We start from the raw sequence: 55946 nt of genomic DNA, 5'->3' as shown, positions 1-55946 counted from the left end.
ACTTCATGGACATCACGGTAACTACGTCACCTCTGCTCTGATCGAAGCCAACAGCACTTTTAGTCAACGCGGTCAGCCGACCAAGTTCTTCCTGGTTGCGCGGCTGCCATGACGCGTGGCCTTTTCCATCAGACTGACTGATACCATCGACCATGACGGCCATACTGATGCGGGCAATGCGTGGCTGATCCTGAACCAGGGTCCGGATTGTCTTGCTTATCTCATAGTTATTCGTTTGTTCCTGCCGGTTGCTCTGACTTCCATTCTGCTGCTGTCCCGCATTGGCATTCGGAAGATTATTTGACACCGTTGTGTTGGTAGAGCCTTGGGTATTGATGCTTTTTTCTGTCTTGGTCTGTTGCGACCTCAGAACCTGCTGGTCGGGATCATAATTTTCCTGGGTTTCCCGAACATGATCGTTATTCATGGTGACATTGGCTTCTACACGCACATGTCCAGGCCCCAGTGAAGATCCCAGTAGATCCTCGACTTCACGCGCGATACGCTGTTCAATCAATTGCCGCTGCTCTTCCGCAGACTGACCGCCGTTCGAATTTCCTTCTCCCTGCTTGAGAAGAACATGACCACGATTGTCGATCAGGGAGATATTGCGGGCGTCCAACCCGGGGACTGCTGCGGAAACCAGGTTCACGACTGCGGCAATGCTTTCTTCATCCAACCGACGTCCACCATCCATTGAAAGAAGGACGCTTGCCTGAGCATTCTGCTCGTCTGTGGAAAAAAGCTCCCTGTGACGCAGCACAAGATGCACCCTGGCATTCCGGACACCATGGATCAGACGGATTGAACGTTCCAGTTCCCCCTCGAGTGCACGAGTTTCATTGATCGTCTGTTCGAATTGCGTGGCGGTAAAGCTGTTGCCCTTGTCGAATATCTCATATCCGACAGACCCGCCTGATGGCAGGCCACTTTGAGCCAGAAGCAATCTGGCACGTGCAACGTCGTCATCAGGCACCATAATCGTGCTACCCTGATCCTGAAGACGATATTTGATATGGGCCTTTGCGAGCTGCTCTACGATTTCACCCGCTTCATGAGCTTCCAGATCACGGTAGAGCAGACCATTTGTAGCGTTGACCCCGTGAAGGACAAGCACGCCGAGCAGGAGCAGCATAGCAACACCGACGCCGCCAAGAGCAGCCAGTCGCGGAAGCCCCAATTGTTTGAGGTTTGTTAGAAGCGCTTTCACCGGCTGCTTTCTTTCCGGTTTTTCAGTGAATCGTCATACTGATACTGGCGACTCTCTTTAGAAAAACCTTCCTGCACTGCCCACATGAGCACTCACCCCTAAACCCAACTGTCGATAATGCTGATTGTGGAGCAAAAAGGTTAACGTACGCCTAACAATGGGCATTATCCGTCACTGGAATCAGGTGGCCGAAAATCCGGTCAGATCACTCATGTCAATGGTAGCATCGCCCATATCAATATTAACGCCTGTTGTTCCCTTTGAAACACCAGTGACAGTCCCCGTTATCGTGGTCGGAAGGGCAACGCTGGTACCATCAGTAGAGCTTCCCTCTACAGCAACCGCATAAGCGCCATCGCTTAACTGCGTACCGCTGTTGTTCTTGCCGTCCCATGTCCAGGTATTTGTTCCCGCAGACGCATTGACTGTTTCGGACTTCACGACCGTACCCGTACTGTCCGTTACGGCGATCGCCACATCTTCTGCCTGCGGCGCTGTAAACGACAGGGATGCGGAACTGCTCTGAAGCGGGAGGCTCGAACTGCTCGCCGTTGTCGTCTTACCGATCAGGCTGACCGCTGAAGCTATCTGGTTGTCCTGCGTCGCGGAAATCAGGCTGGTCAGATTTGTATTGGTCTCGACCTGCTGCTGAACACCGGCAAACTGAGCGAGTTCTGCGGTGAAGGAATCCGTGCTTGTTGGATTACTGGGGTCCTGATGTTGCAACTGCGTTGTAAGCAATGTGAGGAACTGATTGAAATTTCCTCCCAGAGATGAGAGCGAGCTGCTAGAACTGCTGGCGCTCGTTGACGTACTGGAAGATGCAGAGGCTGCATTTGCTGCCGCATTGCTTTTTGCGGCAGCAATAGCCTGGCTTAGAAGCGACGTGCTGGCGGTCGTTGTACCAACTGAAGAAACCATGTTTCGAATCCTATGTTAGACGGTGAGATCGACGACGCCACGCAGAAATCGGCGTTCAGGGGCTGGAGTATCAGTCGCTGATGAGGTTTCTCTTGCCTCCCCTCTTGACTGGTTAGTGCTTCCCTGCCGCTCATCCTGGGATGACATGCCCGGAAAAGAGGGTTGCGAAAGACTGATCTGGATATCCGGAGGGATGATGCTCTGCGAGGCAGTCACGGAAACGGAACTCTGCGCCAGACTTGCGAGCAATGTATCGCGGTCGTCTTTGAGTGACTGGTAGACTTCCGGGTTGTCCGTATTGATGTGAATCCGCTGCTCTCTGGCAGTCGTTTTACCAATTTCCACATAGACTTTTTCGTGGTGGCCGACATTCATTTCAATATGGGTTGTCGTGCTCCCGTTACCGCTCTTCTGATAGAGCAAAGGCTGCTGCTCGTCATGACGGGAGACCTGTTCATTATTGTCCGCCGTCTCTGAAGCATTTTCTGACTGAGCAGCATGAGACGTCTCAGTAGCTGAATCAGTAGATGTGTTCTTCGCGGATACAGAGTCCAGTTGAAATGCCGGAACGCTCTGTGCTGCAGTCGTCACATCCGATACAGTATTTTCTTTTATTTCTGCACTATCCTGTTTCTCTACTGAAAAACTGGTCTCTTTTTGAGTGGATGCTTCGATCTCACCCGTTTCTGAAGCTGACTGTGCGGTGTCAGCTAATGACGGATGGTCTTTCTGCGCCGCATCATCCGCAGCAGAGACGTTCGATCCAGCTACCGGGATATTTTCCTGTGACGATGATGCATTCTCCGTTGAATGGTCATCAACAGCGTCGGCCCCCTCACCCTGCGTCAGGGCAGGTTTTTCTGCTTCCGGCCCATCCGCAACCAAATATTTATCACTGCTCTTTGGGGCATTCGTTTGAGACGTCTTCTGCTGCCCGTCCCCGGCGATTTTCTGAGGCTGTCCCTTATTAGCTGCCATGGGACTCTTCTGAGCGGCATGGGGCGATACAGTATTCTGAGCCGTTGCACTGACCTGCTTCGCAGAAGCGGAACGCTGCTGAGAGCTGGCAGCTTCATTGCGCTTCGTGGCGGCGGCCATTTCAGCGCTGGTTTTCTGAAGCTGGGTTTGACCCTTCTCCCGGGATGGAGACGTCGCAGCTTTTATGACGCGGGGCTTGTCTGTTGAAGCTTTCTGGCTGTCATCGGCATGTGCAGGGGTTTTCTGGTGCACATAGCTTTCCAGAAAATCGCGAAAACGCTCATTCGACGCCAGCTGGGTTTGCGGCAGGGTTTCGAGCCGCCCTGCCCCCGTTGTCGTTACAACTGCGGATGTCGTGACATGTGACAAAACTGTGTGCCTCCGGATCCGCTAACAATGGGAAACCCGGGGAAACTGTTGGCACAGGAACAGTAAAGAAAGCGTTTAGCGGCCCCAAAAGCATACGCCCCCGAGAAAACCTTTTTTGCAGGCTTTCTCGGGGGCGCTAGAGCACAATGTCAGGGGCTACAGAACTGAAAGGCTCATCCCCTCAGAAACATGCAGCGAACGGCCCCTTATGCCTCAGGGATGAATCGCATCATAAGCCGGAGACCCCGCAAAAGGTCCACGTGGGATTGTGGGGGCGCTGGGGCATACAGGTGGGTTGCCTTCCAGAGCCAACGCCTGAACCGTATGCGTCGTCGTAGAGATCAGCCCCCTGACGGCCAGTTTCTGGTTCAGCCGGACACCTGCCAGAAGTTCGTCCGGCAGAATGACCGTGGTTCCATCGCGCAATTTCACGCCCGTAGGCGTGATGCCGGAGACAATTCCCTGCGTGACGGGCAGCGGCGTCATGTCATAGACGCAGGGAGCAGCCTCGGCTGCGGAGACGGACAGAGCCAGGACCAGGCTGGCGAAAACGAGCTTTTTCAATGTCGGAAATGCCTCATGCCGGTGAATACCATGGCGATCCCGGCGGCATCTGCCGCATCGATCACCTCCTGATCGCGAATTGAGCCGCCTGGCTGGATGACAGCCACAGCGCCCGCCGCAACGACGCTCTCAAGACCGTCGGCGAAGGGGAAGAAGGCGTCCGAAGCCGCGACCGAACCGGTCGTCAGCGGCGCGCGTTCTCCGGCTTCCTTCGCAGCGTCCTCGCTCTTGCGCGCTGCAATACGCGCGCTGTCCACCCGGGACATCTGTCCGGCGCCAATGCCGACCGTTGCCCCGTTACGGACATAGATGACAGCGTTTGACTTCACGTGTTTTGCGACACGGAACGCAAACAGCAGATCCTTCATTTCCTGAGCCGTCGGTGCGCGTTTGGTCACGACCTTCAGATCGGCTTCCGTCACACGGCCCGCATCACGGGTCTGAGCCAGAAAGCCACCCGCGACGGAACGAAACACCAGCCCTTCGGCAGCAGGATCCGGCACGCCCTGCGTCAGCAGCAGACGCAGGTTCTTCTTGCGCGACAGGACCTCGACCGCTTCCGCATCGGCATCGGGAGCCACGATCACTTCGGTGAAGATCTTGCTGATCCTCTGGGCCGTAGCGCCGTTCAGCGTCCGGTTAACTGCAACGATGCCGCCGAAAGCCGAGACCGGATCACAGCGCAGGGCCGCGATCCACGCCTGTTCCAGAGTAGTGGCAGAAGCCACGCCACAAGGATTGGCGTGCTTGACGATCACGACCGTCGGTTCATCGAACTCGGCGACGGCTTCGAACGCGGCGTCCGTGTCGTTGATGTTGTTGTAGCTCAGGGCCTTTCCCTGAACCTGACGCGCACTTGCAACGCCCGGACGCTGGCTGCCGTCGCGATAGAAGGCGGCCTTCTGGTGCGGGTTCTCACCATAGCGCAGCAGATCATCGCGGGTACCGCTCAGGGTCAGGACAGGGGGAAGGATCTCACCGGCCTGTTTCGCGAACCAGCGGGAGATCATGCTGTCATAGGCGGCCGTATGCGCATAGGCGGAAGCTGCGTAATCACGACGTTCCGCCAGAACCGTGCCACCCTGTTCCAGCGAGGCGATGACAGCCGCATACTGACGCGGATCGGTCAGGATCGTGACGTGATCGAAGTTCTTGGCCGCAGCGCGAATCATGGCCGGACCGCCGATATCGATGTTCTCGATGCAGTCCTCGTCCCCTGCCCCCGATGCGACGGTCGCGGCAAAAGGATAGAGGTTCACACAGACCAGATCGATCGGCGCGATATTGTGCTCGGCCATCTGCGCGACATGGGCCGGAAGGTCGCGGCGTCCGAGGATGCCGCCATGCACCTGCGGGACGAGGGTCTTGACCCGGCCGTCCAGGATTTCAGGAAAACCGGTATGCTCCGAGACATCCTTGACTGTCAGACCCGCTTCACGAAGGGCCTTTGCAGACCCTCCCGTCGAAAGCAGTTCCGCACCTTGGGCGGCGAGCGCACGCCCCAGTTCGATCAGTCCCGTCTTGTCAGAAACGGAGAGGAGGGCGCGACGGACGGGGAGTCGGGTCTCAGTCATGATGAGAATGAAATATCCTTCAAAACATGTCCGCGCAACCGCGAGTGATGCGCAGAGGGAGGAACATGACCCGGAACAGGGCCATTACCGGAAAACCCTGCCCAACCCAGAAGGCAGAGAATGGGCACAAGAAGCATGATTTCTCCGATCCTGCCAGTCCGGACATAAGGCCAGAGCGAGAGTCGTGAACGGCTGAGAGGCGCGAAGAGCTGACACCCGCCTGTCGGAAGGTCAGCCGCGATATGCGTCCCTGCCCCCAGCAGAAGCGCGCCCCAGGGCCCACGCAGGCTTTCGGGTCCCATCAGCCCGTTCAGCACGGCCGCGGCCAGAAGCAGCATTACGCCGGAATGTGTAAGGCCACGATGACCAAAGGTCTTTGCCAGAAAACGGGAGAGGAATTTCAGCCGGCTGCCGAGCATGGAGCGTTCGGTATCGATGTCTGGCAGAAGACTGCCCAGCAGTCCCGTGCAGACGGAGAGCGGTTCAGGCGACAGGATGTGCCAGCGCATTGCGCACAGCACGGCAAAGCCGCCAATCAGCAGATGGGAACGTCCGGTCACGCGCCCTGTATGGTCTGCTTCGACGTGTTTCGCAAACCATTTGTTCACAAAACGTTCACGGATGCCGCAACATTCTGACAGCATCCGCAAAATGCTTCGAAGATCAGACCGTAAAGAGTGCCGCAGCCGTGGCGCGCTGACGGACCTTGTCCGCATCGAACGTGCCGGCCGTCACCCAGGACCCACCGACGCAGGCCACGGACGGAAGGGCGAGCCAATCCGGCGCGCTCTCTTCCGTAATGCCGCCTGTGGGGCAGAAGCGGACATTGCTACCGAAAACACTGGCCAAGCTCTTGAGCGCGGGAATGCCACCATTCGTCACGGCCGGGAAGAACTTGAAGCGCGACAGCCCCAGATCCAGACCGCGCATGATGTCGCCCGCATTGGCAATGCCCGGCAGGAACGGGACGTCATGCTCGACCGACGCCTTTGCCAGCGCTTCTGTCAGACCGGGGCTGACGATGAAGCGCGCGCCCGCCTTCACGGCACGGTCCATGTCGGACGGATTCAGCACCGTTCCCGCACCGACAAGCGCACCCGGCACTTTCGACATTTCCTCAATGGCTTCAAGGGCGCAGGGCGTGCGCAGCGTGACTTCCAGCGTGGACAGTCCGCCAGCCACCAGAGCCTCGGCCATCGGTCGGGCCAGCGTCACGTCATTGACCACCAGCACCGGCATGACCGGACAGCGGCTCATGACGGCGTCGAGTTTGGCAGTATCGAGCATGAGAAATCTTCCTTAGTGAATGTCGTCGCCAACGGCTTCGATCACGCGATCCACCTGGGCCAGCATCGCGGATCCGCCAGCTTCAGCCGGATCATGCACCGAACGCATCAGCGCGAACAGCTCACGGCCCGTTCCCAAAGCCGGGAGTGGCGGCGGAACCGGCTTGCGGCTCTCCCATTCGGCGGCGTCCACCAGAGCCTCGATCTGTCCCGTGACGGCGCAGACACGGATCATGTCGCCGTCCCGCACGCGGGCGATCGGTCCGCCAACCTGCGCTTCGGGACCAACATGAATGGCGGCCGGGACCTTGCCGCTCGCACCGGACATGCGCCCATCCGTCAGCAGAGCCACCTTGAAGCCGCGATCCTGAAGAACACCCAGAGTCGGGGTCAGCTTGTGAAGTTCCGGCATGCCGTTGGCTTCCGGTCCCTGGAACCGGACGACCACAACGACATCACGCTCCAGCTCACCGTTCTGATAGGCCGTGATGACGTCATGCTGGTCCTGGAAGACCCGTGCCGGCGCTTCAACGGTCAGATGCTCGGGCGCGATGGCGCTGCTCTTGTAGATCGCGCGGCCCAGATTGCCCGTCATCAGGCGCATACCACCATCGGGCCGGAAAGGCGCAGTAACATCACGCAGGATATCGGCGTCCGTGGACGGCTTTGCATGGCTGTAGACAAGCTCGTCGCCTTCGAGCGACGCGCGGCGGGCATAATCGGAGAAACCGCCGCGAGAGACCGTCAGGATGTCCTTGTGCAGCATACCGGCGCGCGTGAGTTCGGCGATTACGGTCGGCATGCCACCCACGCGGTTGAACGCGTTCACGTCCTCGGAACCGCTCGGATAAACACGGGTGATCAGCGGCACCGCGGATGACAGGCGACTGATGTCTTCCCAGTCGATCAGGATACCGGCAGCCCGGGCGATGGCGGGCAGATGGATCGAATGGTTGGTTGAGCCCCCCGTCGCCAGCAGCCCGACGGCCGCGTTCACGATGGCTTTTTCATCCACGCAATGGGCGAGCGGACGGACATCCTCGCCATTCAGGCCGATTTCGGCCAGACGGTGGATACCCAAGCGCGTCATGGCCTGACGCAGCTTCGTGTTGGGATTGATGAAGGCCGAGTCCGGCATCATCAGCCCCATGATCTCGACCATCATCTGGTTCGTATTGGCCGTGCCATAGAACGTGCAGGTGCCCGGGCTGTGATAGGAGGCGTTTTCCGCTTCCATCAGTTCGTCCTGCCCGACCTTGCCCTGCACATAGAGCTGGCGGATGCGCTGCTTTTCCTTGTTCGGAAGACCGGACGGCATCGGACCCGCCGGGATGAGCATGGCCGGCAGATGGCCGAAGCGCAGGGCGCCCATCAGAAGGCCCGGCACGATCTTGTCGCAGATGCCCAGCAGCGCCACGCCTTCAAACATGCCGTGGCTCAGCCCGACCGCCGTGGACATGGCGATCACGTCACGGGAGAACAGGGAGAGCTCCATGCCCTCCTGCCCCTGCGTCACACCGTCGCACATGGCTGGCGCGCCGCCTGCAACCTGGGCCGTCGCACCGACTTCACGGGCGAACAGCTTGATCTGTTCGGGATAGCGGCCATACGGCTGATGCGCCGAGAGCATGTCGTTATAAGTCGTGATGACGCCGATATTGGTCCCGGTGGGACGCATCAGATCCGGCTTGTCGGGACTGGACGCCGCGATGGCATGCGCCAGATTACCGCAGGCCAGCTTGGGCCGGAGCACACCCTTGGCGCGGTTGCGCTCCATCAGGGCGAGATACCGGCGACGGGAGACTTTTGAACGCTCGATGATACGGGCAGTCACGCTCTCGACGACGGGATTCAGAGACATCTGGAAATACTCGCTACTCGGCTGATGCCTGCGATGCGTTCAGGAAAGGCCGATCTTTCCGGCGCAAGGCACGGTATCGTGATTGAGGCATCGTACATACGAAAAGCCCCCTTCCAGAGCAAGCCATCCGCAAATGAAAACCTCAATATTCTCATTTTTATTTCAATGCATCACGCGATAAGGTCTTTTAGTTCTAAAAATAACACCACAAAAGCAACAATACGAATTAGATGTGTGAATACCGGTTTTCAGAAATCCCATCCGCCCCGCACGAAAAATGACGCGCCGCCCTGGAAGGGGCGGCAAAAGAAACTCGCAAGAACCACAGTCACTAAATGATCGTTAATTTGCCCGTTCCGTCATCATGAAATATCCATGAGAGTCAGAACCGAATATTCACGGAGACGATATATGAAATTCATTCCCGCCACGGCTGCGATTTCAGCCCTTATCTGCGCAACACCTCTGGCTGGCGCCGCTTCACTTCACTCACACTGGGAGCAGTTCAAGGCACACCGGGCTTTTCATCATCTTTCCGCTGATGGACAGCGCGCCTTTCAGGATATCATGAACGCGCGCGACATCCTGCAGACGGGTGGCAAGACCGAAGCCGCCATCCCGGCACTTTATGACGCCCAGAAGCGCCTCGCTGCTGCTGAAAAGAGCGACAAGAAGTTTCAGGCCGCCGAAAACGATCTGCACCCTGCCCCGCAGCATCCCGTTGCAGCAAACCATCAACCCGTCGTGGGACAGACCGACTGGCTCCCGGTTGGCGGTGAGTTCATCGTGAACGAAACCCTTGCTCCCGAAAAGAAGACGGCGGTTGCCTCGGCAAATGCACAGCTGAAATCCGGCAATACGGATCAGGCCGCTGAAACCATGAAGGTCGTCGGCGAAGATACGGACTTCATTCTGGCTCTTGCTCCCATCATGCCGGTCCAGGGCGCGGTCTATCGTGCGACCGTGTTCACGGAAGGCCATCACCCGCAGGAAGCTGTTGATGCGCTGAATCAGGCTCTGGATTCGGTGATCTTCGTTTCCGAAAACGCCGTTGAATCACAGGCTCCCGCCACCGCGGCTCCGGCTCCGGCTCCGGCTCCGGCTCCGGCTCCGGCTCCGGCTCCGGCATCTGCCAAGAAGTAATCTTCACGACACTGTCTTCAGACAGAAAAAGCGCGGCAGGTCAGACCTGAAGCGCTTTTTTTGTGCCTGTTTTTCAGGCTATCTCAGCTCCAGGCGGAACCCTGTACCGGAAGCAGGATCGCATTTTCCATGGCGAGCAGATCACCGCCAATCTTCGGAGGCCACACACCGCTGGCTATGGCCTGCGCCCGGATCTCCAGACGGGCATTCATGTCCGCATACGGCCAGATATGCGCGAGCCTGGGTGTTCCTTCAATCGAGATCATCCCGCAAAGCAGCGGGGAGAGTTCCAGCCGTACCGGAACCGCAGCGGCAAAAGCCTCTTCCACGTTCCCGACCTGCCCAAGCTTCAGATCGTAGCAGCGCCATTCATAGAGGCTGCCGTGCTCCCCGGCTGGAAGCAGCGGGGAAATGATACGCCAGCTTGTCACCGCGACATTCTGAACGGGTTCTTCAGGAATGGCTGCAAGCACATCCGGACGCCCTTCCAGAAGAGCATCATAGGTATCTGCCGTCCGGAAAAGAACAACCCGGTTCAGGACACCGATCTCGCTCACCCAGACGGCGAGCCCGTCACGGCCCGTGAGAGCAGAAACCACCTGCGGCATCTGTCCGATGCGGACATCGAGAACGATGGTTTCTGCGTAACTCATGGGCTGTCTCCGGTTTATTTCCCTGCCCGCTGGGCAGCGACAAAGTTTTCCAGCCAGTGGATCGTATAATCCCCCTTCTGGAAAGACGGGTCCGCCAGAATCTTCTGATGCAGCGGAATAACCGTCTTCACACCGTCAACCACGCATTCGTCCAGGGCACGCTGCATGCGGGCAATGGCTTCGGCGCGGGTCGGAGCGTGAACGATCAGCTTGGCGATCATGCTGTCGTAATAAGGCGGGATGCGATAGCCAGCGTAAATGGCGCTGTCCATACGAACACCCAGTCCACCCGGAGCATGTAACACCTTGATCGTGCCGGGACTCGGCATGAAGGTTTCCGGATCTTCGGCGTTGATACGGCACTCGATGGCATGGCCGGACATCCTGACGTCCGCCTGCGTGTAACCAAGCGGTTCACCGGATGCGATGCGGATCTGCTCGCGCACGAGATCCACGTTACAGACCATCTCCGTCACCGGATGCTCGACCTGAAGGCGCGTGTTCATCTCGATGAAGCAGAACTGACCGTCCTGATACAGGAACTCAAGCGTTCCGGCATTGCGGTAGCCCATGCGTGAGAGGGCCTCGGTCGCGGTACGGCCGATTTCCTCACGCTCGGCATCCGTCAGGGCCGGCGAACCGGCCTCTTCCAGCAGCTTCTGGTGACGACGCTGGAGCGAGCAGTCACGCTCACCGAAATGCACGACATTGCCATGCGCATCACCGAGGATCTGAAGCTCGATATGACGCGGGCGGTTCATGTACTTCTCGAGATAGACCTCGTCGTTGCCGAAGGCCGCACGGGCTTCGGCACGCGCCACGGACCAGGCTTCCTCGATATCGTCTGCCGTCTGCGCCACCTTCATCCCGCGACCACCACCACCGGCGGCAGCCTTGATCAGGACCGGATAGCCGACCTGTTCAGCGACTTCACGGGCGGCCTGAAGATCCGGCAGGGCACCATCGGAGCCCGGAACCAGCGGCACACCAAGCGCGCGCATGGTCGTCTTGGCCGTAATCTTGTCGCCCATCGTGCGGATGTGCTCGGCCGTCGGGCCGATGAACGCAAGGCCGTGTTCTTCCACGGTCTCGGCAAATTCGGCGTTTTCCGACAGGAAGCCATAGCCCGGATGAATGGCGTCCGCCCCCGTGATCGTCGCAGCCGAAAGAATGGCTGCGACATTCAGGTACGAGTCACGCGCACTCGGCGGACCGATGCAGACGGCTTCATCGGCCAGACGCACATGCATTGCATCGGCGTCGGCCGTCGAATGCACGGCAACGGTTTTGATGCCCATCTCGCGGCAGGCGCGCTGGATACGCAGCGCGATCTCGCCCCGGTTGGCAATAAGGACCTTGGAAATCATTACTCGATGATCGCCAGGGCTTCGCCGAATTCGACCGGTTGCCCGGATTCGACAAGGAGCTTGGTCAGCGTGCCGGCGCGGGGCGCCTTGATCTGGTTGAAGGTCTTCATGGCTTCGATGAGCATGATGGTCTGACCTGCGGCAACCGCCTGGCCTTCAACGGCAAATGGGGGAGATGCCGGATCCGGCGTCAGATAAGCCACACCGACCATCGGGCTCGGGACCATGCCCGGATGCTTGGCCGGATCTGCCGGAGCGGCGACGGGCACAGCGGCGACCGGAGCAACAGGGGCCACAGGTGCAGCGGCCGGAGCAGCAGCCTGGACCACGCTGACATTGCGGGCCACACGGATCCGGCTTTCAGCTTCGGAAATCTCGATTTCGGTCAGGCCGGTTTCCGTCAGAATATCGGCCAATGCCCGAATGGCATCCTTGTCCACGAGCATACGGCTCATCCTTCGTCTTCGATCATGTCGGTTATTGCCTGAAGCGCGTGCGCGTATCCCCTGACGCCGAGGCCGCAGATCACGCCGATGGCGGCCTGCGAGACGTAGGTGTGATGACGGAACGGCTCCCTGCGATGGATATTGGAAATATGAACCTCAACCACGGGCAGTTCGACCGCAAGAAGCGCATCGAGCAGGGCAATCGAGGTATGCCCGTAAGCGGCAGGATTGATCACGATTCCGTCTGCACGGCCGCGACATTCCTGCACCCAGGACACGAGCTCACCCTCTCCGTTCGTCTGGCGGAAATCAATGGCGACATCAAGCCGTTCGGCAGCCTGAATGCACACCTGCTCAACGTCATCGAGCGTGGCGTGACCATAGATTCCGGGCTGGCGAAGACCCAGCATGTTGAGATTCGGACCGTTGAGAACGGTGATCAGAGGGCGTTTCATCTGGCCGCGCGATAGCACTTTCGGAGCCGTCATGAAAGCGTCATTGCCCTATTGCTGCCGTCTTCAGGGTGTCCAAAAGAGGACAGGGCCGCATTTTTGTGCTATCTGGTGCGATCTGAGCCCGTCCCGTCCACTGGAGAAGAACCTGATATAGTGCGCTTTGATCTGTCTGTCCTTCGCAATCCCATACGTTGCATTCCCCTGCGCAGCATGACGTTCGCCGTGGCGCTTGCCGGGCTGGCCAGTCATCACGCCGCTCACGCGAGCGACGATTCTGCCGCTGATGGAACGCCGAAGACGAGCTGGGCAGACTCCGTTCGGGCCGCACTTGCAAACCGTGCCCACCAGGCCGCTCACACCTGGTCCCAGCATGGCATGGCGAGCTGGTATGGACGGCATTTTCATGGACGGCGCACGGCCAGCGGGACGACATTCAACACCAACGATCTGACAGCAGCACATCCTTCCCTGCCCCTCGGCACGAAACTTCTCGTGACATCCCAGGATACAGGACGCTCCGTCGTGGTGACAGTCAATGATCGTGGGCCTTTCAACAGCCGCATCATCGACCTGTCCCATGCCGCCGCCGCAAAGATCGGTATGCTCGGCGCGGGCACGGCCCATGTCACGATTGCGAAGATGACGGATATTGCGCCGTCCATGCATCCCGCCACAGAGCCGGAAGTGGCCGAGGCGGATCCGTCGGATACGAGCGCGCAGGCCATTCAGGCCGCAGGAACCAGCATCGCCCCCGTCTCACGGCACGGCAGCGGCACACATCGTACGCCGCACCACCATCACTGATCTTTACGGCGGCCTGACCTGACTGTCAGGCTGCGCCGGTCTGAGGGGGGACTTCCTGACTCTGACCGGCCCGGGCTTCGAGGCTGGCATTCAGTTCCGCCCCGAACAGAACGACATACGCACTCACGAAAAACCACATCATGATGGCAGCCACGGCACCAAGCGGCCCGTAGGTTGCGCCGTAGCTCGCGAAATGCGCGACATACCATGAAAAGCCGAGCGACGTGATGACCCACAAAATGGTCGCCAGTGCCGAACCTGGAAAAATCCAGCGCCACTGCGTATGCACACGGCAGGGTGCAAAGCGGTAGAGCAGCGTCACCGCGATGAAGACGAACAGCAGCATCAGAAGCGGCGCGAGCGTGTGCACGACCATCGGCGCGCCGTAAGAGAGCAGCAGATCAACCGGAAATGGCGGATCGCTCAGGAAACTGACATGACGCGGCAGATAATCCACCAGTGCCGGTGCGGCCACCATCAGGGCCAGTGTCAGCGCAGCCCCCAGAATAGCCGTCAGCGTAGTGGACAGTGCGATGGCCTGGAACTTCAGGAAGCTCCGGGTTTCCTGGGCATTATAGGCCATGTTGAGCGCGGAAAGGATCGACTTCGTGCTCGCCGAGGCTGACCACAGGGCGACCGCGAGCGAGAAGATCAGCCCGATCGTCAGGGATGAATGAGGCTGGGAAATCAGTTCGTGAATCCGGTCCCCGATCAGGTCATAAGCCGAGGGCGGCAGCAGATGGCGGAGGACTTCGAGCTGAGGCTCGACTGTCTGAAGATCAAAGGCCAGACCGTAGAGGGAGATCAGGCTGGAAATGGCCGGAAAAAGGGAAAGCGTGGCATAGAAGGCGCACCCCGCAGCCGACAGCGATGTCTGGCTTGAGCCCACTTCGGCGAACAGATGCTTCGCGATGACGCGCCAGGCCGCATGGTGCAGCCGGTCCGGAGACGATGTGCCGTCCGGATCAACCATGCCGGCCACGACAGGTGTGTGTCCGGTTTCCGAAGGTACGGCACGTCCCGACACGGTTCGGGAACCGGAGAGGGTCGCAGATTCGGGGGTCAAACTCACGCAGGGTGTCCTCGGCAGTTTCCTGTTGGGGGCAGCAGTCTTGGCGTCTTTGCCGTTCCATGCCGGATGTCCGTAACGACAGGCCCGGATTGAACAGCATCCACCAGCACAGACGCGGAAGATGCCTTCAGCGTTCCGAATTCGCCCTGATTCAACTCACCAATATTGGCAAAACCATCACAATGCAAAATTATCGGTTGCACGCAGGAAGATTTGGTTCCATATCCCGCCCCCACGCAGCAACGCACGTGCCACTGGCCCACTCGAGGTTACGCAACGACGTCAAGCGTTCTGGCCTTCAGGAATCCACTCTTTGTGGATTCCCGCTATTCGCCGGTCCGTTCGACCGTTTCGCAACACACTCGCAGGGCGATATCGTTCCCTGACGAGTCCGGTTCTGGGAATTGAGTGTCATGACTCCCAAAATCACCCGCTTCCTTGCCGAGCAACAGCCGGCAACCCCTTGCCTCGTCGTCGATCTCGACGTCGTCGGGGCGCATTACCGTGCCCTGCACGATGCACTCCCGGAAGCGAAAATCTACTACGCCATCAAGGCCAACCCGGCCCCGGCCATCCTCGATCGCCTCGTGGGCCTGGGCTCGTCCTTCGATGCCGCATCCATCGCGGAAATCCGGATGTGCCTGGACGCTGGCGCAACGCCGGACCGGATTTCCTACGGCAACACGCTGAAGAAAGCCGAATGGATCCGCGAAGCGCATGATCTGGGCATCAGCCTGTTCGTTTTCGACAGCATCGAAGAACTGGAAAAACTTGCAAAACACGCTCCCGGCGCGCGCGTTTTCTGCCGCCTCGCAGTCGAGAACGAAGGCGCGGACTGGCCCCTGTCGCGCAAGTTCGGCACCACGCTGGGCAACGCGCGCGCGCTGATGCTGCGTGCCCGTGAACTGGGCCTGAAGCCTTACGGCCTGTCCTTCCATGTCGGCAGCCAGCAGACGGGCGTTGCCGCTTACGATCATGCGATCGCCAAGGCGGCCGGCCTGTATCATGATCTGCGCGCGCAGGGCGTGAACCTCCAGATGCTCAATCTGGGTGGCGGGTTCCCGACGCATTACCGCGAGAACGTACCCTCCGTTCAGGATTTCGCCGACACGATCCATGCGTCCCTCAGGACACATTTCCCGGACGGTGCGCCTGAAATCCTGCTGGAGCCAGGCCGCTACATGGTCGGGCAGTCCGGCGTGGTGTCGAGCGAGGTCATCCTCGTCAGCCGTCGCGGCGGTGCCGTAACCGATCCGCGCTGGGTCTATCTTGATATCGGGCGCTTCGGTGGCCTGGCCGAGACGGAAGGTGAAGCCATCCGCTACACGTTCCGCACGTCCCGCGATTCAGACGACGCCAGCCGCTCCCCCTGCGTGGTCGCTGGCCCAAGCTGCGATGGCGTGGACATCATGTACGAGAAGAACCGCATTCCCCTCCCCGACTCTTTGGAATGTGGGGACCGCGTCGAGATCCTCGCCACGGGCGCATATGTCTCGACCTACGCCTCTGTGGGCTTCAACGGCTTCCCGCCGCTGGCCGAATATTACATCTGAAAACGCCCTCTCTCTGGACGCGGGCGTAAAGCCTTCCGATATGAAACAGACAGGCATTCCTGTCTGCCATCCTTGTGGAAGGTTTTTTCATGAAGCTCAGCGCACGTAACCAGCTCAAGGGCGCGACGACGTCCCACATCACCATCGATGTCAACGGCACGGTCATCACCAGCGCCATTACCAATGAAGCCGTCGCGGATCTTGGCCTCGAAGTCGGCAAAGAGGCCTATGCCGTCATCAAGGCTTCCAGCGTCATGGTCGGCGTAGACTGAGTGTTCAGGGACTGAGTGTTCAGGAAGCGCTTCGGGAGCCTCAGTTCCTGAAAGACGCTTCCAGCCCGGACTGGTATCCCAGCGCGGACAGCAGATCATCTGCGGAAATTTCGAGGTTCAGGCAGGCCAGCCAGCAGAACCCGACCACTCCGACAGCCAGCAGCAACAGACAGACCGTCATATGTTCCAGCTCCTCAAGTCCCCGGCGCTGCGGTGTTGCCCCGTTCCGGGCGGAGCGTCCACTCAGCGACATCATCAGTGCATCACCCGGCTGGCGCCATGCGACATGCCAGCATGTAAAGGCCCGCTATCCTGCGGCCACAGAACCCGCATGCGCGACGGGCTGACCGACCGCCAGCGGTTGATCGAGGACAGCGCCCCTCCCCCCGAAATCGTGGTCTCGTCTTTCAGCAGTTTCTTGGGCAGCCAGTGCCCGGCTCCTGCAAGACAGTCCGCCAGCAGGGTCAGCGCGGTGGCCAGGCAGCCCTGGACAAATCTGTCGGGGAAGACTTCTGCCAGAAGCACGAAAACCTCGCGCTGGCCCTCGTTCTGAGCCGCGATGATCCCGCGCAGGAAGCGTTCCTCCAGCGCCGTCAGGGACTGCATGCCCGGTGGGTTCACCGCAAGCCGTGGCTGATCCGCAACCTTCAGGAGATGGGTGGCGTCCGCAAAAGCTCCTTCCGCGGCATCGAGGGCCGGGCGGAAACAGACAGGAAACAGACCGTCGGTCGTTTTTGTCTCGGGACAGCCTGGCAGGCGGTAATGGCTGATGAGGCAGCGGATACTCCACAGCGCGAGGCGTTCACAGCAGCAGAGGTCGGACAGGGAAAGTGACAGCCGTGTCATGGGAAAACTCCGAATCAGCAGAACCGGAATCACCCTAATTGAGAATGATTTGCAATTACAACTTAAAAACGCTCCGCAGGGCATAAAGATATGGCCCCGCGGAAACGCTCAGTCAGTGATGATGGTGGCCGCAGCTTCCATGATCGTGACCGTGGCCATGATCGTGATCGTGCGTCCCCGTCTCCGAGACACGCGGCGCGGTCTGGCAGTGATGGCAGGCCACCCATTTGGCATCCCCGTCCAGATAGTGCTCTTTCTTCCAGACGGGCACGCGATGCTTGATCTCGTCGATGATGTAGCGACAGGCCCGGAACGCCGCATCCCGGTGCGGCGCCGAAACGCCGATCCAGACCGCGACATCCCCAACCTTCAGGCTGCCCGTGCGATGCATCGCCACGGCCTGGCTGATCTCGAAACGCTCCAGCGCCTCGGCCACGATCCGCTCGCCTTCGAGCTGGGCCAGCGCCTCATAGGATTCATATTCCAGACCATCCACCGGACGGCCCTCGTTCCTGTTGCGGACCCAGCCTTCAAACGTGCAGAATCCGCCTGCCTCAGCCAGATGCAGATCCTCGCGCAGCACGTTCAGGTCCACGGGCGCGGACGCCATGCGAAAGCGGCTCATCCGCCTGTCACCGGCGGAATGAACACGATATGGTCCCCGTCCTTCAACGTCTGTGTCCAGGGCGCAAAATCCCCGTTGATCGCCACGCGAAGCTTTGAGGCTTCAAATGGGAAAGCGTATTTCTCTCGCAGTTCCTCATAAAGCGGCCCCACGGTCGCGAAGGCGGTCTCAAGCGACTGCTCCCGCGTTCCGGCAAGCTCCCGGAGCTGCGCGAAATATTCCAGTGTCAGGCGAATCATCGGCCCTCCCGGCTGATCCTTCAGGCGCCGGGCCGCATCCTCGCGTTCCTCCGGCGTGTTGATGTTGTCGAGCGCACCATGCCGATGCGGCTCCAGCAGCTTCGTCGGGCTGTTGATCAGCAGTTTGCGCGGACAGATGCGCCCGCCCGCGACCTGCTTTTCCAGTCGATCAAGCGCCTCCGGCTCCCAGATGGCGCAGAGTGGTTCGGACAAGCCGTCATGCTCGCTGCGATAGGACACGGCCACATGCTCTCCATCCCTTGCGGCGATCAGGGTATCGAGCGTGCCGCGATCCAGCATCGGCAGATCACAGGCCAGAACCAGCCAGGCCACATCCGGATAATCCCGATGGGCCGACAGCAGCCCGGCCGTCGGTCCGTCAACGTCTACCGTATCGATGATCTGCGGAAAGCTGGAGCGCAGCGGGTCGGACGCCTGATCCGGCCTCACCGATACGAAACACCGCTCCACCACAGGCGTCAGAGCTTCGAACGCCGCCTGAAGCTGCGGTTTGCCATGATAATCGAGCGCGGCCTTGTCCGTTCCCATGCGTTTGCTGGCACCGCCCGCAAGGATCAGCCCGTAAAGTGGTGTCATGCTTCAATCCGCTGGAAGTCGCGCTTGCCGCCTGCTTTGCCCATCAGCCGGACCTCGCGGATGACCATGTCGTGGGACATGGCCTTGCACATGTCGTAAATCGTGAGTGCGGCAACAGAAGCCCCGGTCAGCGCCTCCATTTCCACGCCCGTCCGTCCCTTGCACGAGACGCGGCAGTCAATCACCGCCTCATCACCTTCGATCGTGATATCCACCCGGCAGCCACTGAGCGAGAGCGGATGACACAGCGGAATGAGCTGCGACGTCGATTTCACGCCCATCACGCCCGCAATCTGCGCCACGGTCAGCACCGCCCCCTTGGCCGTCATGAACCCGGCTTCAGACAAGGTCCGCGCCATTTCGGACGGAAAAACCAGACGCGCCTGGGCATGAGCGCTGCGTTCCGTCACATCCTTGCCGCTGATATCGACCATGCGCGGATCCTCGCCGCGCTCGTTGACATGGGTGAGCGTCTTCATCGTCTTCGATCTCCCGGTCTGGTCACCGATTCTAGCCGCCGATATAGTTCATCTCGATGCGGCGTCGTGCGGGCGCATCCGAAGAAGCGGCCCGTTCCTCACTATACCTGTCCGCCCGGCGGCGCCACACCTCGGCCAGTAAGTCGCGCAGGGCTGCGTCATCCGCATCGCTGCGTAAAAGCGTGCGCAGATCCGTGCCATCCGAGGCGAACAGACAGGTATAAAGCTGCCCTTCCGACGACAGCCGCGCCCGCGAGCAGTCCCCGCAGAATGGGGCGGTCACGGAGGAAATGAAGCCAACTTCCCCGGCTCCATCGCGATAGCGGTAGCGGCGCGCCACTTCTCCGCGATACTGTGCGTCCACCGCTTCAAGTGACCAGTGCGCATCAATCCGCTCCAGCAGTTCGCGCGATGGAACCACCTCCGCCCGCTCCCAGTGATTGCGCGTCCCGACATCCATATATTCGATGAATCGCAATACGACCCCCGTATGACGGAACCGTTCGGCCAGAGCCTCGACACCAGCATCGTTCAGCCCCCGCTGAATGACGGTATTGAGCTTCACGCCACCTGAAAATCCCGCCTGCGCGGCACTGTCGATCGCATCCAGAACCGGTTCAAGCTGCGCCCGTCCGCCACTCATCCGGGCAAAGACCGCCGGATCCAGACTATCGAGACTGACCGTCACGCGATTCAGCCCGGCTGCTTTCAGATCCCGGACATGCCGCTCCAGCAGAACCCCGTTCGTAGTCAGGGCAATGTCTTCCACACCCTCGATGGCGGCCAGACGCGCCACAAGTTCCGGCAGTTTCGGACGCAGCAACGGCTCCCCACCCGTCAGACGCAGCTTGCGGACACCAAGTGAGACCGCCACACGCGCCACACGCTCGATCTCGTCGAAGCTCAGGCGTTCTTTCGGCTCCAGAAAGCGGAAATGCTCGTGATAGGTCGCTTCCGGCATGCAGTACGGGCAGCGGAAATTGCAGCGGTCCATGACGGAAATCCGCAGATCATGCAGCGGACGGCTGAAACGATCGGTCAGGGCTGACGTCTGGTTACCAGCCATGAAACATCGCGGCTGTTCCACGGGGCGCCACACCGTCACCATGCGGCAGTTCCACAAATCCGTCCGTGGACGCCAGGAAGCTGAAATCTCCGGAGGTCGGCATCGGGCACGGTGTTGCCAGCGCCTGGCCCGTAGCGTCATGGCGGACTTTGACCGGCAGGAACCGGGTGAGAGTCGGGATCAGATCGGCCTCCGCATCGAGCATGACCGTATAAGGCTCGGGACGGCACAGCCGCTGCCCCGCCAGCAGCATGGGCATGACATACCGCACACCACAGGTCGTGGCAGACACCGGATTGCCCGGCAGACCGAACACGCGCTGTCCCTCTGGCCCCACACCAAACCAAAGCGGCTTGCCCGGACGCTGCGCCACCTTGTGGAAGACCCGCTCCACCCCGATTTTCGACAGCGCCCTGGGAACATGATCGAACGCCCCCATCGACACACCCCCGCTCAGGATCAGGACGTCATGACGCAAAAGCTGTTCACGAAGGGCCACGACCGTCTCCGCGAGATCATCGGAGACAACGGACCGCTCGATACAGTTGAACCCGCGCGACAGTAGCGCACCCGTCAGGGCGTATTCGTTGGAACGCCGGATTTCCCAGTCCCGCACCGACGCACTGACATCCACAAGCTCATCGCCCGTGGCCACGATCCCGATGGACGGAATCCGCGATACGCTGACCTGCGCATGACCATTTCCCGCCAGAACCGCGAGTGCGGGGCCATCAAGCCTCTGGCCTGGCGCGAGAAGCTCCCTGCCCGCCGCACAGTCGGAACCCCGGCGATGGATAAACTGCCCTTTGCGCGGCTCATAACCCTCTTCAAAGCGGATCAGCCGGCCTTCACGAACGAGACGTTCGACCGGAACGACCGTATCCGCACCTTCAGGCAGCACGGCACCCGTCATGACTTCGAGACAGGCATGTCCCTCCGGCAACACCTGACCGGGTGCGCCGGCACGCTGGATTCCGTGCGACACCAGCGCCGGACCGCTTCCGTGGCGGAAGGCAATGCCATCCATCATCACCCGGTCATAAGGTGGCTGGGCGCGTTCAGCGCGAACCGCCTGCTGGAGGATGCGCCCGGCTGCCATCGTCAGATCAACCGTCTCGGTCCCGAAGCTGCCGGCATAATCCAGCACAAGCTCCATGGCCCGTGTAACGCTCAGGAGTTCACTCATTTCCGCTCCGGTCGCTGCCGTGTCTGTTCCGCTGGCTGAAATGCCGACGCTGTATTCCCTGCCGATATAAACCTCATGGCCCAAGGATCAACAGTCTGAGGCTGAAAGGGTATGTCATAATCGTCTTTGGCGTTACCCTTATGCCTCCAAAGAGCATCAGGACCCCTCCATGACGGCCGTGGCACAGTTTTCTCCCCTTCCCCAGTGGCCGCTTTATGGCCTGACAGACGACCTGTTTCCCACACTGGAACGCTGGTCCGCTGAGGGGAAACGCGCGGCTCTGGCAACGCTGGTCAGCATCACCGGCTCTTCCCCCCGTCCGCTGGGGAGCGAAATGGCGATCTGCGAGAACGGTGAGGTTCAGGGCTATGTGTCCGGCGGCTGCGTGGAAGCGGCCGTACGCGCAGAGGCCCTGGAGTGCCTGAAAGACGGACAGTCGCGGATGCTGGATTATGGCGCGGGCAGCCCCGTTCTGGACATCCAGTTGACCTGCGGCGGCCGCATCGGGATTTTCGTGCGGGGCGTGCCGGACCTTCCCGCCCATGTCGCAGCCCTCAGAGCGGCCCGGGAGAACCGCAGGCCGGTCACGCTCCTGACCGATCTCGACACGGGCAACATGCGCTTCTGCGACGAGGCACGTCCAACTGGAAACGAGGCTGGTCGCTTCTTTCGCCAGTACCTGCCGCCCCTCCGCCTGATCCTCTCTGGCGGGGATCCCATTACGCTTGCGCTCCTGAGCCTGTCCCGCCTCATGGGACTCGAAACCATCCTGCTCCGGCCCTACGGCCCCCCCGAACCGCCGCCCGGCCTCTCGCCAGCATGCTATATCCGCGGCAGTCTGGACGCCGCTCTTCCCACGCTCGCACTCGATCGGTGGACGGCCGTCTACAGCCTGACGCATGACGCTCTTTTGGACCTGACGCTCACAGCCCATGCCCTGAAATCCGAGGCATTCTGCGTCAGCATTCTCGGAAGCCGGCGCAAGATTCCGGGCCGGCTTGAAGCCCTCAGGGCAGCCGGGGTCCCGGAAGACGCATTCAACCGCCTGCACCTGCCGGCGGGACTGGAGATCGGCGCCCGGACCCCGATGGAAATCGCGCTCTCCATCCTGACCCAGATGATCGCGACCCGTCCCCGATGAAACGCCATTCCGCCCTTCTTCTGGCCGCGGGGGGAAGCACCCGCCTCGGCCGTCCCAAACAGCTGCTGAACATCGGCGGTGTCCCTCTGGTGCGACATGCCGCCCGGCTCCTGCTGGCAACGCGACCGGAGCATCTTGTTGTCGTGACGGGCGGTGCTGAAACCGAGGTGCGACAGGCGCTTGCTGGGTTCGATGTCGTTCTGGTGCGGAATGAAAACTGGCGGACCGGCATGGCGTCATCGCTCAGATGCGGTCATCAGGCGCTCGCCGGGAACAGCCTCCCGCTCCTGATCGCTGGGACGGATCAGCCCTGCCTGACCGGGCGGCATCTTCATGGTCTTCTGGAACAGAACGCCGGTGGGAAAGATGTCATCACGTCTTATGGCGAAGACGGGCGGGGCATTCCGGTACTGCTGAGCCCGACAACCCAGCAGCGTATCCAGGACCTGCATGGCGATATCGGCCTGCGACAACTCTGGAAGAACACGCAAACTGCGCCGATCGGCGTCTGCGCGCCCGAACTCGGCTTCGATATCGACACACCAGAACAGCTTGATGCTGCGATTCGTGCCGGCTGGATCGACCGGGACTGAAAAGCCGGGCTCTTCACGAACCCGGCTGACAGGCGTCAGGAAATGCGGTGGATCCAGCCATGGACGTCGTTCGTCCGGCCGCCCTGCACATCCGTCAGGGTCTTCTTGAGCTGCTGCGAGACCGGACCGGGCGTCTTGCCGTCACCAAACACGGCCTCGCCCGTCGGGCGCACGAACTTGCCGATCGGCGAAAGAACCGCCGCCGTGCCGCAGGCGAAGGCTTCCGTGTACTTGCCCGAAGCCGCACCCGAGAAAAGCTCGTCGATATCGACCGGCTCCTCAACCATCTCGATCCCCTGATCGGCGGCAAGCTGGATCAGGCTGTTGCGGGTAATGCCACGCAGGATGGTGCCACCCAGAGGCGGGGTGACGATCTTGCCGTCCTTGCGAACGAACATCACGTTCATGCCGCCCATTTCCTCAACGAAGCGACGCTCCCGCGCATCGAGAAACAGGACCTGATCGCAGCCCTTGTCCCTGGCTTCAGCCTGCGCAATCAGGCTGCCGGCATAGTTACCGCCACACTTGGCTTCACCCGTGCCACCGATGGCCGCGCGCGTGTAGTGCTCGGACACCCAAACGGATACGCAGCCAGAGCTGAAATAGGCGCCGACCGGGCAGGCGATGACGATGAACAGGTATTCCGTCGCCGGCTTCACGCCCAGGAACACTTCGTTGGAAATCATGAACGGACGCAGATAAAGGCTCTGCCCCTCACCAGACGGCACCCAGTCCTGATCCACGCGAACCAGTTCATCCACGGCCTGAACGAACAGATCTTCCGGCAGCTCGGCCATACCCATGCGACGGGCGGATGCGGTAAAACGCGATGCATTGGCTTCGGGACGGAAGGTGGCGACATGGCCGTCCTTCTCACGATAGGCCTTCATGCCTTCGAAGATCTCCTGCCCGTAATGCAGGACCGTCGATGCCGGATCGATGCTCAGCGGACGGCGCGGCGTAATCTTCGCATCATGCCAGCCCTTGTCAGCGGAGTAGCTGATGAGAGCCATGTGATCGGTGAAAACACGCCCGAAAGCCGGGTTGGCGAGCAGTTCGGTCCGCTTGACGGGATCGGTCGGGTTTGCGGTCTTTTCAATGATGAAGGGGGTCATGGGGAAAACATCTTCCGAAGATTCTGGTCTCAAAAACAGCGGCTGCACTCTGCCATACATGCTTCCCGGTGGCGATACAGAAAGTTTATTCCATTTTTGATTTATTTATTGGAATTAAAATCCAAAATAGAAAGGTTTTTTGGCTTTTTATTCACGGGCAGGCTCATGCCCTCCGAAATCAGCCACAAAAAAACCCGGCCATCTCTGGCCGGGTTTTCCATCGTTCGAAAAGGCTGAAGGATCAGCGCTTCGAGAACTGGAAGGAACGACGTGCCTTCGCACGGCCGTACTTCTTACGCTCGACAATACGGCTGTCACGCGTCAGGAAGCCGGCAGCCTTCAGGATGCCACGCAGGCTCGGCTCATAGTACGTCAGTGCACGGGAGATACCGTGACGGACGGCGCCAGCCTGACCGGACAGACCACCACCGGTCACCGTGCAGTACACGTCGAACTGGTTGTAGCGGTCGGCAATCAGGAACGGCTGCGTCAGAAGCATGCGCAGAACCGGACGGGCGAAATACGTCGTGACCGGACGGCCGTTGACGATGATGTCACCCTTGCCTGGCTTGATCCACACGCGGGCCACGGCGTCCTTACGACGGCCGGTTGCGTAGGAACGGCCCTGGGCATCACGCTTGACTTCGTGAACCGGGGCAGCGTTGGAGGTAACGGCAGGAGCAACGCTCGCAAGGTCCTGCAGCGTGCCGGTGCGCTCTTGGGTCTCGGACATGATACAGGCCTTACGACTCGTGGGTTACGGTGTTTTTGCGGTTCATCGCAGCAACGTCCAGCTTGACGGGCTTCTGACCGTCATGCGGATGCTCGGAACCGGCATAGACATACAGATGCTTCATCTGGGCGCGCTGCAGAGGACCACGGGTGATCATGCGCTCAACGGCCTTCTCGACAACTTCACCCGGGTTCTTGCCCGTGAGACGCTGCGTGATGGTGCGCTCCTTGATACCGCCCGGATGACCCGTGTGGTAGTGGAACAGCTTCTGACCGACCTTGTTGCCCGTCAGAACGACCTTCTCGGCGTTGATGACGACGATGTTGTCGCCGCAATCAACATGCGGGGTGAACTGCGGCTTGTGCTTTCCGCGCAGGCGGGTGGCGATGATGGTGGCGAGACGGCCGAGAACGAGCCCTTCGGCGTCGATCAGCACCCAGTTCTTCGTCACCTCCGCTGGCTTCAGCGAACGTGTGGTCTTCATTAGTGACATTCCAGCTTGGGGTACGGCCAGGAGCCGCACCGTGGATGGCGCTTGCAGCGAAAACGGTGCCCGAAAGCATCCTTTCCTCCGGCGAAGCGGATCAGGTGGGGCCTTATTGCCGTCCTCAGCGCGCACGTCAAGCCCCGTTCACACATTGAATTATGTGATTCGCAGGAGTTTTCCGCCATTTCTGACCGCATGGTATCCTGTTACCGCAACAAAAACGATGTCTGCATTGCCCCCTACCGCGACAATGGTATCCTGCCGCCACGCAGACCGTTCGCGCCCGACGCCTGTGCGGGGCCGTTTCAGACAGGAACATCAACGTGAAAAGACCCTGGCTCACGGCGAGCCTGATTTCGGTAACGGCCGTGATCGGCATGGCCGGCGTTCACCACGAAGCCCATATGGAGCTGGTCCGCGGCCTTTCAAGCTTCCGCGCCGCCCTGCCGCCAGGGACGACATTTACTTATGGAAGCGCGCACCCGGCCATTCTCTCGCTGGGCGCGACCCTGACCGATATCACCCTGCGGGACGGTTCACTCACCCTGCGCGCCTCCCGGATGCGGCTGGGCCATCCCCGCCCGACACCGGATGGTGGCCTCTCCATCCGCGCCGTCGAAGTCCGCGAACCGTTCCTTCAGACGCCGACGCAGATCATCCATGGCAGCACGCTCAGCCTGCGCCAACTGGTCCTGCCGCCCTCCCGGCCCGCAACGGAAGGCCATTCCCGAATCGACCCGGCACATATCGCCCTTGCGCACGGACAGATCGAGCAGCTTTCGGTCCAGAACCTCGTCCCTTCGTCCTCACCCGGCCCGATCAACGTGCACAGCCTGTTTTCCGGTCGTCTCACGCTGGACAACTACGGCCCCGCCCTCGTCACGACGCTCCGCACCGAAGGTTCGACCATCGCGTACGAGCGGACCGTTCATGCCCCCGGTCAAGAGCCGCAGCTTGTCAGCGGACAAGCCAGTCTGGAGCGGCTGGACCTGAAGCAGAAGGATCTCGCCGCCCAGGTTGCCGCCCTGTGGGACCACCATCCCCTGCCGCCGCACATGGCGCCCCCCGAGAGTTTCGCGGCCCGCAATTTCAGACTGAGCATGACATCCGGCACAATCCGGCTTGATGAACTGCGCGGGACGGGAACGCTGGAGAACCAGACCGCGACCATGACGCAGGATCTGAAGGGCTTCCATTTCCAGAGCGACGAGAAGCTGCCCTTCCCGATCGACGGCGCCGGCTCGACCGCCCATTCTGTCCAGGTCTCGAATCTGGACGATCACACGTCCCAAACCCACGCATCCCTCACGGTCCCGGGTTTCATGACCCTGACGGCCAGTGCCCGGACCGTTCAGACGGATTTTGCGCAAGGCCATTCCTCTCCGCAGCAGATGCTCCAGTCGACGGCCCTGCAGAACGTGACCTTATCGCTGAAGGGAGACAGGCTTCTTGATACCGGTTTCGTCCTGTCCGCCCGGCAGGCCGGGAATGGCATGACGGCGGACCAGCTCCGTCAGCAGGCTGCGCAGGCCCTGCAGACGGCCCTTTCCGTCAATCCGGCCCTGAGCGCGATCCCGGATTATGTCGCCAATCCGGCTGGCCGCACCCTGACGGTAACCTATGCTTCCGGGACGCCCGTCTCCCTCCAGGTTCTCAATGATGCCTTCTCTTCGCCAGCTTCGATGCTGGCATTTCTTGCCTCCCCTGATCTGAAAGCCGCCGCGCAATGACGACCGGAAACATCCCGGACTTCTCTCTGCCCGCGAAGGGCCCGGTCTGCCTCATCGGCGCCAGTGGACGCTCTGGGTCCGCGCTCTGTCGCGCGCTTCTGGCTGAAGGACAGAAAATCATTGCCGTCGTGCGCAGTCAGGGCAATCTCGCGCCGGACATCGCCGAGGCCTGCCACGCCGTGCGCATCGCGGACCTCACGGACAGCGCCACACTGGCCCTGGCGTTCGAAGATGCGGCGGTTGTCGTCAACACCGCTCACGCGCGCCACCTGCCCGCCATTCTGGCCGCCACGACAGCCCCCATTGTGGCGCTGGGCAGCACACGCAAATTCACGCACTGGCCCGACGATCACGGACGGGGCGTTCTCGCGGGTGAGGCCGCCCTCAAGACCGACGGTCGCCCCTCGATCATCCTGCATCCGACCATGATCTATGGCGCCCAGGGCGAAGACAATGTCCAGCGGCTGGCGAAGCTTCTGGAACGTCTGCCCGTCATCCCTCTTCCGGGTGGTGGCCGCGCCCTCGTACAGCCCATCGACCAGCGGGACGTCACGCGCTGTCTGGTTTCGGCCATACACCTGATCCAGAACGGAGACGTCACGGGGCCGGAGAGCATCGTGATTGCTGGCCCGACGGCGGTGGCTTACCGGACATTCGTGCGCATGGTGCTGTATTTTGCGGGACTTGGCGGCCGTCCCATCATCTCCCTGCCGGGATGGATGCTCATGGCGCTGTCTCATCTGACCCGGCATATCCGCAGGCTGCCGCAGATCGCGCCGGAAGAGGTCCGCCGCCTTCTGGAAGACAAGAATTTCGATGTCGGCCCGATGGAACAGCGGCTGGGCGTCACCCCCGTTCCGCTCGCCAACGGGCTGCACCACCTCTTCGGCAACCGAACGCACCAGAAACAGGAGCCCTGATCCGCGAAGGATCAGGGCTTTCCTCCCGCATCAGTTCCGGGAATAGACGTCCTCAATCCGGACGATATCGTCTTCCCCAAGGTAAGGTCCGGACTGCACTTCAATGAGTGTCAGCGGAATCCGCCCCGGATTCTCAAGCCGATGAACACAGCCCAGCGGCAGATAGACGCTCTCGTTTTCACGCACCATGATCTGGTCAGCGTCACGGGTGACGACTGCCGTGCCGCCCACGACCACCCAGTGCTCAGCGCGATGGAAATGCTTCTGCAATGAGAGTTTCTGTCCCGGCTCGACCACGATCCGCTTGACCTGGAACCGGTCCGCCTGAATGAGGCTCTCATAGAACCCCCACGGGCGATACATGCGGTTATGGGCCACCGCTTCCTTGCGCCCGGCCTTCTTCAGGCGGCTGACCATGTGCTTGACGTCCTGCGTCCGGTCACGATGCGAGACCATGACGGCGTCCTGCGTCACGACGACGATCAGATCTTCCACACCCGCGACCGTGGCCACGATTCCGTCCGAGCGGACATAGCAGTTCCGCGCGTCATCGAGGAAAACATCCCCGAACGTGGCGTTCCCCGCCTCATCCTTGGAGGACAGTTCCCACAGCGCGTCCCAACTGCCAATATCCGACCAGCCAAAGGTTCCGGGCACCACAGCCGCCCGCTTCGTGCGCTCGGCCACGGCATAATCCACCGAGATATCCGGCGCCTGACGAAAGCTTGCATCGTCCAGCCGGTCGAAATCGAGATCGCTCCGGCGGGCCCGGACGGCCTGTCCGACATGCTCGTGGAGCGCGGGCTCGAAGGTCTGGATTTCAGAGAGGAAAACACTGGCCTGAGTGACGAACATGCCGGAATTCCACAGATACCGGCCATCACGGAAAAATTCTTCCGCCCTGGCGGCATCCGGCTTCTCGACAAAGCGTGAAACTTCGTAAACGCCTTCGAGGCCCGGAAGAATCGCGCCACTCTCGATATAGCCATAGCCCGTTTCAACGCGCGTCGGCTTCATTCCGAACGTCACAATCCTCCCCTGTTCCGCTGCGGTGATCGCATGCCCCAGCGCGGCGTAGAGGGCTGTCTCATCGGTAATGGCCGCATCCGCCGCCATGATCCAAAGAACAGCATCCGGATCTGTCTCGGCCACCAGGAACGCGGCCGCCGCGATGGCCGGAGCAGAATTGCGGCCCACGGGTTCGAGAACGATGCGGGCGTTTTCAACGCCGACATCCCGAAGCTGTTCCGCGACAATGAAGCGATGCTCGGCATTACAGATCACGATCGGATCTGCCAGCCCTGCCCGCGCGCCACGCAGCGCCGTTTCCTGGATCAGGGTATGCTTCGACAGGAGAGGCCAGAACTGCTTGGGATAACTGCTACGCGAAACCGGCCACAGACGACTGCCTGATCCACCGGAAAGAATGACTGGAACGATCTTCTGGGACATGGGGGCTTACGCTTTTTCATCTAGAAGATGGGGGCCGTGAGGCTTCCCCGATGGGCAGGCATCCTACATGAAGGTCTCAACCTTTCCAATTTTGCCTCCTGCTCCTGTCCTGCCCCCAATCATGAGCGCCCCATCAGAAAAGATATTTCCGAAAATCTGAAACATTGACTGTCGGTACAAGCAGGTTTTCTTATCCACGAAGAAGAATCCGCCTCACCGGAGCAGAAACAGACTCATGAAACAGAACATTTTCTCCTCCGGTATTCTTCTGGCGCTTCTGGGCTATGCCGCTTTTTCAATCAGTGATGCCTGTTCAAAAGGTCTCGGGGGGCATCTGGATCCTTTTGAAGTCGCATTTTCAGGCGGTGTCTTCGGCTTCATTCTGCTGCCTTTCATCCGTCGCCCGGACGAACCCTATTCCGATATTTTCGCGACAACCCGGCCGGGAATGTGGATTCTGCGCGCGGTTTCGACATTCGTCTCGACGGCCGCGAGCGTCATGGCCTTCATGCTGCTGCCCATGCCAGAAGCCCTGTCGCTGATGTTCCTGATGCCCTTCTTCGTCACCATCATTTCCGTGACGATCCTCAAGGAAAAGGTCTCGTTCTGGACATGGCTGTCCGTCGCAGTCGGATTTCTCGGGGTGCTGATCGTCCTGCGTCCCGGCGCACGGACGTTCCATCTGGGACATGTCTGCGCCATCGTCGCCGCCCTTGCCAATGCCAGCAGCGTCGTGGCCTACCGACTGGCGGGAGATGGCAGCGCACGACTTTCCCTGTTCGGATCAAGCCTGTTCGGTCCGCTGATCGGCGACGGACTTCTGATGATCGCCCACGCATCCTGGCCCCATGGCTGGAAGATCTGGTCCATCCTGTTCGGCTACGGTTTTCTCGCCGCCTTGGGTCAGCTTTTCATGATGATGGCCACAGCCGTCGCGCCTGCGAACCGTGTGGCACTTCCGCAATACAGCCAGATGGTCTGGGCGGTTGCGTTCAGCTACCTGCTGTTCAACCAGCCCCTGGACAACTGGACTTTCGTGGGGATCGTGGTCGTCACACTCTCGGGCATGCTGAACTGGATCCGTCAGAAACTGCGCTTCGAGCGCATGGCTCTGGAAGAACACTGGGAACGCCGACACCACCAACAGGCCGATGTCGCAAAACCCTGAGAACCATAACTGAATTTTGCACGAGGATCGCTGGGGCGAATGACGGGGATCGAACCCGCGACAACCGGTACCACAAACCGGCGCTCTACCAACTGAGCTACATCCGCCACACAGCGACGCCTTCTCTAAAGGAAGGTTGGGCCCGTCGTCCAGTCCTTTGACGCATTTTTTTTACGCCGTGTTTTTTACGCTCCGGACACTTCATCGGTGTATCGGCTCCAAAGCATTCAACATGCTCCACTGTCATGGTCGCAGGAATCAACGGCGTCCCGATCAGATGGAGCGCCACCACGTTGGAGCAGATTCCCTTCTTGCCCGGAATCTGCGCCGGATGACGGACTGTCTGTTCCGCCCCGGCACAAACACGTCGCCCGCTGTTCGATTCGTAATGGGAACATCCCGCTCCGGCGGGTACTCCTGCCACTTCCAGACCTTCAATCCCAAACCGGGCTGGGCTATACTATGTGCCTCATTGCCGCGCCGGGCCTGAATACGTCGCACCCTGTTCACGTCCTGCCCGCAAGGATTCTTCATGACTCCCGCTCTCTATCGTCGCCAGTGGGCACAGAACCCGCTGCGCGAAGTGCTGGCCGGAATGGTTGGCACTTTTGCCCTCATCCCTGAGGTCATCGCCTTTTCTTATATCGCAGGCGTCTCCCCGTCCGTCTCGCTGTTCGCATCCTTCGTCATTTCCGTCTCCATCGCCATTTTCGGCGGGCGTCCAGGCATGATTTCTGGCGCCGCCGGTTCGGTGGCTTTGGTCGCGGCCCCTCTGGTTCACACTCATGGCGTGCAGGCCATGCTGCTCGCCACGCTTGTCGCCGGCGCGTTTCAGGTGATCTTCGGGCTGCTGCGCTTTCAGGCCGTCATGCGGTTCGTATCCGCCGAAGTCCGCACCGGCTTCGTCAACGCCCTGGCGATCATGATCTTCTCCGCACAGGTTCCACAGATGCTTGGCGTCACCTGGCATACCTATGCCCTGATCGCTCTGGGCCTCGTCATCATCTATCTGCTGCCACGCCTGTCGGACGCCATCCCCTCGCCCCTGATCTGCATCATCGTACTCACCACGATCACGATGTTCTATCCGATGCCCGTCCATACCGTGGCGGACCTCGGAGACCTTCCCACCGGCCTGCCCAGCCTGACTTTTCCCCACATTCCCCTGAACTGGGCCACATGGTCCGTCGTGCTGCCTTACGCGCTGGCCATGGCCGCCGTAGGCCTGCTGGAATCGATGATGACGGCCTCTGTTGTCGATGACATCACCGACACACACGGCGACCAGCGCATGGAATGCACGGGCCTCGGCATTTCCAACATTCTCGTCGGCGCTTTCGGTGGCATCGCGGGTTGCGGCATGATCGGACAGACCGTCGGCAACCTGCGCTATGGCGGACGCGGGCGCCTCTCCACATTCACGGCAGGAGCGTTCCTTCTGGCGCTCATGGTTCTGCTGCATCGCTGGGTCGGACAGGTTCCGATGGCTGCCCTCGTTGCCATCATGATCATGGTCTCCGCCAGCACATTCTCCTGGAACAGCCTGCGCGACCTGACCCGCCATCCGCGTCTGTCCAGCCTGACCATGCTCGTCACCGTCGTCGTGGTCATCATGACCCACGATCTGGCTGCGGGCGTTGCGGTCGGTGTCATGCTCTCGGGCGTGTTCTTCGCCTGGCATGCCGCAAACCTCCTGCGCGTCACGGAAGAGCGATCGGGCGAAACGCTGACATACCGGGCGTCCGGACAGGTCTTTTTCGCATCCGCAGACAGCCTGTCCGCTGCCATCGACTATCATACTGATGCAAAGACCGTGGTTCTTGACCTCACCCATGCCCGTTTCTGGGACATCACTTCAGTGCAGGTTCTGGAGAAAATCATCGGCAAGCTCCGCTCCCACGGCCACAGGGTCGAAGTCACGGGGCTTCACCCCGACCCGCACGGCATCATCGCCACGCAATCGAACGAAAACCTGCTCGCACTGTAAGGGCTAACAGGCACGGCAGCCGCCCCCGCCGGATGCGTGACTGTTATAGCCGCATCCCGGATGGTCGGGAGCAGTTCTTCGGCCCATCTCATTCAGAGGCAGCCGGCCGCAATCTGTAATTCCGTCCAATCTTTAATCTGACCGTAACGAGTCACCCATACCCCTGCCTCCGTACTGACGATAAGAAGAGATCATGGAGCCGCCTCAACCGCCCCCGCCAGCTTTAGCGCGCAAGAATTCGCGCGATCACCGCGTGGATGCGCTGCGCGGCATCGCGCTGCTGATGATGCTTGTGGATCATGTTCCCGATAATCTGCTCAACCGCATCACCATCCGCAATTTCGGCTTCGCGGACGCAGCCGAGATCTTCGTCATGCTGGCGGGCTATGCGTCCTATCTGGCCTATGGTCGCCTGATCGACCGGCAGGGCTGGCAAACCGGCATCTTTCGCATCCTGGCCCGATGCCTCAGACTGTATCTGTACCAGACCGGCATGACGCTGGTTTTCGTCTGGACCGTCCGCCAGTGGCGGCACTACCAGCCCCTGCCCGAATACACGATCGAACCCCAGCTTGCGCATGGCTATAGCTGGCTGTGGCGTATCCTGACCTTCGATGCCCTGCCGAGCTATCTGAACATCCTGCCGCTTTATGTCGTACTTCTGGCGCTGTTCCCGCTGATCTACCGGATTCTCAAGCGCAGCGTATGGCTGCTGCTGACGCTCAGCATCGGGATCTGGGCCATTGCCAATCTGGACCCGCGCATCACCATCCCGAACTGGCTTGATCCCAATGGCTGGTATCTCAACCCGTTCGGCTGGCAGTTCCTCTATATCCTGGGGATTCTGGGCGCGGTCTGGGCCTCGAAACACAATGGTGATCTGCCCTATCGCCCCTGGGCCAAGGCCCTGTGCCTAACCTATCTGGCGGGCGCTTTCGTGCTGTGCTTTCCGTATGAATACTGGCACGTCCCGTTTCTGCGGATTTTTCCGGCCCCGCCCAATACAGGCAAATCCACGCTCGCCATCTGGCGCCTGCTGGACATCATGGCGATCTTCTATCTGGTGCAGTCGTCCAAGGCCCTGCGCCGCATTTCAGCCGACCGGATCGGTCAGGGCCTCGCCCTGCTCGGGCGGAATTCGCTGGAAGTCTTTGCGTGCGGCACGGTACTGGACCTGCTGGGACGACTGATGTTCGCGAGCTTCGGCATCAACCTGTGGGACCAGCTTGTGATGAACGCGGTCGGCCTCGGCCTGACCTACGCACTGGCCATCCCGCTGGACCGCGCCCGTCAGCGGGCCAAAGCCGCCCGCCTGCCTTCGGGCCCGACACGCCCCGTGCCAGCGCCCGAATAGCGGCGTTCGTTCAGCCTTCCTGCTGTATAATACGGTTCGGATGGAGCAGTTCGAACCGCTCCAGATCCGCCGAGAAAAGACGGACCTGCACGTCCATCCCGTCTTCCAGGTCCGTCCGCCCGACCACTTCACCATGCTGGTAAAGCCAGGCGAGGGCCGCGCCGTCCGTGATCGGAAGACGGACATCCACGGATTTCATTGATCGCGTCAGGTACTGGTCCAGGATCTCGAAAAGATCCGGCAGTCCCTCGCCGGTGATGGCCGAAATTGCCACCGCGTTCTCACGCTTCGGCACGGCCTCGACGCCGCCGACCAGATCGGCCTTGTTCAGCACTTCGATCGTACGGTCCGGCCAGTGCGCGTCGAGCATCCCATCCCGCACCATGCCGTCCAGCACGTTGAGCACGTCCGCCCGCTGCGCCACACTATCGGGGTGCGAAATATCGCGCACATGCAGGATCACGTCCGCCTGCGCCACTTCCTCAAGCGTCGCCCGGAAAGCCGCGATCAGTTCGGTGGGCAGTTCACTGATGAAGCCCACCGTATCGGACAGGATCACATTGCGGCCCGATGGCAGGCGAAGCCCGCGCATCGTCGGGTCCAGCGTGGCGAAAAGCTGGTCCTGCGCATGGACGGACGCCCCGGTCAGGGCATTGAACAGCGTGGATTTGCCCGCATTGGTGTACCCCACGAGCGCAACGACCGGGAACGGCACGCGCTTGCGGGATTCTCGATGCAGGCCGCGCGTGCGACGCACCTGTTCCAGCTCTTTTCTGATCTTGCCGATCCGCTCGGCCAGCATCCGGCGATCCGCTTCCATCTGCGTCTCACCCGGACCGCCAAGGAAGCCGAAGCCACCGCGCTGACGCTCAAGATGGGTCCACAGCCGCACAAGCCGCGAGCGCTGGTATTCCAGATGGGCGAGCTCGACCTGAAGCACACCTTCACGGGTCGCCGCGCGCGCGCCGAAGATATCGAGGATCAGCCCGGTCCGGTCCACAACCTTGCAGCCCAGAGCTTTTTCGAGGTTACGCTGCTGGCCGGGCGAGAGGCGGGCATCGATGACGACCACATCCACATTATCCAGCTTCACCGCCTCGGCAAGCTGCTCGACCTGACCGCTCCCCAGAAGGGTTGAAGGACGCCGCGCACGCAGCAGGATCGCCGCCTGGCGCACCACCACAAGCCCGATCGACGCGGTCAGACCGACCGCTTCCTCAAGCCGCGCATCAGCCGCGCGAATTTCCTCCTGCGGTCCCGACTTCTCCCAGGGCAGGATGACAGCCGCACGGGTTGCGGGTTTTTTGGTGTCGAAACCGCTCAAAGTTCTTCTTCCACAAAATGGGACATGGCCGCCACCGGCATGATCGTGCTGACGGCATGTTTGTAAACAAGCTGCACATGGCCATCACGACGGAGCAGCAGGGTATGCGCATCGGATTGGGCAACGATGCCCTGAAGCTTCACACCGTTGACCAGAAAAACGGTCACGGACGCTTCCGTCCTGCGCAGATGATCGAGAAAGACCTCCTGCACGACGCGGGGTCCGGCAGAGGACGGGGATTCTGGGGTCACGCTGTTATCAGTCGACTGAAGGAAATGGAAAAAATCTGGCACATGATCTCAGCTACCAGCCGACGGGGAAGGCGAAACCGTGCGTTCTTCATTCGTGGTGACGCCAAGCTGCTTGAGCTTGCGATGCAGGGCACTGCGCTCCATGCAGACGAAACTGGCCGTCCGGCTGATGTTTCCGCCAAAACGCATAAGCTGGACCTGAAGATACTGCGTCTCGAACAGGTCCCGCGCCTCCCGCAGAGGCAGGCTCATGACATCCGCGCCGGAGCTGAGACGGGTCATGGACGGCGCGCCCTGGCTGATCGTGGCGGGCAGCATATCCGCACGGATAGGATCGTTGCCCGTCCCCGGCATCATGATCAGCAGCCGCTCCATCAGGTTGCGCAGTTCGCGTACATTACCTGGCCACTCATAGGATTGCAGTGCCGCAAGCGCATCCACGGAGAGTTCCCGAACCGGCAGCCCGGAAGACTGCGCACAGCGTTCGAGGAAATGCCGCGCCAGACCCGGAATATCTTCCCGCCGTTCCCGCAGGGACGGGATCCGCAGGGGAACGACCGCAAGACGGTAATACAGATCTTCCCGGAACCGCTGTGCCGCGATTTCGGACTGAAGATCGCGATTGGTGGTGGCAATGACGCGGATATCCACCTTCACCCGCGTATTGCCGCCCAGACGCTCGAATGTCTGGTCCTGAAGCGCCCGCACGATCTTGCCCTGCGTCTCAGGCGGCATGTCCGCGACTTCATCAAGCAGCAGCGTCCCGCGATGGGCCCGCTCCAGTACACCGCGCCGCATCGGCTGACCGTCTTCGCCATCAAGGCCGAAAAGCTCTTCTTCGAAACGGTTGGGAGCCAGCGTGGCACAGTTCAGCGCAATGAACGGCCCTTCCGCCCGGCGCGAGCGCGCATGGATCATACGGGCCGCCACTTCCTTGCCCGATCCGGCAGGTCCGCTGATCAGCACGCGCGAATTGGTCGGAGCAACACGCTCGATCTGGGCGCGAACGGCTGAAATGGCTGCCCCTTCTCCAGACAGCGTCGTCTCCGGCCCCGCCCGCAGACGAAGTTCCGCGTTCTCCCTGCGCAGGCGCGCGGCTTCGAGCGCACGCCGCACCACAACCAGAAGCCGGTCCGACTGGAACGGCTTTTCGATGAAGTCATAGGCGCCGAGCTTCAGGCTGGAGACCGCCGTCTCGATCGTTCCGTGACCCGAGATCATAAGTGTCGGCAGTCCTGGCTCTTCCACCTGGAAGATCTTGAGCAGTTCGATGCCGTCAAGACGTGAGCCCTGAAGCCAGATGTCCAGAATCGCAAGCGAAGGACGGTGCGAACGAAAAAGTTCGAGCGCCTGATCCGAGTTGGCAGCGGTGCGTGTGCGATAGCCTTCGTCGTTCAGAATGCCCTCAATGAGAAACCGGATGTCCGGCTCGTCATCGACGATCAGGATCTCATGTTCCATCTGCTGCCCTCGTGGTCTTGGGATCTGTGCCGCCCGGTCCATGGCTCTCCTGCTCCCATAACGGCAGGGACAGGGTGACGCGCGTCCCCTTCTGCCCGGTCAGCGGGCCTGGGGACCGGCCTGGTACCCGATCAGTGAGCTGAAGCATCCCGGAATGGTCCTCCATGATCTTCTTGACGATCGCAAGGCCGAGCCCGGTGCCCTTCGCCTTGTGGGTTACATAAGGCTCGGTCAGCCGGTGGCGTTCCACCGTCGGCAGGCCGATCCCGTCATCTTCTATGTCTAGCAGGACATGCCCGCCGTGAATGTGCAAGCCCACCACAATGTGTCCAATTGGCTGCACCCCCTGTCCCGCAGGCTGTCCGGACGGGTTTTCTCCCGGTTTTCCGCGGCCCGTCATGCTGATCGCATCAGCTGCATTCTGTAGCAGATTTGTAAGGGCCTGGCCGATAAGCCGCCTGTCGCACCGCACCAGCGGCCCCGATGGCGGCAGGCCGGACGTCTCGAACACGATTTCGGGATGAGCATTGCGCTGGAGCACGAGCGCCTCCCGGCACAGCCGTGAAAAATCTTCCGGCTGCATGACAGGCTGGGGCATTCGCGCGAAAGCGGAGAACTCGTCAACCATACGCCCGATATCGCCAACCTGCCGCACGATCGTATCGACAAGCTGCGTATAGGTCTCGGGATCGGACTGGATTTCCTTGAGAAAGCGCCGTTTCAGACGCTCCGCCGCAAGCTGGATGGGCGTCAGCGGGTTCTTGATTTCATGAGCCACGCGCCGCGCCACATCCGCCCAGGCCGCCTTGCGCTGCGCGGACTGGAGATCCGTGATGTCATCGAAAGTCACGACATAACCCGCGACATCCTGCCCCCGCAGTTCCGCCACGACCCGCACGAGAAGCGTCCGCCCCGCGGCTGCCCCCGCCCCCTCGCCCGGACCGCCTGGACGCTGAGCGCCATCGGTATCGACCTGGATTTCAGCCGTATGCACGCGCTCGGGCGCAAGACGCGCCGCATCCAGAATGGACGAGAACTCCGGAACCCGATCCGTCAGCTTCCTGCCGATCGCTGGCTGGAGATCGCGCTGGAGCACAATGGATGCCGCCCGGTTCGGCAGTTCGATCACCTGTGCCCTGTCCAGCCCGATCACGCCGGCAGACACGCCCGCGAGAACGGTTTCGGTGAAGCGGCGGCGCTCATTGATCTGGTCATAGGCCTGCATCAGTTCGGAGCGCTGGCTTTCAAGCTGATCGGTCATGCTGTTGAAGGCCCGGGACAGACCCGTCACCTCGTCATCCTTGTCCTGACCGGTGTCGTCCGGCACCGGGACACGAACGCCCAGATCCCCGCGGGAAATGCGCTGCGCCGCAAGAATGAGCAGCCCCAGCGGATTGGCAATGCGATTGGCAAGCGCCAGCCCCGTCAGCATCCCGACAGCCAGCACCAGCAGCCCCATCAGCGCGAAAATGACCGCGAACAGAACCTGCGTCTTGCCGCGATTGGTAATCAGACGCTGATAATCCGCCACCAGCGCATCGGTCCGGCGCATGTGTTCGACCACATCCGGATCGACAGGACGGGTGATGACGAGCATGAGCCCGGAATTTCCCCCCAGCGCCACCACGGCGCGCACCTTGCGCTGATCGGGACGGTCGAGAATCACCGCCTCGCCATGCCGGGCCAGTTCCACAACGGATTTGGGCGGCAGCGGCGGCACGGTCGACATGTCGGCATCGCTGCCCAGAAGGCCGCCAACCGCCAGCACCTTGTAGGTCAGGGGATCGAAGACCTCTGCATCCGTCAGACCCCGCTCGGTGACTTCATCGTCAAGAAACTCCTGAAGGCGCGCCGGGTCATGAAAAAGATCGGTCCCGCGCGAGAACAGTTCGTCGTTCTGGACCGTAATCAGTGTATTCGCGAGCGCGAAAGCTTCGGTGCGGGCGTTGTCGTTATGCTCCTGCAGATACCCGACCGCGACCGATCGTGCCTCTGTCAGAGCGTCGTTCACGCGGTTGGAAAACCAGATCTCCACACCATAATGAAAGAACAGCGTCGCCACCGCGCCCACCACGATGGTCGGCGCGACCGCCACAATGCCGAAGAGCGTAATGAGCCGGACATGGAGCCGCGCCCCTGCCAGACCAAGCCTGCGTTCGGCCAGCATCCGCCCGATCTGCACCACCGCCGCCGCGGCAATCAGCATGAGCATGATGAAGTCGAGCAGGAAGACGATCGCCTGAACCTGTGGTCGATGCGCAAGGGACATGCCGCCCGACAGTACGACAAACGTCGCAAAGGCAAGCACCAGCGCCATGACCGTCAGAAGAACCGCCCCGTTGGCGCTCGTCAGCCTTGCGAACAGGCGCCTCAGGGAAGGACGTCTCACTCGTCGATGCCTTTCGGGATCGCGATGTCCAGTTCGCGGATACGTTTACGCAGGGTATTGCGGTTCACCCCGAGAATTGCAGCCGCACGCAACTGGTTCCCGCAGGTCCGGCGCAGGACCATCGTAATCAGCGACCGCTCGACTTCGCCCACCACACAGGCATGAAGCTCACCGGCCACATTCTCCAGATCACCCTCAAGATATTCGGACAAAGGCCGCTCCAGCGCCCGCTCCAGCCCCCGTTTCATCCCCCCGGCGCGCGCCATGCCCGTTCCCGTCGCCAGACGGCAGACCGCGCTGATCCGCTCCGGCCCCAGGCGCTGCGCGGAGGGCAGCGCCGACAGCCAACGGTGCAGGGCGGCGGACAGACAGCCCTGCCGGAGCAGAAGAACGGGATCGTGACGGCTCCCCGCGATCACGCGCAGATCCGTGTTGTCCTGTTCCAGCCAGTCCATGAACCGGTCCTGCATCAGCGGACACAGACAGTCGATCTCATCCAGCAGAAGAGTGCCTCCCTGAGCCTGCTGGACCCAGCCTGCCTCACCATTTCCAAAAAGGGCCGCTTCACGGAGCGCCCGTGGCGTCGCGGTCAGGGCGGCAATCACGAACGGATTCTGTGCCCGCGGGCTGTGACTGTGAAGCCGCCGGGCGACGTCCTGCCGGTCCAGCCGGGACGCGCCGTACAGGAAAACCGGATGGCAGCCCTGCTCGACCAGACCTGAAGCAGACTGTTCCGTCATGGTCGCCATGGAAACGCCGGGCGCTTCACGCCTTCAGGCCGCTTCACGCGTGCCGTCGCGGCTCAGACTGCCCGTCGGGCCGGCCTCACGGTTGCGCACGACACCGGCGTCGATATGACGGTCATAGAACGCACTCAGCAGTGCAATGGCCTCAGCCGCGCTTTCCACACCATTGATTGTGGAGCGAAACGTCGCTGATCCCGGCAGCCCGGCGGAATACCAGGACACATGCTTGCGCGCGAGACGCAGACCAGGACGTTCGCCGAAATGGTCGAGCATCATGCGGTAATGCCGCAGGGCGATTTCCTTTTCGGTCGCCAGGTCCGGATCAGGCACGTCCTCTCCCGTCCGCAGAGAGCGCGCGACCTGAGCCGTAAACCACGGCCGTCCATAACACCCGCGCCCGATCATGACGCCATCAGCCTGGGACTGATGCAGCGCCTCACGCGCGTCGCGGATGGTGTTGATATCGCCATTGACGATGACCGGCAGGGACACGGCGTCCTTCACCGTTTTCACGAAACGCCAGTCCGCCGTGCCGTTATAAAACATCTGCCGCGTACGACCATGCACGGTCACAAGCCGGATGCCGCTCTCTTCAGCAATCTTCGCCAGACGTGGCGCATTCAGCGAGTTATGGTCCCAGCCCATGCGCATCTTAAGCGTCACCGGCACGTTCACGGCCCTCGCGGTGGCTTCCAGAAGCTTACCGGCCAGAACCTCGTCCCGCATCAGCGCAGATCCGGCCATCTGCCCGATCGCGACCTTCTTCACCGGGCAGCCGAAATTGATGTCGATGAGGTTCGCGCCCCCATCCACCGAAATCTTCGCAGCCCGCGCCATGGCATCGGGATCGCATCCGGCCAACTGGACCGCATTCGGCCCGCGCTCGGCCATCCGGGCCATGCGCATGGTGTTCTCGTTCTCGCGGATCATCGCCCAGGATGCGATCATTTCCGACACGACCAGCCCTGCCCCCAGATCGCGGGCAAGCTGACGGAACGGCAGATCCGTCACACCCGACAGGGGCGCCAGGATCACCGGGTCCTCGATCACGACACCCTGCCCCAGATCGATGGGTCGCAGAACACGGTTCGGAGGCGCGGTTTCGGAAACGTCAGAAGGAGAGGGAGCTGTCATGGCCCGCCCAATTTAACCGTCACGTCCCGCAAGCGCAAACGCTCCTTTGCACGCAACCACGCCCCCGGTCCGTGCGCTATTCCTTCCGTCCTTTCAGGAAGAAGACCATGCCCCACATCACGACCAGCGACGGAACACGTATCCATTACGAGGAACAGGGGCACGGACGTCCTCTCGTCATGCTGCATGGCTGGACATTCTCGGGACGTTTCTTCCACCGCAATGTCGGGCCGATCTCGGAACAGGCCCGCGTCATCACCGTGGATCTGCGGGGGCACGGACATTCCGAAAAGCCGCGGCATGGCTATCGCATCTCCCGTCTGGCCGCCGATCTGCGGGATCTTCTGGTCGCGCTGAACCTTCAGGACGTGACGGTTCTGGGCTGGTCGATCGGCTGCCCCATCATCTGGTCCTATCTGGAGCTGTTCGGATCAGAGCGCATCCGCAACGCCATTTTCGTCCAGCAGACTCCGAAGCAGTATTATTCGGCTGACTGGAAGCTCGGCCACGCCGCCTGTTTCGATCAGGCCGGGCTGACAGCCGTGCAGCAGCAGCTTACGCTGACACAGGACGAGTTCGACAGGGGCAACCTGGAAAGCTGCATCTGCCATCCCCTGCCGGAAGAGGAGAAAGCGCTCCTGCTCCGGGAAATGGCGCAAAGCCCCGCTCATGCCCGTAGCTCCATGATGGCGGATCACACCACGCAGGACTGGCGCGACGTCCTGCCGCGCTTCACCCTGCCCGCCCTCATGATGATCGCCCGCAAGGACAAGGTCCTGAATCCGGACGGTCCCGCCTGGGTGGCACAGCACATGCCAAACTGCACCGGCGTGGAGTTCGAGGACAGCGCGCACATGGTCTTTTTCGACGAGACCGAAAAGTTCAACCGCATCGTTCTCGACTTCCTGAAGAGGTGATCCCATGACCAAACTCCCCTTCCCTTTCGGCATGAACGAATTCACGACCCAGCCCTGGTCGTTCGAGGAAGACGTGGCGCGCTACCGCGACCTCGGCGTGGATGCGATCGAGATCTGCGAGGCCAAGCTCGATCCGGATCGCATTGAGGAGCAGATGCGCCTCGTCAGGGAGAGCGGACTGGGCGTCAGTGCGGTCCAGCCTCTGGTGCGGACCTTCTTCGGAAGCGCGATGGTCCCCGAACCGGAAGCGCCTGAAGCCCGCGTCAAACGTCTTGCCCAAAGCCTGAAAACGCTCGCGCCTCATGTCCCCGGCAGCGTCTTCGTGACCAATACCGGCGCGCCACCAAAGGGTAACATGCGCCGTACCATGGACGAGACGGTGCGTTACCTGAAGGAACTCTGTCCCCTTGCCGGGGATCTGGGCGTTTCCCTGTCGCTGGAGCCGCTCAACCCGACCTCGGTGAACACCGAAAGCGCCATCTGGACCATCGAACAGGCCATGGACATCATCGACGGCGTCGGCCATCCGGCGATGGGGCTGTGTCTGGATTACTGGAACATCTGGCAGCAGAAGGACGTCTGCGCGGCTATCCGCGCTGCGGGAAGCAAGATCAACGTCCTTCAGGTCAGCGACTGGCGTACGCCCTATTCCGCCGCCGATCGCCTGATCCCGGGCGATGGCTGCATCCCGCTTCATGAAATGCTGCGGGCAACATGGGACGCGGGCTTCCGGGGTGCCTGCACGGTGGAAATCTTCTCGTCAGACGTGCCGGACAGCCTTTATGACCGCGACCTGAGCGACGTCATCCGCTTCTGTCGCGAAGGACTGGATCAGGCCTGGACCGGCGAGACCTGACGTCACTCTGTCGGGCCGATTTCCTCGCGGTGCCGTTTCAGCCCGTCCCGCGTGATGACGAAACGCCCGTCATCGCGCAGTTCCGACAGTCCGAGCCGTTCCAGCCGTTCAAGACAGGGCTGGTCTTTCAGCCCTGTCGGTCGTCCCGTCGCCGTGCACAGCAAAAGCCGGTGCAGCGTCGAGCGGCAGCACGTCTCCAGATAAGGCTCGTCATAGGTTTCAGCAGCGGATGCGTCGGACATGGGTTCGCGTCTATCGCGTCCCTGCGCCACCGCCAAGACAAAACGCCATCAGATACACTCCGGGGATGTGAGCCAGACGCGCGAAGCTGATGCGTCACACCGCGGATTAGGGTATGGAAACGACTCATGATCGATCTCGGAACGCTCGTCACCCCTCTCCTGCACCGCTTCGACACCGAAACGGCGCACGAACTCGCCATTCACTCCCTTGCCCTCGGCCTTGGAGGTCAGGCGCCAAAGGATGTGCCGGCCCTCTCGACCCGCACGCTCGGCCTGCGCTTTCCCAACCCGATCGGCCTGGCCGCCGGGTTCGACAAGGATGCCCGCGCCATCCGTCCGCTGGCAAAGCTGGGCTTCGGCCATATCGAGGCCGGGACCGTGACCCCCCGCCCCCAGCCCGGCAATCCCGGCCCCCGTCTGTTCCGGCTGGTCGAGGATGGCGCGATCATCAATCGCATGGGCTTCAATGGCTGCGGCGTGGACCGCTTCTGCCGCCGTCTCGCCCGCCTGCACCGCCCGATGCCCAATGGCAGGATGCGCGGCCCGACCGTCCCGCTTGGCGTGAATATCGGGATCAACAAGACCGGCTCCGACCCGCTGCGGGACTATCCGGACCTCGTGGCCCGCGTGCGCCCCTATGCCGATTACATCACGATGAACCTGTCGTCCCCCAACACGCCGGGGCTGCGTGATCTTCAGTCGGCAACGATGCTGAAAGAGCTTCTGGACGCCATCAATACCCGCAATCCGGAGCGCCCGCCGCTTCTGGTCAAGCTCGCGCCCGATCTGGATGACAGCTCGTACGAGCCGATCCTCGAAGCCGCGATCGAAGGCGGCGCGCAGGGCCTGATCCTGACCAACACGACCATCGCCCGTCCAGCAACCCTGCGTGACCCGGCGGCCCGCGAAAGCGGTGGCCTCTCCGGCCGCCCCCTCGCGCCGCGTGCCCGCGATGTCCTGCGGATCGTCTCGGGACTGAACAAGGGTCGTCTGGCGCTGATTTCCTGTGGTGGCATCGAGACCGGCGAAGACATCCTCGCCCGCATCCGCATGGGCGCGGATATGGTGCAGATCTATTCGTCCTTCGTGCTTCAGGGCCCCGGCATCCTGACCCGCATGAAGACGGAACTGCTCGATGCCATGCGTCGCGACGGATTCGAGACGATCGCCGATGCCCATGGCATTGACCGGCCGAACTGACGGACTGCTCAGCTTCCGGTTCAGGGCATCTTTCCCTTCGGGGGAAGGTGCCCTTTTCGTATCCGGCCACCCCGCGCAATGAACCGCTTCAGGGGAGGAAATCGAACCCCTGCGGCCGCAAGCCGTTGAAAACCCCATCAAGACACTGGACGGAACACCTTCGCATGACCACACGGCTTCCCGCGCGCGCCTTTTCACATCCCCGCAGCCCGTGCCCCGGAACGACCTGTGGATACTTGCCGGGCGCTCTGTTCCTCGTTTTCGGTCTGCTCTGCGCAGGTGTGACGACACCTCCTGCGCTGGCGGCAGCGGCGCAGACGACGGCGCCTCCGGCCAGAGACGCGCCCAAAGATGCCGACAAGACCCAGCAGTCAGATCCCGCCAATTCCGGGCTTGGCTGGAACGCGGTGTCCGCCTCCATCAGCCGTCAGCTCGATGACAGCGCGGCGGTATTGCAGCAGGTTTTCGCGACGCTGAACCGCAAGGACGTCAACACGGGCAATAACGAACTCGACACCCTGTCGGCCCAGGTCCAGAAGGTCCAGCAGAACACGCAGGACGCGGTCACGCAGATCCAGTCCTATGACAGCATCACCGAATCCTTCCTGAAAATCCTTGGCCCGAAAGCCGCGGAAAACGAGGATGCGTCCGTCACCGCACAACGCCAGCGGATGCAGCAGAATTCACAAACCGTGAAATCGGCACTGATGCGGGCCAAGCTCTATAATCTTCAGGCCCAGCAGCTCAACACGGCCATCAATGCCCGGCGCACCCGCCTGCAACACGCGGCCCTGTCCGAACGGACGGTCTCCCCGCTCGCCCCGCGCTTCTGGAACACGCTCCTGACCGAGCGCGCCGAAAACCGCTATTCGCTCCATGCCGGTGGCGTGCTGTCCGACTGGCTCTATCTCCTGATCGGCTGCGCGATCACCTTCGCGACCATCGGCCTGAGTTCGCCGCTGATCCTGCGTCTGCTCAAACGCTGCGGCGCCCATTTCCGTCCCGCCACCGAAGACAGCGTGAAAGAGGCCCTCTCGGGCAGCATCATCGCCATCACGCTCAACGGCGCACTGGAGGCCCTGCTCGCCACCCTCGTCTGGTTCATCTGGGCGGCGACAGCGCTTCCCGACGGGGGCGGCCCGATCGGCGCCATCATCGGAGAGACGGTCCCCGTTTGCGGCTTCATTATTGGTGCCGGGCTGCCCGTCTTCGGACGGAACGGTGTTCTGGCTCAGGGGAATCCGGGCGAACGCAAGGCACTGCGAGGTGTGGACTGGATCCTTGCGATCAGCATCCTTCTGCTGGACCTGCTGCGGGCCTTTCAGGCTCAGGACGCCTTTGGCCAGACGCTTCAGCTCCTGCTGGAAATCGCGTTCTCGATCGCCATTGGCCTGTGCGCCGTGGACACATTCCGCAGGCTTGGCAACCAGAACGATACCCGCGGTTTCGCACCTTCCGCGCTAGGCGTTTCCAGCCTGCTTCTGGCGGTGACGGTCATCTCCATTCTGCTGGGCTATGTGGCTTTCGCCTTCACGCTCAATGGCTGGCTGCTCTCGCTGGGTACGGGTGTTGCCATCGTGACGCTTCTGGGCCTGTGCTGGCGCGACGTACTGGACCGGCTGTTTTCGGAAGGCGGGTTCTTCAGCCTGCGGCTGGTCCAGCTCGGCCTGACGCAGCGACGCCTGTCACAGATCGGCGTGATCCTCTCGGGGCTCGGCAACGTCCTGCTCCTGCTGCTCCTGTTCTCCATCGCACAGACGGATGGCAGCTTCAGCGTCGCTGACATCACGAACCGGCTCTGGCTGCTGTTCGTCGGCAATACCATCCACGGCGTGAAGATCTCGCTCGATACCGTGGTGCTGGCCATCGTTCTTCTGGTGGTGGCCTATTACGCGATCCGTCAGACGCGCGGCTGGCTGCGGGACCGCTTCTTCCCCACCACACGCCTCGATATCGGCAGCCGCACCTCGATCCTCAGCATCTTCACCTACTGCGCCTGGATCCTCGTCGGCCTCGGCATCCTGTCCATCGCCGGTGTCTCTGTCCAGAACCTGACCTGGGTGGTCAGCGCACTCTCGGTCGGTATCGGTTTCGGCCTGCAATCCATCGTGCAGAACTTCGTCTCCGGCGTGATCCTGATGGCCGAACGCCCCGTGCGCGTCGGCGACATGGTCGAGATCGCCGGCACGCGCGGCGACGTCAAACGCATCAGCATCCGCGCCACCGATATCGGCCTGAGCGATGGCTCGACCATGATCGTCCCGAACTCCCAGTTCATCACGACCAGCATCAAGAACGCGACGCTGAGCGGCGCCACCGGCGTCCTGACCCTGACGTTCAATATCCCCCTGACGACCGATCCCGAAAAGGCGAAGGCCATGCTGCTTGAAGTCGCGGCCCACCGTGACGAAGTTCTCGCAACACCGTCACCAAAGGTCCGGGTCAGCGCGATTACCGGAGACAGCCTGACCATGACCCTGAGCGTCGCCCTCATCTCGGCCCGCGACGGCGGCAGTGTGCAGGACGCCATTCTCTTTGACGTCTTTCGCCGCTTCCATGCCGAGAACGTCGCCATCACAACAGCCTGATCGGAAAATACTTTCCGGGACTCCGCGCAATACTCGATTTCCAGACGGACTGGTCCTAAGGTCAGTCCGTCCAGAGAGGCCAGGATCCAGACCGATGCCATCCCCGACGCAGATTTCCGGAGACAAGACGCCGGGTCAGGTTTTTCACCTGCCTGTCCGCTCCAAGACGCTCTCCATGGCGGAAGCCGCGGTTCATCTCGGACTGCCGGAGCGCCGGATGAAGCTGCTCTCCCTGCTCGGCACGGGGCCGGCACGTACGCAGGCACCCGACGGGAAAATCGCGTATCGCCGTGAGGATCTGGAGCTCTATCTCACCGCCCTGCACGAAAAGGCCGATATCTCCGGCACGGAAATGATGCGCCGGCGCGCCCAGGCCGCAGCCAGCCGTCAGCGGGCGCTGGAACTCGTCCAGATCGGCAGCAAAACAGGCTTTCCCGATCCCGATCCGTTCATGATGCTGGCCACGGGCGCAGATGCCCGTCAACACGCCTGTTTTTTTGTCATCAAGGTCATGGCGCTGTTCGGACTGATCATGCTCTGCATCTCGTCCACCCCGCTGCTCCGGGCGCATTTCAACTGACGGGCCATATCCTGCCCGTCAGTTGACAGTTCTTACTCAAAGCCGCAGAGCACGGCCTTTCCAATACCCTTGCCGCTTTCGAGCAGTTCATGCGCCCGGCGCAGATTGGCAATGGTGATCGGCCCCAGCATCTCATGCAGGGTCGTCTTCAGAAGACCGGCATCCACAAGCGATGCCACCTGCGCCAGAATTCTGCCCTGGGCGGGCATGTCCGGCGTCTCGAACATCGGACGTGCGAACATGTATTCCCAATGCACGGAGAGGGCTTTGCGCTTGAAGGGCATGATGTCGAACTCGCCCGGATCGTCGATCAGGGCCAGCGCGCCCTGCGGCGCGAGAGAGCGCACGATCGCATCCCTGTGCTCGCCGGATGCGGTCAGGCCGGCCACATAGCGCACCTGTGGAATTCCGATCCGCGCCAGTTCCTGATCGAGCGGCCGACGATGATCGATGACGTGATGCGCGCCCATTTCCAGGCACCAGTCCGTCGTCTCCGGACGGGATGCCGTGGCAATGACTGTCAGCCCCGTGAGACGGCGCGCGATCTGCGTCAGGATCGAGCCCACGCCCCCCGCACCGCCGACGATCATGATCGCATCGGGATTGTTCATCTCGCCCAGCCGCACACCCAGCCGGTCGAACAGCAGTTCCCAGGCCGTAAGCGCAGTCAGCGGCAAGGCTGCGGCTTCGGCATCGGAAAGGCTTTTCGGCGCGAGCGCGATCAGGCGTTCATCGACAGCCTGAAACCGCGCATCGCTCCCATGCCGGTTGGCGGTGCCCGCATAGAAAACACGATCTCCGGCCCGGAACCCCCGGACCTGACCACCGGTCGCAACAACAGTTCCGACCGCGTCATATCCCAGAATCCGTGGCTCATCGCCCGGCGGATCCATCGACCGCAGCTTGGTATCGACGGGGTTAACCGAAACGGCCTGGATTTCCACAACGACATCCCGCGGCCCCGGAACAGGGGTCGGAATGTCGAGTTCGACCAGCGCATCGGTTTCGTCCATGCGGGTTGCGCGTCTGTGCCCGAAAGCCTTCATGGGAGAGATCTCCTAACTCAGAAAGAGCACTGCCAGAGGGGTCAGCCGTGGCGGTCCATCAGCATGTTCGTCACCGCCGCCTTGAACGGCAGCAGACGGTTGGCCACTGCCAGTCCGGCCCGCCGTGCCATCAGGAATGGTGGCTCATCGCGGGTATAAACCGTGGCGATCGCATTGGTCGCGGCAAAGAGCGGCGCTGTTGCCAGGCGATGCGTGCGTTCGAAACGCGACAGAACGGACGGATCGCCCGCATCCCCCGGACCGTCGGCAATCGCCCGCGCCAGAACTTCCTGCCCCTTCAGGCCCAGATTGAACCCGTGCGCCGTAATCGGATGCATGCCCACCGCCGCATCACCAATCAGCGCCAGACGCGGAGCCTGGAAACGATGCGCATAGACCGCCTTGAGCGGATAGACGCAGCGTACGCTTTCCAGCGTCATCTGCCCCATGCGTCCCTGCGTCCGGGCCGTGATGTCCTCGCTGAAAGCCTTGCCATCAAGCGCCTTGAGGCGCGCGATTTCATCAGGCTCCAGCGTCAGGACCAGCGACGAGCACGATCCCGACCTGTCGTCAGGTGCGACCGGGAGAAGGGCAATCGTCTGTCCTTCATCGAACCACTGAAGCGCGGTATTGGCATGAGGTTCCGGATGTCGCAGGCGACAGACCATAATGCTGCGCTGGAAATCATGCACGATCGCACCAATCTCCGCTTCGGCCCGCAGACGCGAAAACCGCCCATCCGCCGCAACCAGGAGATCAGCCTCAATCCGCTCCCCATTGACCAGCACAACACCAGCCGAGCGGGTATCGTGCCACGAACTGGCAATGCCTTCCCCGGCCCGGATGTCCACGCCCGGCGTTCGCAAAGCGACACGATACAGGGCACGGCGGATCAGGTGGTTCGCCACCATGTGTCCCAGTGCATTGGGCCCATCGGAAGGTGCATCGAACAGAAGCGGCGGGCTGCCGGACTTTCCTGTCTCAATGCGCGCCGTGTACATCGGGCAGATATTACCGGCGGGGATTTCGTCCCACGCGCCGACACTCTTCAGCCACTCCGACGCATGATGCGTCAGCGCGATCTCACGGCCATCGAACGGAGGATCAGCCAGCACGTTCGCTGGTGAGCGCTCGACCACACAGACCCTCCGGCCATCGCGCCCGAGCGAAATGGCGCAGGCCAGACCGACAGGGCCGCCGCCCGCAACAATGACGTCGTAACGCATCAGATCAACCGGCGTCCGCGGCGAACGTGATGGCATCCCCTTTCCAGACGGCCATGTAATCATCGATCTCGGGCCGCTTGCGCTCATCCGAGTGCTTGGCAGGCGTTCCGACAAACAGGAAACCGGCCAGACGATGCGGCTCGGGCAGACCCAGCGACTCAAGAAGCACGCGGTCCTCACAGAACGGCCCCGTCACCCACATGCCTCCGAATCCGGCAGCATGCAGCGCGTTCAGGACGTTCATCGCCCCCGCCGCCACAGCCATTTCCTGCTCGATCACCGGGATCTTCCCCTCCGGCTGCAGATGCATGCCCAGGGCAATGATCATCGGCATATTGGCAAAGCGGTGATGGCGCTTGGTTTTCTTGCCCTCGGGCGCATCAGGCTCCTGCCGACCCATCGCTTCCACCACGAGATCGGCAAACGCCTCACGGTGCTTGCCCTTGACCACCGTATAGCGCCACGGACGCATTTTCCCGTGATCCGGAGCCCGCAGGCCGGCGGACAGGATGGTCCGGAGTTCATCCCCCTTCGGCGGGGGCTCGACGAGATGGTCCGTCGAAGCGCGGGAGAGAAGGACGTCGAGGGGGGAATGATGATGTGCCATAATCAGGAAATATGGCCCGATCTCCACTCTCCGCCAAGGGCAATTTCCAGACTCCGACATTCTCAAGGAATAGTGACGCCCCCTCGTGCCGGTCGATACGGATCGGCCTCCTCTCCATCCCGGATTTTCTCCCTGTCTGCCAACGTATTTTGCAGGCATCTTTGCCAGACAGCGTGGAAATCCGCGTCGTGCTGGTGTAGCAGGAAGAACATGAACGAAAGCCGCCACGCCCGCCTGCATCGCGCCACCAGCGAAACCGACATCACTCTTGCCCTCACGCTCGACGGCCAGGGCCGCTCCGACGTGGACAGCGGCATCGGTTTCTTCGACCACATGCTGACGGCACTGGCCAAGCATGGTGGTTTTGACCTTGAGCTGAAAGCCAAGGGCGACCTGCATATCGACGGCCACCATACGGTCGAGGATGTCGGCATCGTCTTCGGACAGGGCTTCCGTCAGGCTATCGGCGACAAGCGCGGCATCGAGCGTTTCGGCCATGCCCTCGTGCCGCTGGACGAAGCCCTGTGTGAGGCGGTCGTTGATATTTCCGGTCGCCCCTATCTGGCTTGGAACGTCGTCTTTCCGCGCGAGAAGATCGGCACGATGGACACGGAGCTGTTCGAAGAGTTCTTCCGCGCCTTCGCCATGTCCGCCCATATCGCCCTACACCTGACCTGCAAGGCAGGAACCAACGCTCACCACATCGCCGAAAGCGGCTTCAAGGCCGTTGCCCGTGCCCTGAAGGTCGCTGTTTCGCACGATCCACGCTCGGCTGGCGCCATCCCCTCCACCAAAGGCGTGCTGTGAAGCTCTATATTCCCTGCACGAAACCGGATGCCACCGGACCGCAGATGCCTGGCCCGCAAATGCCTGTCATGGTGCATGACGGATTTTCATGGCGCGTCCTGTTCTTCGGCTGGTTTGGGCTGCTGACCTACGGCGCATGGATTTCCGCCCTGCTGGCCGCGGCCAGCACCATGATTACGCTGCATGTTTTCATGGGCTTCTGCTCCCGGCTTGACCTGATCGTGGCCATCCATGCGGTTCTCGCCAGCTTCACGGCTGAGATCCGCCTGTGGGAACAGCGCCTGAACGGCCGCGTTACCGGCACGCCGATCGCCGCCCCCAGCCGGGATATCGCCCTCCTGCGCTGGATGGACCAGCAGCACTACGCCGCCCCTTACGGCAACACATCTCCGGAGTTTCCATGCGCGTCGTCGTAATTGACTACAATGGCGGAAATCTCGCCTCGGCCGCACAGGCAGCCCGCAAGGCCGCGACCCGCAAGGGGATCGAAGCCGACGTCGTCATCTCCCGTGACGCGACCGACATCCTGAATGCCGACCGTCTGATCCTCCCCGGACAGGGCGCTTTTGCCGACTGCGCACAGGGCCTTGGCCCCGAACTGCGCAACATGCTCGAAACCGCGACCGCCAACGGCACACCGTTCCTCGGCATCTGTGTCGGCATGCAGCTCATGTGCGAGTATGGCCTCGAACATGGCCGCACCGAGGGTCTGGGCTGGATTTCGGGCAATATCCGCCGCATGGACGAGGCCGCAAATGCCGGTCTGCGCCTGCCGCATATGGGCTGGAACACACTCGACTTCACGCCCGGCGCCCATCTGCTGACGGATGGCCTCACCCCCGGCAATCACGGCTATTTCGTTCATTCCTACGCCCTGCATGACGGTGCGGAGAGCGATCTGGTCGCAACCGCGCAGTATGGCACGCAGGTTCCGGCCATCGTCGCGCGCGACAACCGCTGCGGCACGCAGTTCCACGTTGAAAAAAGCCAGGATGTCGGTCTGACGATCCTCGGCAATTTCCTGCGGTGGACCTCATGACCATCACCTGTGAACGCGTCGTCTCGCCGCTTCCGCCCGAAGATCTGGACGCGCTGATCGAGGCCACGTCTGCCGGTATTCTGGACGGCGGCGGTTTCGGCTGGCTTCAGCCTCCCGGCCATCAGGCGCTGGCCCGTTATTTCGAAGGCCTGCTGCTGGTGCCTGAGCGTAGCTTTTACGTCGTGCGTGAGAACGGAGTCATCTGCGGCGCAGGCCAGCTCGTCCGCCCACCGGCAAGTTATGAAGCCCATGCCGCCACCGCCAATCTGACAGGCTTCTTTGTTGCCCCCTATGCCCGCGGCCGCGGTCTGGGACGTGCGCTGCTGGAAGCCATGCTCAAGGGCGCGAAGGCCATTGGCTGCAAGGTTGTAAACTGCGACATCCGCGAAACACATGTCGCCGCTATCGGGCTGTTCCGGTCGTTCGAATTCGAACACTGGGGGACCCATCCCTATTATGCACGGATCGGAGGGCAGACGGTGCGCGGACTTTTTCTCTCGAAACTTCTGGCAAACGAGAACGAGGCCGCCCGCTGGCAGTCCAGCATCGCCATGCCTGACACCAGCAGCGCGGCTTCAGACACGATGCCCAACACAGCCCCCCCGGCTCACGGCCTGACGCTCTATCCTGCCATCGACCTCAAGGACGGCGCCTGCGTCCGCCTGCGTCGTGGGGAAATGGAAGATGCCACCCATTATTCCGACGATCCCGGAGCCCAGGCCAAGCTGTTCGCGGAAGCCGGCTGCCGACACCTGCACGTCGTGGATCTGAACGGCGCCTTTGCGGGCCGCTCTACCAATATTCCGGCCATTGAATCCATCGTGAAAGCCACGAACCTGCCCGTGCAGCTCGGTGGTGGCATCCGGGACATGGCCGCCATTGAACGCTGGCTCGAAGCAGGCGTCTCGCGCGTCATTCTGGGCTCGGTCGCCGTCAAGGATCCCGAACTGGTCCGTCAGGCCGCCCGCGCCTTCCCGGGCCGCATCGTCGCTGGTATTGACGCCCGACAGGGCCGTGTCGCCACCGAAGGCTGGGCCGAAGTCTCCGAACTGGAAGCCAACGACCTCGCTCTGCGTATGGAAGATGCCGGTGTTGCTGCCGTGATTTTCACCGAAATCACCCGCGATGGCATGCTGGCCGGACTGGACCTTGAACAGACCGCGGACATGGCCCGTCGTCTCTCCATTCCTGTGATTGCCAGCGGTGGCGTCGGCAGTCTGGAGCATCTCAAAGCCCTGCGCGATGTTGCCCGCGATGTTCCGGGCATTTCCGGCGCCATCGTCGGCCGTGCCCTGTATGATGGCCGCATCTCGCTCAAAGACGCTCTGGACGTCCTCGGCTCATGCTGAAACTCCGCGTCATCCCCTGCCTGGACGTCAAGGACGGCCGCGTCGTCAAAGGGGTGAATTTCGTCTCCCTGCGCGATGCCGGCGATCCGGTCGAACAGGCCAAGCTCTACGACGCTGCCGGCGCCGATGAACTCACCTTCCTCGACATCACGGCCAGCGTCGAAAACCGCGACACCATCCTTGATGTCGTCCGCCGCACGGCCGAGGCTATCTGCCTGCCCCTGACTGTCGGCGGTGGCGTGCGCACCTGCGAAGACATGCGCCGCCTGCTTCTGGCCGGGGCAGATAAATGCGCCGTCAATTCCGCCGCCATCAAAAACCCGGAACTGATCCGCGAAGCCTCCGAACGCTTTGGCAGTCAATGCATCGTTGTCGCCATTGATGCCCGTTCCGACGGCAAGGGCGGCTGGGAAGTCCATGCCAAGGGAGGCCGCGAGCCCACGGGGCTGGACGTGGTGGAATGGGCCAGGAAAATGCAGGATCTGGGAGCGGGCGAAATCCTGCTGACCAGTATGGACCGCGACGGCACCCGTGCGGGCTTCGATCTCGATCTCCTGCGCGCGGTCTGCAACGCCGTGACCGTTCCCGTTGTTGCCTCTGGCGGCGTGGGCGAATTACAGCATTTCGTGGAAGGCGCTGAAGTCGGCGCAAGTGGCCTTCTGGCGGCAAGTGTGTTCCACTTCGGCCAGTTCCGTATCGATGAAGTCAAGAACGCACTGAACAAGGCCGGACTGCCGGTCAGGCTTGGAGAGTAAAACCATGGGAAAACCCGCCACCAAACCGGCCCCGAAGCCTTCGAAGCAGCAGGACGACAAGAAGTCCGATCTTCAGAAGGAACTGGTGCTCCAGCGTCTGTATGACACGGTTCAGTCCCGCCGCGGCACTGACCCGTCCCTCAGCCACTCCGCACGACTGATGGCCCGCGGTCGCAACAAAATCGCCCAGAAATTCGGCGAGGAAGCCGTCGAGTGTCTGATCGAGGCCGTCAATGGCAACCGCAAGGAACTGATCGGTGAAAGCGCTGACGTGCTATACCACCTGATCGTCATGTGGGTGGACGCCGGCGTCTCTCCCGAAGACGTCTGGACGGAGCTCAAGCGCCGTGAAGGCACGAGTGGCATTGCCGAGAAGGCCGCACGCCCCAAGGAAAAGCTCGGCTGAACAGGAAGCAGACCATGGCATACGATCCCGGCAACATCTTCGCCCGTATCCTGCGCAAGGAAATCCCGGCCCGCGCCGTCTATGAAGACGACTTCGCGCTCGCCTTCCACGACATTGCCCCCCAGGCTCCGATCCACGTTCTGGTCATTCCAAAGGGACCTTACGTCTCCATCGCCGATTTTGGGGCGACAGCCTCTCCCGATGAAATCACTGGCTTCTGGCGCGCGGTCTCCAAGATTGCCGAAGAGCAGGGCCTCACCCACGAAGGCTTCCGTCTCATCAGCAATTCCGGCCCCAATTCCGGGCAGGAAGTCCCCCATTTCCACGTCCACCTGTTCGGCGGCGCTGCCCTCGGCCCACTGCTGACGCAAAAAACTTATTAAAATAAGACTTGCCAAGATCCGAGGGGCCGACTATCAAGCCCCTCGCCTCGTCCCATTCGTCTAGAGGCCTAGGACACCGCCCTCTCACGGCGGCAACAGGGGTTCAAATCCCCTATGGGACGCCAATCTTTGCAGTGACTTAGAAGTCATAAAGCGAAACGATTGATCGTTTTTGGGCCCACCTTGGGCCCACTGCCAAAAAAGACGATAAGCACATGGTCCCAATGGGCCCATGAAAAGGCTATGCTGGGCCCAAGCGAGGCTCACCATGAAAGACCGAATCACTTCCGCCAAAATCGATCCTGCGACAGGCCGCCCCCTCCCCGCAGGCGTCGAATATCGCGGCAAGGGCCAGTATCGGGCCCGCAAGCGCATTGCCGGCGGCGAGAGAATC

Annotated in this window: 57 protein-coding genes and 2 tRNA genes (1 of these 59 running past the window's edge); 24 read left to right on the top strand and 35 right to left on the bottom strand. The window is 61.5% G+C overall.

All coding sequences use genetic code 11. From position 1 onward, the window contains the following. The 8 genes from fliF to edd form a co-directional block, all read right to left on the bottom strand. Nucleotides 1-1210: the 5' portion of a flagellar basal-body MS-ring/collar protein FliF gene (fliF, locus tag GFJ39_RS08295; RefSeq protein ID WP_325062885.1), read on the bottom strand. Its footprint begins 470 nt before the window's first position; only the first 1210 of its 1680 coding nucleotides appear in the window; its start codon is at nucleotides 1208-1210; its stop codon lies beyond the left edge, outside the window. A gap of 180 nt (nucleotides 1211-1390) precedes the next feature. After that, complete coding sequence (locus GFJ39_RS08290) at nucleotides 1391-2131, bottom strand: flagellar hook assembly protein FlgD (protein WP_153430895.1); 741 nt, start codon at nucleotides 2129-2131, stop codon at nucleotides 1391-1393. A gap of 15 nt (nucleotides 2132-2146) precedes the next feature. After that, complete coding sequence (locus tag GFJ39_RS08285) at nucleotides 2147-3478, bottom strand: flagellar hook-length control protein FliK (RefSeq protein WP_153430894.1); 1332 nt, start codon at nucleotides 3476-3478, stop codon at nucleotides 2147-2149. A 213-nt stretch (nucleotides 3479-3691) separates the two neighbouring features. Continuing rightward, nucleotides 3692-4042: a hypothetical protein gene (locus GFJ39_RS08280; RefSeq protein WP_153430893.1), complete on the bottom strand. Its 351-nt coding sequence runs from the start codon at nucleotides 4040-4042 to the stop codon at nucleotides 3692-3694. Beyond that, entirely contained in the window at nucleotides 4039-5616 is a 1578-nt protein-coding gene (gene purH, locus GFJ39_RS08275; protein WP_153430892.1) for a bifunctional phosphoribosylaminoimidazolecarboxamide formyltransferase/IMP cyclohydrolase, read from the bottom strand. The genes GFJ39_RS08280 and purH overlap by 4 nt, the downstream gene beginning before the upstream one ends. Beyond that, on the bottom strand, nucleotides 5613-6176 hold the full coding sequence (locus tag GFJ39_RS08270; RefSeq protein WP_325062884.1) for a metal-dependent hydrolase: 564 nt from the start codon (nucleotides 6174-6176) through the stop codon (nucleotides 5613-5615). Before GFJ39_RS08270 ends, purH begins: the two co-directional genes overlap by 4 nt. 103 nt (nucleotides 6177-6279) lie before the next feature. Further along, nucleotides 6280-6903, bottom strand: a complete 624-nt coding sequence (gene eda, locus GFJ39_RS08265; RefSeq protein ID WP_153430891.1) for a bifunctional 4-hydroxy-2-oxoglutarate aldolase/2-dehydro-3-deoxy-phosphogluconate aldolase — start codon at nucleotides 6901-6903, stop codon at nucleotides 6280-6282. A gap of 12 nt (nucleotides 6904-6915) precedes the next feature. Then, nucleotides 6916-8763, bottom strand: coding sequence for a phosphogluconate dehydratase (gene edd / locus GFJ39_RS08260; protein WP_153430890.1), 1848 nt, complete (start codon nucleotides 8761-8763; stop codon nucleotides 6916-6918). A 411-nt stretch (nucleotides 8764-9174) separates the two neighbouring features. Between edd and GFJ39_RS08255 the strand changes: the two genes are divergently transcribed. After that, nucleotides 9175-9906 (top strand): YfdX family protein, encoded by a 732-nt coding sequence (locus tag GFJ39_RS08255; protein ID WP_153430889.1) that lies wholly within the window; start codon nucleotides 9175-9177, stop codon nucleotides 9904-9906. A gap of 83 nt (nucleotides 9907-9989) precedes the next feature. Here the strand turns inward: GFJ39_RS08255 and GFJ39_RS08250 are convergent, their stop codons facing one another. The 4 genes from GFJ39_RS08250 to aroQ are packed head-to-tail and all read right to left on the bottom strand — an operon-like array spanning nucleotide 9990 to nucleotide 12827. Then, nucleotides 9990-10559 (bottom strand): NIPSNAP family protein, encoded by a 570-nt coding sequence (locus GFJ39_RS08250; RefSeq protein ID WP_153430888.1) that lies wholly within the window; start codon nucleotides 10557-10559, stop codon nucleotides 9990-9992. 14 nt (nucleotides 10560-10573) lie between these two features. Continuing rightward, nucleotides 10574-11926, bottom strand: a complete 1353-nt coding sequence (accC, locus tag GFJ39_RS08245; protein ID WP_153430887.1) for an acetyl-CoA carboxylase biotin carboxylase subunit — start codon at nucleotides 11924-11926, stop codon at nucleotides 10574-10576. Continuing rightward, a complete protein-coding gene (locus GFJ39_RS08240; protein ID WP_153430886.1) occupies nucleotides 11926-12381 on the bottom strand; it encodes an acetyl-CoA carboxylase biotin carboxyl carrier protein in 456 nt (151 codons plus the stop codon). The genes accC and GFJ39_RS08240 overlap by 1 nt, the downstream gene beginning before the upstream one ends. Beyond that, a complete protein-coding gene (gene aroQ / locus GFJ39_RS08235; protein ID WP_041112562.1) occupies nucleotides 12378-12827 on the bottom strand; it encodes a type II 3-dehydroquinate dehydratase in 450 nt (149 codons plus the stop codon). Before aroQ ends, GFJ39_RS08240 begins: the two co-directional genes overlap by 4 nt. Nucleotides 12828-12980: 153 nt before the next feature. On the opposite strand from aroQ, the gene GFJ39_RS08230 reads away from it, so the two are divergent. Further along, the gene (locus tag GFJ39_RS08230) at nucleotides 12981-13631 is read left to right on the top strand and encodes a septal ring lytic transglycosylase RlpA family protein (RefSeq protein WP_325062883.1); all 651 of its coding nucleotides are present in this window, start codon (nucleotides 12981-12983) and stop codon (nucleotides 13629-13631) included. Between the two features lie 25 nt (nucleotides 13632-13656). Here GFJ39_RS08230 and GFJ39_RS08225 read toward each other — a convergent pair whose 3' ends face one another. Next, nucleotides 13657-14703, bottom strand: a complete 1047-nt coding sequence (locus GFJ39_RS08225; RefSeq protein ID WP_407645879.1) for a YihY/virulence factor BrkB family protein — start codon at nucleotides 14701-14703, stop codon at nucleotides 13657-13659. Between the two features lie 413 nt (nucleotides 14704-15116). On the opposite strand from GFJ39_RS08225, the gene GFJ39_RS08220 reads away from it, so the two are divergent. Beyond that, entirely contained in the window at nucleotides 15117-16256 is a 1140-nt protein-coding gene (locus GFJ39_RS08220; protein ID WP_153430883.1) for a type III PLP-dependent enzyme, read from the top strand. A gap of 89 nt (nucleotides 16257-16345) precedes the next feature. Next, entirely contained in the window at nucleotides 16346-16528 is a 183-nt protein-coding gene (locus GFJ39_RS08215) for a TOBE domain-containing protein (protein WP_153430882.1), read from the top strand. 40 nt (nucleotides 16529-16568) lie between these two features. On the opposite strand, the gene GFJ39_RS08210 is transcribed toward GFJ39_RS08215, so the two are convergent. The 7 genes from GFJ39_RS08210 to GFJ39_RS08180 all read right to left on the bottom strand — a co-directional run bounded on the left by GFJ39_RS08210 (nucleotide 16569) and on the right by GFJ39_RS08180 (nucleotide 21566). Next, nucleotides 16569-16784 (bottom strand): hypothetical protein, encoded by a 216-nt coding sequence (locus tag GFJ39_RS08210; protein WP_153430881.1) that lies wholly within the window; start codon nucleotides 16782-16784, stop codon nucleotides 16569-16571. After that, a complete protein-coding gene (locus GFJ39_RS08205) occupies nucleotides 16784-17374 on the bottom strand; it encodes a hypothetical protein (RefSeq protein ID WP_228391851.1) in 591 nt (196 codons plus the stop codon). The genes GFJ39_RS08210 and GFJ39_RS08205 overlap by 1 nt, the downstream gene beginning before the upstream one ends. Before the next feature lie 112 nt (nucleotides 17375-17486). After that, a complete protein-coding gene (locus GFJ39_RS08200) occupies nucleotides 17487-17999 on the bottom strand; it encodes a molybdenum cofactor biosynthesis protein MoaE (protein WP_153430879.1) in 513 nt (170 codons plus the stop codon). Beyond that, a complete protein-coding gene (locus GFJ39_RS08195) occupies nucleotides 17996-18835 on the bottom strand; it encodes an NTP transferase domain-containing protein (protein ID WP_153430878.1) in 840 nt (279 codons plus the stop codon). Before GFJ39_RS08195 ends, GFJ39_RS08200 begins: the two co-directional genes overlap by 4 nt. After that, on the bottom strand, nucleotides 18832-19314 hold the full coding sequence (gene moaC / locus GFJ39_RS08190; protein WP_153430877.1) for a cyclic pyranopterin monophosphate synthase MoaC: 483 nt from the start codon (nucleotides 19312-19314) through the stop codon (nucleotides 18832-18834). Before moaC ends, GFJ39_RS08195 begins: the two co-directional genes overlap by 4 nt. A gap of 31 nt (nucleotides 19315-19345) precedes the next feature. Continuing rightward, on the bottom strand, nucleotides 19346-20380 hold the full coding sequence (gene moaA / locus GFJ39_RS08185) for a GTP 3',8-cyclase MoaA (protein WP_153430876.1): 1035 nt from the start codon (nucleotides 20378-20380) through the stop codon (nucleotides 19346-19348). Next, on the bottom strand, nucleotides 20370-21566 hold the full coding sequence (locus tag GFJ39_RS08180; RefSeq protein WP_153430875.1) for a molybdopterin molybdotransferase MoeA: 1197 nt from the start codon (nucleotides 21564-21566) through the stop codon (nucleotides 20370-20372). Before GFJ39_RS08180 ends, moaA begins: the two co-directional genes overlap by 11 nt. A gap of 169 nt (nucleotides 21567-21735) precedes the next feature. On the opposite strand from GFJ39_RS08180, the gene GFJ39_RS08175 reads away from it, so the two are divergent. Then, on the top strand, nucleotides 21736-22707 hold the full coding sequence (locus tag GFJ39_RS08175) for an XdhC family protein (RefSeq protein WP_153430874.1): 972 nt from the start codon (nucleotides 21736-21738) through the stop codon (nucleotides 22705-22707). Continuing rightward, entirely contained in the window at nucleotides 22704-23300 is a 597-nt protein-coding gene (locus GFJ39_RS08170; RefSeq protein ID WP_153430873.1) for a nucleotidyltransferase family protein, read from the top strand. The genes GFJ39_RS08175 and GFJ39_RS08170 overlap by 4 nt, the downstream gene beginning before the upstream one ends. Nucleotides 23301-23335: 35 nt before the next feature. On the opposite strand, the gene GFJ39_RS08165 is transcribed toward GFJ39_RS08170, so the two are convergent. The 3 genes from GFJ39_RS08165 to rplM all read right to left on the bottom strand — a co-directional run bounded on the left by GFJ39_RS08165 (nucleotide 23336) and on the right by rplM (nucleotide 25632). Then, entirely contained in the window at nucleotides 23336-24415 is a 1080-nt protein-coding gene (locus GFJ39_RS08165; protein WP_153430872.1) for a branched-chain amino acid aminotransferase, read from the bottom strand. A gap of 241 nt (nucleotides 24416-24656) precedes the next feature. Further along, a complete protein-coding gene (gene rpsI, locus GFJ39_RS08160; protein ID WP_011252035.1) occupies nucleotides 24657-25148 on the bottom strand; it encodes a 30S ribosomal protein S9 in 492 nt (163 codons plus the stop codon). A gap of 10 nt (nucleotides 25149-25158) precedes the next feature. Beyond that, nucleotides 25159-25632, bottom strand: coding sequence for a 50S ribosomal protein L13 (rplM, locus tag GFJ39_RS08155; protein WP_011252036.1), 474 nt, complete (start codon nucleotides 25630-25632; stop codon nucleotides 25159-25161). 326 nt (nucleotides 25633-25958) lie between these two features. Here rplM and GFJ39_RS08150 point away from each other — a divergent pair, with 326 nt between their 5' ends. Together GFJ39_RS08150 and GFJ39_RS08145 are read left to right on the top strand one after the other, a co-directional pair. Next, nucleotides 25959-27365 carry a hypothetical protein gene (locus GFJ39_RS08150; protein ID WP_153430871.1) on the top strand — a complete coding sequence of 469 codons (1407 nt, stop codon included), beginning with the start codon at nucleotides 25959-25961 and terminating at the stop codon, nucleotides 27363-27365. After that, nucleotides 27362-28285 (top strand): SDR family oxidoreductase, encoded by a 924-nt coding sequence (locus tag GFJ39_RS08145; RefSeq protein WP_153430870.1) that lies wholly within the window; start codon nucleotides 27362-27364, stop codon nucleotides 28283-28285. Before GFJ39_RS08150 ends, GFJ39_RS08145 begins: the two co-directional genes overlap by 4 nt. Before the next feature lie 30 nt (nucleotides 28286-28315). Here the strand turns inward: GFJ39_RS08145 and GFJ39_RS08140 are convergent, their stop codons facing one another. Continuing rightward, complete coding sequence (locus GFJ39_RS08140; RefSeq protein ID WP_153430869.1) at nucleotides 28316-29737, bottom strand: mannose-1-phosphate guanylyltransferase/mannose-6-phosphate isomerase; 1422 nt, start codon at nucleotides 29735-29737, stop codon at nucleotides 28316-28318. 235 nt (nucleotides 29738-29972) lie between these two features. Between GFJ39_RS08140 and GFJ39_RS08135 the strand changes: the two genes are divergently transcribed. After that, nucleotides 29973-30905, top strand: a complete 933-nt coding sequence (locus GFJ39_RS08135) for a DMT family transporter (RefSeq protein ID WP_153430868.1) — start codon at nucleotides 29973-29975, stop codon at nucleotides 30903-30905. Nucleotides 30906-30936: 31 nt separating this feature from the next. Here the strand turns inward: GFJ39_RS08135 and GFJ39_RS08130 are convergent. Continuing rightward, nucleotides 30937-31012, bottom strand: a tRNA-His gene (locus tag GFJ39_RS08130). Between the two features lie 425 nt (nucleotides 31013-31437). On the opposite strand from GFJ39_RS08130, the gene GFJ39_RS08125 reads away from it, so the two are divergent. Both GFJ39_RS08125 and GFJ39_RS08120 read left to right on the top strand, forming a co-directional pair. Beyond that, nucleotides 31438-32892, top strand: coding sequence for a SulP family inorganic anion transporter (locus GFJ39_RS08125; RefSeq protein ID WP_153430867.1), 1455 nt, complete (start codon nucleotides 31438-31440; stop codon nucleotides 32890-32892). Nucleotides 32893-33085: 193 nt separating this feature from the next. Then, complete coding sequence (locus GFJ39_RS08120; protein WP_153430866.1) at nucleotides 33086-34246, top strand: OpgC family protein; 1161 nt, start codon at nucleotides 33086-33088, stop codon at nucleotides 34244-34246. Nucleotides 34247-34256: 10 nt separating this feature from the next. On the opposite strand, the gene hflX is transcribed toward GFJ39_RS08120, so the two are convergent. The 6 genes from hflX to dusB form a co-directional block, all read right to left on the bottom strand. Further along, entirely contained in the window at nucleotides 34257-35570 is a 1314-nt protein-coding gene (gene hflX, locus GFJ39_RS08115; RefSeq protein ID WP_153430865.1) for a GTPase HflX, read from the bottom strand. Next, nucleotides 35567-35782, bottom strand: coding sequence for an RNA chaperone Hfq (gene hfq / locus GFJ39_RS08110; RefSeq protein WP_457851931.1), 216 nt, complete (start codon nucleotides 35780-35782; stop codon nucleotides 35567-35569). The genes hflX and hfq overlap by 4 nt, the downstream gene beginning before the upstream one ends. A gap of 87 nt (nucleotides 35783-35869) precedes the next feature. Further along, complete coding sequence (gene ntrX / locus GFJ39_RS08105) at nucleotides 35870-37282, bottom strand: nitrogen assimilation response regulator NtrX (protein ID WP_153430864.1); 1413 nt, start codon at nucleotides 37280-37282, stop codon at nucleotides 35870-35872. Further along, complete coding sequence (locus GFJ39_RS08100) at nucleotides 37272-39671, bottom strand: sensor histidine kinase NtrY-like (RefSeq protein WP_325062881.1); 2400 nt, start codon at nucleotides 39669-39671, stop codon at nucleotides 37272-37274. Before GFJ39_RS08100 ends, ntrX begins: the two co-directional genes overlap by 11 nt. Further along, nucleotides 39668-40420, bottom strand: a complete 753-nt coding sequence (locus tag GFJ39_RS08095; RefSeq protein ID WP_194285324.1) for a sigma 54-interacting transcriptional regulator — start codon at nucleotides 40418-40420, stop codon at nucleotides 39668-39670. Before GFJ39_RS08095 ends, GFJ39_RS08100 begins: the two co-directional genes overlap by 4 nt. Before the next feature lie 24 nt (nucleotides 40421-40444). After that, entirely contained in the window at nucleotides 40445-41551 is a 1107-nt protein-coding gene (dusB, locus tag GFJ39_RS08090) for a tRNA dihydrouridine synthase DusB (protein WP_153430863.1), read from the bottom strand. Nucleotides 41552-41658: 107 nt separating this feature from the next. On the opposite strand from dusB, the gene GFJ39_RS08085 reads away from it, so the two are divergent. Both GFJ39_RS08085 and GFJ39_RS08080 read left to right on the top strand, forming a co-directional pair. Further along, the gene (locus GFJ39_RS08085; protein WP_153430862.1) at nucleotides 41659-42468 is read left to right on the top strand and encodes an alpha/beta fold hydrolase; all 810 of its coding nucleotides are present in this window, start codon (nucleotides 41659-41661) and stop codon (nucleotides 42466-42468) included. Nucleotides 42469-42472: 4 nt separating this feature from the next. Further along, nucleotides 42473-43324: a sugar phosphate isomerase/epimerase family protein gene (locus GFJ39_RS08080; protein ID WP_153430861.1), complete on the top strand. Its 852-nt coding sequence runs from the start codon at nucleotides 42473-42475 to the stop codon at nucleotides 43322-43324. A gap of 2 nt (nucleotides 43325-43326) precedes the next feature. Here GFJ39_RS08080 and GFJ39_RS08075 read toward each other — a convergent pair whose 3' ends face one another. Continuing rightward, the gene (locus GFJ39_RS08075) at nucleotides 43327-43566 is read right to left on the bottom strand and encodes a hypothetical protein (protein ID WP_153430860.1); all 240 of its coding nucleotides are present in this window, start codon (nucleotides 43564-43566) and stop codon (nucleotides 43327-43329) included. Nucleotides 43567-43692: 126 nt separating this feature from the next. Here GFJ39_RS08075 and GFJ39_RS08070 point away from each other — a divergent pair, with 126 nt between their 5' ends. From GFJ39_RS08070 to GFJ39_RS08060, 3 genes are all read left to right on the top strand, one after another. Then, the gene (locus tag GFJ39_RS08070; RefSeq protein WP_153430859.1) at nucleotides 43693-44766 is read left to right on the top strand and encodes a quinone-dependent dihydroorotate dehydrogenase; all 1074 of its coding nucleotides are present in this window, start codon (nucleotides 43693-43695) and stop codon (nucleotides 44764-44766) included. A 164-nt stretch (nucleotides 44767-44930) separates the two neighbouring features. After that, nucleotides 44931-47354 carry a DUF3772 domain-containing protein gene (locus tag GFJ39_RS08065; RefSeq protein ID WP_153430858.1) on the top strand — a complete coding sequence of 808 codons (2424 nt, stop codon included), beginning with the start codon at nucleotides 44931-44933 and terminating at the stop codon, nucleotides 47352-47354. A 94-nt stretch (nucleotides 47355-47448) separates the two neighbouring features. Further along, nucleotides 47449-47934, top strand: a complete 486-nt coding sequence (locus GFJ39_RS08060) for a hypothetical protein (RefSeq protein WP_153430857.1) — start codon at nucleotides 47449-47451, stop codon at nucleotides 47932-47934. Nucleotides 47935-47966: 32 nt separating this feature from the next. Here GFJ39_RS08060 and GFJ39_RS08055 read toward each other — a convergent pair whose 3' ends face one another. The 3 genes from GFJ39_RS08055 to GFJ39_RS08045 are packed head-to-tail and all read right to left on the bottom strand — an operon-like array spanning nucleotide 47967 to nucleotide 50813. After that, nucleotides 47967-48980, bottom strand: coding sequence for a zinc-binding alcohol dehydrogenase family protein (locus GFJ39_RS08055; RefSeq protein ID WP_153430856.1), 1014 nt, complete (start codon nucleotides 48978-48980; stop codon nucleotides 47967-47969). Between the two features lie 41 nt (nucleotides 48981-49021). Beyond that, complete coding sequence (ubiM, locus tag GFJ39_RS08050; RefSeq protein ID WP_153430898.1) at nucleotides 49022-50206, bottom strand: 5-demethoxyubiquinol-8 5-hydroxylase UbiM; 1185 nt, start codon at nucleotides 50204-50206, stop codon at nucleotides 49022-49024. A 4-nt stretch (nucleotides 50207-50210) separates the two neighbouring features. Next, on the bottom strand, nucleotides 50211-50813 hold the full coding sequence (locus tag GFJ39_RS08045; RefSeq protein WP_153430855.1) for a nitroreductase family protein: 603 nt from the start codon (nucleotides 50811-50813) through the stop codon (nucleotides 50211-50213). A gap of 210 nt (nucleotides 50814-51023) precedes the next feature. Between GFJ39_RS08045 and hisB the strand changes: the two genes are divergently transcribed. From hisB to GFJ39_RS08005, 8 genes are all read left to right on the top strand, one after another. Next, on the top strand, nucleotides 51024-51620 hold the full coding sequence (gene hisB, locus GFJ39_RS08040) for an imidazoleglycerol-phosphate dehydratase HisB (RefSeq protein WP_153430854.1): 597 nt from the start codon (nucleotides 51024-51026) through the stop codon (nucleotides 51618-51620). A gap of 44 nt (nucleotides 51621-51664) precedes the next feature. Beyond that, nucleotides 51665-52036 (top strand): hypothetical protein, encoded by a 372-nt coding sequence (locus GFJ39_RS08035; RefSeq protein WP_153430853.1) that lies wholly within the window; start codon nucleotides 51665-51667, stop codon nucleotides 52034-52036. After that, a complete protein-coding gene (gene hisH, locus GFJ39_RS08030; protein ID WP_153430852.1) occupies nucleotides 52021-52659 on the top strand; it encodes an imidazole glycerol phosphate synthase subunit HisH in 639 nt (212 codons plus the stop codon). Before GFJ39_RS08035 ends, hisH begins: the two co-directional genes overlap by 16 nt. Further along, the gene (gene hisA / locus GFJ39_RS08025) at nucleotides 52656-54008 is read left to right on the top strand and encodes a 1-(5-phosphoribosyl)-5-[(5-phosphoribosylamino)methylideneamino]imidazole-4-carboxamide isomerase (protein WP_153430851.1); all 1353 of its coding nucleotides are present in this window, start codon (nucleotides 52656-52658) and stop codon (nucleotides 54006-54008) included. Before hisH ends, hisA begins: the two co-directional genes overlap by 4 nt. After that, nucleotides 54002-54763 carry an imidazole glycerol phosphate synthase subunit HisF gene (gene hisF / locus GFJ39_RS08020; RefSeq protein WP_153430850.1) on the top strand — a complete coding sequence of 254 codons (762 nt, stop codon included), beginning with the start codon at nucleotides 54002-54004 and terminating at the stop codon, nucleotides 54761-54763. The genes hisA and hisF overlap by 7 nt, the downstream gene beginning before the upstream one ends. Before the next feature lie 4 nt (nucleotides 54764-54767). Next, the gene (locus GFJ39_RS08015) at nucleotides 54768-55169 is read left to right on the top strand and encodes a phosphoribosyl-ATP diphosphatase (RefSeq protein ID WP_153430849.1); all 402 of its coding nucleotides are present in this window, start codon (nucleotides 54768-54770) and stop codon (nucleotides 55167-55169) included. A 14-nt stretch (nucleotides 55170-55183) separates the two neighbouring features. Next, on the top strand, nucleotides 55184-55552 hold the full coding sequence (locus GFJ39_RS08010) for a histidine triad nucleotide-binding protein (protein ID WP_153430848.1): 369 nt from the start codon (nucleotides 55184-55186) through the stop codon (nucleotides 55550-55552). A 49-nt stretch (nucleotides 55553-55601) separates the two neighbouring features. Further along, nucleotides 55602-55677: transfer RNA gene (locus GFJ39_RS08005), tRNA-Glu, on the top strand. The last annotated feature ends 269 nt before the right edge of the window (nucleotides 55678-55946 follow it).

This window comes from Gluconobacter aidae, from assembly GCF_009547075.1.
Classification (GTDB): domain Bacteria; phylum Pseudomonadota; class Alphaproteobacteria; order Acetobacterales; family Acetobacteraceae; genus Gluconobacter; species Gluconobacter aidae.
This window is presented reverse-complemented; position numbering and strand designations above follow the sequence as displayed.

Coding starts and splice junctions, on each gene's coding strand:
- GFJ39_RS08290 (WP_153430895.1), bottom strand. CDS start 2,131: ATGGTTTCTTCAGTTGGTACAACGACCGCCAGCACGTCGCTTCTAAGC.
- purH (WP_153430892.1), bottom strand. CDS start 5,616: ATGACTGAGACCCGACTCCCCGTCCGTCGCGCCCTCCTCTCCGTTTCT.
- eda (WP_153430891.1), bottom strand. CDS start 6,903: ATGCTCGATACTGCCAAACTCGACGCCGTCATGAGCCGCTGTCCGGTC.
- edd (WP_153430890.1), bottom strand. CDS start 8,763: ATGTCTCTGAATCCCGTCGTCGAGAGCGTGACTGCCCGTATCATCGAG.
- GFJ39_RS08255 (WP_153430889.1), top strand. CDS start 9,175: ATGAAATTCATTCCCGCCACGGCTGCGATTTCAGCCCTTATCTGCGCA.
- GFJ39_RS08250 (WP_153430888.1), bottom strand. CDS start 10,559: ATGAGTTACGCAGAAACCATCGTTCTCGATGTCCGCATCGGACAGATG.
- accC (WP_153430887.1), bottom strand. CDS start 11,926: ATGATTTCCAAGGTCCTTATTGCCAACCGGGGCGAGATCGCGCTGCGT.
- GFJ39_RS08240 (WP_153430886.1), bottom strand. CDS start 12,381: ATGAGCCGTATGCTCGTGGACAAGGATGCCATTCGGGCATTGGCCGAT.
- aroQ (WP_041112562.1), bottom strand. CDS start 12,827: ATGAAACGCCCTCTGATCACCGTTCTCAACGGTCCGAATCTCAACATG.
- GFJ39_RS08220 (WP_153430883.1), top strand. CDS start 15,117: ATGACTCCCAAAATCACCCGCTTCCTTGCCGAGCAACAGCCGGCAACC.
- GFJ39_RS08215 (WP_153430882.1), top strand. CDS start 16,346: ATGAAGCTCAGCGCACGTAACCAGCTCAAGGGCGCGACGACGTCCCAC.
- GFJ39_RS08210 (WP_153430881.1), bottom strand. CDS start 16,784: ATGATGTCGCTGAGTGGACGCTCCGCCCGGAACGGGGCAACACCGCAG.
- GFJ39_RS08205 (WP_228391851.1), bottom strand. CDS start 17,374: ATGACACGGCTGTCACTTTCCCTGTCCGACCTCTGCTGCTGTGAACGC.
- GFJ39_RS08200 (WP_153430879.1), bottom strand. CDS start 17,999: ATGAGCCGCTTTCGCATGGCGTCCGCGCCCGTGGACCTGAACGTGCTG.
- GFJ39_RS08195 (WP_153430878.1), bottom strand. CDS start 18,835: ATGACACCACTTTACGGGCTGATCCTTGCGGGCGGTGCCAGCAAACGC.
- moaC (WP_153430877.1), bottom strand. CDS start 19,314: ATGAAGACGCTCACCCATGTCAACGAGCGCGGCGAGGATCCGCGCATG.
- moaA (WP_153430876.1), bottom strand. CDS start 20,380: ATGGCTGGTAACCAGACGTCAGCCCTGACCGATCGTTTCAGCCGTCCG.
- GFJ39_RS08180 (WP_153430875.1), bottom strand. CDS start 21,566: ATGAGTGAACTCCTGAGCGTTACACGGGCCATGGAGCTTGTGCTGGAT.
- GFJ39_RS08175 (WP_153430874.1), top strand. CDS start 21,736: ATGACGGCCGTGGCACAGTTTTCTCCCCTTCCCCAGTGGCCGCTTTAT.
- GFJ39_RS08170 (WP_153430873.1), top strand. CDS start 22,704: ATGAAACGCCATTCCGCCCTTCTTCTGGCCGCGGGGGGAAGCACCCGC.
- GFJ39_RS08165 (WP_153430872.1), bottom strand. CDS start 24,415: ATGACCCCCTTCATCATTGAAAAGACCGCAAACCCGACCGATCCCGTC.
- rpsI (WP_011252035.1), bottom strand. CDS start 25,148: ATGTCCGAGACCCAAGAGCGCACCGGCACGCTGCAGGACCTTGCGAGC.
- rplM (WP_011252036.1), bottom strand. CDS start 25,632: ATGAAGACCACACGTTCGCTGAAGCCAGCGGAGGTGACGAAGAACTGG.
- GFJ39_RS08145 (WP_153430870.1), top strand. CDS start 27,362: ATGACGACCGGAAACATCCCGGACTTCTCTCTGCCCGCGAAGGGCCCG.
- GFJ39_RS08140 (WP_153430869.1), bottom strand. CDS start 29,737: ATGTCCCAGAAGATCGTTCCAGTCATTCTTTCCGGTGGATCAGGCAGT.
- GFJ39_RS08135 (WP_153430868.1), top strand. CDS start 29,973: ATGAAACAGAACATTTTCTCCTCCGGTATTCTTCTGGCGCTTCTGGGC.
- GFJ39_RS08125 (WP_153430867.1), top strand. CDS start 31,438: ATGACTCCCGCTCTCTATCGTCGCCAGTGGGCACAGAACCCGCTGCGC.
- GFJ39_RS08120 (WP_153430866.1), top strand. CDS start 33,086: ATGGAGCCGCCTCAACCGCCCCCGCCAGCTTTAGCGCGCAAGAATTCG.
- ntrX (WP_153430864.1), bottom strand. CDS start 37,282: ATGGAACATGAGATCCTGATCGTCGATGACGAGCCGGACATCCGGTTT.
- GFJ39_RS08095 (WP_194285324.1), bottom strand. CDS start 40,420: ATGGCGACCATGACGGAACAGTCTGCTTCAGGTCTGGTCGAGCAGGGC.
- dusB (WP_153430863.1), bottom strand. CDS start 41,551: ATGACAGCTCCCTCTCCTTCTGACGTTTCCGAAACCGCGCCTCCGAAC.
- GFJ39_RS08085 (WP_153430862.1), top strand. CDS start 41,659: ATGCCCCACATCACGACCAGCGACGGAACACGTATCCATTACGAGGAA.
- GFJ39_RS08080 (WP_153430861.1), top strand. CDS start 42,473: ATGACCAAACTCCCCTTCCCTTTCGGCATGAACGAATTCACGACCCAG.
- GFJ39_RS08075 (WP_153430860.1), bottom strand. CDS start 43,566: ATGTCCGACGCATCCGCTGCTGAAACCTATGACGAGCCTTATCTGGAG.
- GFJ39_RS08070 (WP_153430859.1), top strand. CDS start 43,693: ATGATCGATCTCGGAACGCTCGTCACCCCTCTCCTGCACCGCTTCGAC.
- GFJ39_RS08065 (WP_153430858.1), top strand. CDS start 44,931: ATGACCACACGGCTTCCCGCGCGCGCCTTTTCACATCCCCGCAGCCCG.
- GFJ39_RS08060 (WP_153430857.1), top strand. CDS start 47,449: ATGCCATCCCCGACGCAGATTTCCGGAGACAAGACGCCGGGTCAGGTT.
- GFJ39_RS08055 (WP_153430856.1), bottom strand. CDS start 48,980: ATGAAGGCTTTCGGGCACAGACGCGCAACCCGCATGGACGAAACCGAT.
- ubiM (WP_153430898.1), bottom strand. CDS start 50,206: ATGCGTTACGACGTCATTGTTGCGGGCGGCGGCCCTGTCGGTCTGGCC.
- GFJ39_RS08045 (WP_153430855.1), bottom strand. CDS start 50,813: ATGGCACATCATCATTCCCCCCTCGACGTCCTTCTCTCCCGCGCTTCG.
- hisB (WP_153430854.1), top strand. CDS start 51,024: ATGAACGAAAGCCGCCACGCCCGCCTGCATCGCGCCACCAGCGAAACC.
- GFJ39_RS08035 (WP_153430853.1), top strand. CDS start 51,665: ATGCCTGGCCCGCAAATGCCTGTCATGGTGCATGACGGATTTTCATGG.
- hisH (WP_153430852.1), top strand. CDS start 52,021: ATGCGCGTCGTCGTAATTGACTACAATGGCGGAAATCTCGCCTCGGCC.
- hisA (WP_153430851.1), top strand. CDS start 52,656: ATGACCATCACCTGTGAACGCGTCGTCTCGCCGCTTCCGCCCGAAGAT.
- hisF (WP_153430850.1), top strand. CDS start 54,002: ATGCTGAAACTCCGCGTCATCCCCTGCCTGGACGTCAAGGACGGCCGC.
- GFJ39_RS08015 (WP_153430849.1), top strand. CDS start 54,768: ATGGGAAAACCCGCCACCAAACCGGCCCCGAAGCCTTCGAAGCAGCAG.
- GFJ39_RS08010 (WP_153430848.1), top strand. CDS start 55,184: ATGGCATACGATCCCGGCAACATCTTCGCCCGTATCCTGCGCAAGGAA.